This window comes from Streptococcus sp. SM5 (assembly GCF_027497975.1).
In genome coordinates, this window is sequence record NZ_JAJNSC010000011.1 from 57,672 (window position 1) to 107,326 (window position 49,655).

At 37.9% G+C, this 49,655-nt stretch carries 51 protein-coding genes, 1 tRNA gene, 1 riboswitch and 1 other annotated feature (1 of these 54 only partly in view); of the genes, 9 read left to right on the plus strand and 43 right to left on the minus strand.

Annotated features, from left to right (window positions below):
- Positions 1–389 carry the start of a surface-displayed alpha-enolase gene (eno, locus tag PAN07_RS09600; protein WP_006148599.1) on the minus strand. It extends 916 nt beyond the left edge of the window, so only the first 389 of its 1,305 coding nucleotides appear in the window; its start codon is at positions 387–389; the stop codon falls past the left edge of the window.
- Between the two features lie 164 nt (positions 390–553).
- Here eno and PAN07_RS09605 point away from each other — a divergent pair, with 164 nt between their 5' ends.
- Entirely contained in the window at positions 554–997 is a 444-nt protein-coding gene (locus PAN07_RS09605; RefSeq protein WP_269797780.1) for a DUF1694 domain-containing protein, read from the plus strand.
- On the opposite strand, the gene PAN07_RS09610 is transcribed toward PAN07_RS09605, so the two are convergent.
- The 21 genes from PAN07_RS09610 to gyrA form a co-directional block, all read right to left on the minus strand.
- The gene (locus tag PAN07_RS09610; protein ID WP_269797781.1) at positions 998–2,107 is read right to left on the minus strand and encodes a glycerate kinase; all 1,110 of its coding nucleotides are present in this window, start codon (positions 2,105–2,107) and stop codon (positions 998–1,000) included.
- Between the two features lie 16 nt (positions 2,108–2,123).
- Positions 2,124–2,765, minus strand: coding sequence for a phosphoserine phosphatase SerB (gene serB, locus PAN07_RS09615; RefSeq protein ID WP_269797782.1), 642 nt, complete (start codon positions 2,763–2,765; stop codon positions 2,124–2,126).
- A gap of 63 nt (positions 2,766–2,828) precedes the next feature.
- A complete protein-coding gene (glgA, locus tag PAN07_RS09620) occupies positions 2,829–4,262 on the minus strand; it encodes a glycogen synthase GlgA (RefSeq protein WP_269797783.1) in 1,434 nt (477 codons plus the stop codon).
- Positions 4,259–5,398 carry a glucose-1-phosphate adenylyltransferase subunit GlgD gene (glgD, locus tag PAN07_RS09625; RefSeq protein ID WP_269797784.1) on the minus strand — a complete coding sequence of 380 codons (1,140 nt, stop codon included), beginning with the start codon at positions 5,396–5,398 and terminating at the stop codon, positions 4,259–4,261. The genes glgA and glgD overlap by 4 nt, the downstream gene beginning before the upstream one ends.
- Positions 5,388–6,530, minus strand: a complete 1,143-nt coding sequence (locus tag PAN07_RS09630; RefSeq protein ID WP_269797785.1) for a glucose-1-phosphate adenylyltransferase — start codon at positions 6,528–6,530, stop codon at positions 5,388–5,390. The genes glgD and PAN07_RS09630 overlap by 11 nt, the downstream gene beginning before the upstream one ends.
- Complete coding sequence (gene glgB, locus PAN07_RS09635; protein ID WP_269797786.1) at positions 6,520–8,448, minus strand: 1,4-alpha-glucan branching protein GlgB; 1,929 nt, start codon at positions 8,446–8,448, stop codon at positions 6,520–6,522. The genes PAN07_RS09630 and glgB overlap by 11 nt, the downstream gene beginning before the upstream one ends.
- A 403-nt stretch (positions 8,449–8,851) precedes the next feature.
- Positions 8,852–11,134: a type I pullulanase gene (gene pulA / locus PAN07_RS09640; protein WP_269797787.1), complete on the minus strand. Its 2,283-nt coding sequence runs from the start codon at positions 11,132–11,134 to the stop codon at positions 8,852–8,854.
- A gap of 105 nt (positions 11,135–11,239) precedes the next feature.
- Positions 11,240–13,198, minus strand: coding sequence for an NAD-dependent DNA ligase LigA (gene ligA, locus PAN07_RS09645; protein WP_269797788.1), 1,959 nt, complete (start codon positions 13,196–13,198; stop codon positions 11,240–11,242).
- 93 nt (positions 13,199–13,291) lie between these two features.
- Positions 13,292–14,551, minus strand: a complete 1,260-nt coding sequence (locus tag PAN07_RS09650; protein ID WP_269797789.1) for a nucleobase:cation symporter-2 family protein — start codon at positions 14,549–14,551, stop codon at positions 13,292–13,294.
- Positions 14,551–15,132 carry a xanthine phosphoribosyltransferase gene (locus PAN07_RS09655; protein WP_269797790.1) on the minus strand — a complete coding sequence of 194 codons (582 nt, stop codon included), beginning with the start codon at positions 15,130–15,132 and terminating at the stop codon, positions 14,551–14,553. The genes PAN07_RS09650 and PAN07_RS09655 overlap by 1 nt, the downstream gene beginning before the upstream one ends.
- A gap of 76 nt (positions 15,133–15,208) precedes the next feature.
- Positions 15,209–15,305, minus strand: a riboswitch (purine riboswitch).
- Positions 15,298–16,281, minus strand: a complete 984-nt coding sequence (guaC, locus tag PAN07_RS09660; RefSeq protein ID WP_269797791.1) for a GMP reductase — start codon at positions 16,279–16,281, stop codon at positions 15,298–15,300. (Overlaps the previous riboswitch by 8 nt.)
- 155 nt (positions 16,282–16,436) lie before the next feature.
- Positions 16,437–16,712 (minus strand): DUF1294 domain-containing protein, encoded by a 276-nt coding sequence (locus PAN07_RS09665; protein ID WP_269797792.1) that lies wholly within the window; start codon positions 16,710–16,712, stop codon positions 16,437–16,439.
- Between the two features lie 33 nt (positions 16,713–16,745).
- On the minus strand, positions 16,746–17,405 hold the full coding sequence (locus PAN07_RS09670; protein ID WP_269797793.1) for an MmcQ/YjbR family DNA-binding protein: 660 nt from the start codon (positions 17,403–17,405) through the stop codon (positions 16,746–16,748).
- Between the two features lie 44 nt (positions 17,406–17,449).
- Positions 17,450–18,082, minus strand: coding sequence for a copper homeostasis protein CutC (locus PAN07_RS09675; RefSeq protein WP_269797794.1), 633 nt, complete (start codon positions 18,080–18,082; stop codon positions 17,450–17,452).
- A 92-nt stretch (positions 18,083–18,174) separates the two neighbouring features.
- Positions 18,175–18,534 (minus strand): YbaN family protein, encoded by a 360-nt coding sequence (locus PAN07_RS09680; RefSeq protein WP_269797795.1) that lies wholly within the window; start codon positions 18,532–18,534, stop codon positions 18,175–18,177.
- A 107-nt stretch (positions 18,535–18,641) separates the two neighbouring features.
- Positions 18,642–20,729, minus strand: a complete 2,088-nt coding sequence (gene topA, locus PAN07_RS09685; protein WP_269797796.1) for a type I DNA topoisomerase — start codon at positions 20,727–20,729, stop codon at positions 18,642–18,644.
- A gap of 119 nt (positions 20,730–20,848) precedes the next feature.
- Positions 20,849–21,712, minus strand: a complete 864-nt coding sequence (gene dprA, locus PAN07_RS09690) for a DNA-processing protein DprA (protein WP_269797797.1) — start codon at positions 21,710–21,712, stop codon at positions 20,849–20,851.
- A 105-nt stretch (positions 21,713–21,817) separates the two neighbouring features.
- Positions 21,818–22,753: a 4-hydroxy-tetrahydrodipicolinate synthase gene (dapA, locus tag PAN07_RS09695; RefSeq protein WP_269797798.1), complete on the minus strand. Its 936-nt coding sequence runs from the start codon at positions 22,751–22,753 to the stop codon at positions 21,818–21,820.
- 301 nt (positions 22,754–23,054) lie between these two features.
- Positions 23,055–24,131, minus strand: a complete 1,077-nt coding sequence (locus PAN07_RS09700) for an aspartate-semialdehyde dehydrogenase (protein WP_269797799.1) — start codon at positions 24,129–24,131, stop codon at positions 23,055–23,057.
- A gap of 138 nt (positions 24,132–24,269) precedes the next feature.
- Entirely contained in the window at positions 24,270–25,019 is a 750-nt protein-coding gene (locus tag PAN07_RS09705) for a class A sortase (protein WP_269797800.1), read from the minus strand.
- Complete coding sequence (gene gyrA, locus PAN07_RS09710) at positions 25,019–27,487, minus strand: DNA gyrase subunit A (protein WP_269797801.1); 2,469 nt, start codon at positions 27,485–27,487, stop codon at positions 25,019–25,021. Before gyrA ends, PAN07_RS09705 begins: the two co-directional genes overlap by 1 nt.
- A gap of 193 nt (positions 27,488–27,680) precedes the next feature.
- Between gyrA and PAN07_RS09715 the strand changes: the two genes are divergently transcribed.
- Positions 27,681–28,667, plus strand: coding sequence for an L-lactate dehydrogenase (locus PAN07_RS09715; protein WP_075567646.1), 987 nt, complete (start codon positions 27,681–27,683; stop codon positions 28,665–28,667).
- 57 nt (positions 28,668–28,724) lie between these two features.
- Here PAN07_RS09715 and PAN07_RS09720 read toward each other — a convergent pair whose 3' ends face one another.
- From PAN07_RS09720 to PAN07_RS09765, 10 genes are all read right to left on the minus strand, one after another.
- Positions 28,725–29,306 carry a TlpA disulfide reductase family protein gene (locus PAN07_RS09720; RefSeq protein WP_269797802.1) on the minus strand — a complete coding sequence of 194 codons (582 nt, stop codon included), beginning with the start codon at positions 29,304–29,306 and terminating at the stop codon, positions 28,725–28,727.
- Positions 29,307–29,317: 11 nt separating this feature from the next.
- The gene (gene ccdA2, locus PAN07_RS09725; protein WP_269797823.1) at positions 29,318–30,025 is read right to left on the minus strand and encodes a thiol-disulfide oxidoreductase-associated membrane protein CcdA2; all 708 of its coding nucleotides are present in this window, start codon (positions 30,023–30,025) and stop codon (positions 29,318–29,320) included.
- A 122-nt stretch (positions 30,026–30,147) separates the two neighbouring features.
- The gene (locus tag PAN07_RS09730) at positions 30,148–31,008 is read right to left on the minus strand and encodes a methionyl aminopeptidase (protein ID WP_269797803.1); all 861 of its coding nucleotides are present in this window, start codon (positions 31,006–31,008) and stop codon (positions 30,148–30,150) included.
- 15 nt (positions 31,009–31,023) lie between these two features.
- On the minus strand, positions 31,024–32,301 hold the full coding sequence (gene spxR / locus PAN07_RS09735; RefSeq protein WP_269797804.1) for a CBS-HotDog domain-containing transcription factor SpxR: 1,278 nt from the start codon (positions 32,299–32,301) through the stop codon (positions 31,024–31,026).
- The gene (locus tag PAN07_RS09740) at positions 32,294–32,845 is read right to left on the minus strand and encodes a GNAT family N-acetyltransferase (protein WP_269797805.1); all 552 of its coding nucleotides are present in this window, start codon (positions 32,843–32,845) and stop codon (positions 32,294–32,296) included. The genes spxR and PAN07_RS09740 overlap by 8 nt, the downstream gene beginning before the upstream one ends.
- Before the next feature lie 15 nt (positions 32,846–32,860).
- Positions 32,861–34,120: a UDP-N-acetylglucosamine 1-carboxyvinyltransferase gene (locus tag PAN07_RS09745; RefSeq protein ID WP_269797806.1), complete on the minus strand. Its 1,260-nt coding sequence runs from the start codon at positions 34,118–34,120 to the stop codon at positions 32,861–32,863.
- A gap of 263 nt (positions 34,121–34,383) precedes the next feature.
- Positions 34,384–34,677, minus strand: a complete 294-nt coding sequence (gene rpmA, locus PAN07_RS09750) for a 50S ribosomal protein L27 (protein ID WP_000916509.1) — start codon at positions 34,675–34,677, stop codon at positions 34,384–34,386.
- 16 nt (positions 34,678–34,693) lie between these two features.
- Entirely contained in the window at positions 34,694–35,038 is a 345-nt protein-coding gene (locus PAN07_RS09755; protein WP_000613699.1) for a ribosomal-processing cysteine protease Prp, read from the minus strand.
- 15 nt (positions 35,039–35,053) lie between these two features.
- Positions 35,054–35,368 (minus strand): 50S ribosomal protein L21, encoded by a 315-nt coding sequence (rplU, locus tag PAN07_RS09760; protein WP_000109141.1) that lies wholly within the window; start codon positions 35,366–35,368, stop codon positions 35,054–35,056.
- Positions 35,369–35,404: 36 nt separating this feature from the next.
- Positions 35,405–35,492 (minus strand) — a sequence feature (ribosomal protein L21 leader region).
- 65 nt (positions 35,493–35,557) lie between these two features.
- Positions 35,558–36,244 (minus strand): YoaK family protein, encoded by a 687-nt coding sequence (locus PAN07_RS09765; protein WP_269797807.1) that lies wholly within the window; start codon positions 36,242–36,244, stop codon positions 35,558–35,560.
- 147 nt (positions 36,245–36,391) lie between these two features.
- Between PAN07_RS09765 and PAN07_RS09770 the strand changes: the two genes are divergently transcribed.
- A complete protein-coding gene (locus PAN07_RS09770) occupies positions 36,392–37,369 on the plus strand; it encodes a Gfo/Idh/MocA family oxidoreductase (RefSeq protein ID WP_269797808.1) in 978 nt (325 codons plus the stop codon).
- Positions 37,366–38,448, plus strand: a complete 1,083-nt coding sequence (locus tag PAN07_RS09775; RefSeq protein WP_269797809.1) for a DEAD/DEAH box helicase — start codon at positions 37,366–37,368, stop codon at positions 38,446–38,448. The genes PAN07_RS09770 and PAN07_RS09775 overlap by 4 nt, the downstream gene beginning before the upstream one ends.
- 295 nt (positions 38,449–38,743) lie before the next feature.
- On the opposite strand, the gene PAN07_RS09780 is transcribed toward PAN07_RS09775, so the two are convergent.
- Positions 38,744–39,121 (minus strand): DUF1934 domain-containing protein, encoded by a 378-nt coding sequence (locus PAN07_RS09780; protein ID WP_269797810.1) that lies wholly within the window; start codon positions 39,119–39,121, stop codon positions 38,744–38,746.
- A 72-nt stretch (positions 39,122–39,193) separates the two neighbouring features.
- Between PAN07_RS09780 and PAN07_RS09785 the strand changes: the two genes are divergently transcribed.
- From PAN07_RS09785 to PAN07_RS09795, 3 genes are read left to right on the plus strand one after another with little or no spacing between them, the layout of a single operon-like run.
- Complete coding sequence (locus tag PAN07_RS09785; RefSeq protein ID WP_269797811.1) at positions 39,194–40,498, plus strand: HD domain-containing protein; 1,305 nt, start codon at positions 39,194–39,196, stop codon at positions 40,496–40,498.
- Positions 40,499–40,510: 12 nt separating this feature from the next.
- Positions 40,511–41,317, plus strand: a complete 807-nt coding sequence (gene yidA, locus PAN07_RS09790; protein ID WP_269797812.1) for a sugar-phosphatase — start codon at positions 40,511–40,513, stop codon at positions 41,315–41,317.
- Positions 41,318–41,364: 47 nt separating this feature from the next.
- Positions 41,365–42,021, plus strand: coding sequence for a hypothetical protein (locus PAN07_RS09795; protein WP_269797813.1), 657 nt, complete (start codon positions 41,365–41,367; stop codon positions 42,019–42,021).
- Positions 42,022–42,430: 409 nt separating this feature from the next.
- On the opposite strand, the gene PAN07_RS09800 is transcribed toward PAN07_RS09795, so the two are convergent.
- The 6 genes from PAN07_RS09800 to PAN07_RS09825 all read right to left on the minus strand — a co-directional run bounded on the left by PAN07_RS09800 (position 42,431) and on the right by PAN07_RS09825 (position 44,528).
- Positions 42,431–42,502, minus strand: a tRNA-Arg gene (locus PAN07_RS09800).
- Positions 42,503–42,543: 41 nt separating this feature from the next.
- Positions 42,544–42,891, minus strand: coding sequence for a 50S ribosomal protein L19 (gene rplS, locus PAN07_RS09805; protein ID WP_001068669.1), 348 nt, complete (start codon positions 42,889–42,891; stop codon positions 42,544–42,546).
- A 118-nt stretch (positions 42,892–43,009) separates the two neighbouring features.
- Positions 43,010–43,339, minus strand: coding sequence for a fluoride efflux transporter CrcB (gene crcB / locus PAN07_RS09810; RefSeq protein WP_269797814.1), 330 nt, complete (start codon positions 43,337–43,339; stop codon positions 43,010–43,012).
- Positions 43,333–43,707: a fluoride efflux transporter CrcB gene (gene crcB / locus PAN07_RS09815; protein ID WP_269797815.1), complete on the minus strand. Its 375-nt coding sequence runs from the start codon at positions 43,705–43,707 to the stop codon at positions 43,333–43,335. Before crcB (PAN07_RS09815) ends, crcB (PAN07_RS09810) begins: the two co-directional genes overlap by 7 nt.
- Positions 43,700–43,969, minus strand: a complete 270-nt coding sequence (locus PAN07_RS09820; protein WP_269797816.1) for a chorismate mutase — start codon at positions 43,967–43,969, stop codon at positions 43,700–43,702. The genes crcB (PAN07_RS09815) and PAN07_RS09820 overlap by 8 nt, the downstream gene beginning before the upstream one ends.
- 115 nt (positions 43,970–44,084) lie before the next feature.
- Positions 44,085–44,528, minus strand: a complete 444-nt coding sequence (locus PAN07_RS09825) for a flavodoxin (protein WP_269797817.1) — start codon at positions 44,526–44,528, stop codon at positions 44,085–44,087.
- A 103-nt stretch (positions 44,529–44,631) separates the two neighbouring features.
- On the opposite strand from PAN07_RS09825, the gene PAN07_RS09830 reads away from it, so the two are divergent.
- Together PAN07_RS09830 and PAN07_RS09835 are read left to right on the plus strand one after the other, a co-directional pair.
- On the plus strand, positions 44,632–45,570 hold the full coding sequence (locus PAN07_RS09830) for a bifunctional oligoribonuclease/PAP phosphatase NrnA (protein ID WP_269797818.1): 939 nt from the start codon (positions 44,632–44,634) through the stop codon (positions 45,568–45,570).
- A 92-nt stretch (positions 45,571–45,662) separates the two neighbouring features.
- Positions 45,663–45,905, plus strand: a complete 243-nt coding sequence (locus tag PAN07_RS09835) for a type B 50S ribosomal protein L31 (RefSeq protein ID WP_096408869.1) — start codon at positions 45,663–45,665, stop codon at positions 45,903–45,905.
- A gap of 184 nt (positions 45,906–46,089) precedes the next feature.
- Here PAN07_RS09835 and PAN07_RS09840 read toward each other — a convergent pair whose 3' ends face one another.
- From PAN07_RS09840 to PAN07_RS09855, 4 genes are all read right to left on the minus strand, one after another.
- A complete protein-coding gene (locus PAN07_RS09840) occupies positions 46,090–46,365 on the minus strand; it encodes an HU family DNA-binding protein (protein ID WP_075567710.1) in 276 nt (91 codons plus the stop codon).
- 108 nt (positions 46,366–46,473) lie between these two features.
- Positions 46,474–47,310, minus strand: coding sequence for a DegV family protein (locus tag PAN07_RS09845; RefSeq protein WP_269797819.1), 837 nt, complete (start codon positions 47,308–47,310; stop codon positions 46,474–46,476).
- A 169-nt stretch (positions 47,311–47,479) separates the two neighbouring features.
- Entirely contained in the window at positions 47,480–48,712 is a 1,233-nt protein-coding gene (locus PAN07_RS09850; RefSeq protein WP_269797820.1) for a tetratricopeptide repeat protein, read from the minus strand.
- The coding region (locus tag PAN07_RS09855) for an AI-2E family transporter (protein WP_269797821.1) at positions 48,702–49,655 on the minus strand (954 nt) is incomplete at its 5' end. The genes PAN07_RS09855 and PAN07_RS09850, both read right to left, overlap by 11 nt.

Genomic DNA, 49,655 nt, shown 5'->3' on the forward strand with positions numbered 1-49,655 from the left:
AGTGGGATTTCAAGGTAGTCAGCAGCAGCACGAGCTACAGCGATAGATACACCAAGAATAGCGTTAGCACCCAATTTACCTTTATTAGGAGTTCCGTCAAGAGCGATCATAGCACGGTCAATAGCTTGTTGATCACGTACATCGTAACCGATGATTGCTTCAGCAATAATGTTGTTCACATTGTCAACCGCTTTTTGAGTTCCAAGACCACCGTAACGAGATTTGTCGCCGTCACGAAGTTCAACCGCTTCATGCTCACCAGTAGAAGCTCCTGATGGAACCATACCACGTCCGAAAGCACCTGATTCAGTATAAACTTCTACTTCAAGTGTTGGGTTACCGCGTGAGTCTAGGACTTCGCGAGCGTAAACATCAGTAATAATTGACATTTTGTACTCTCCTTATTGAGTTAATTTTTTTACACCTCTATGATACCTTAAAAATACTCCTTTTTCAAGAAAAAACGTTAACTTTGTGCAATTTTTCCTTAACTTTATAAAGTAATCGCTTTCTTCTTTTTTCTTTCTTATGCTTTTTATGTTATACTATTTTTATGACTGATTTATCAAAACAAATTCTAGAAAAAGCTAATGGTGGCCTAAAATTAAATCCTGATGAACAAAGACGCTTTCTCGGTACATTTGAGGAAAGAGTACTAGGTTTTGCAGATATTGAGACAACAAATGATGACAAATTCAAAAACAACTTTCCAACTATCTTAAATTGTTTAAAAGAAAACACGGAACCTCTATTTGTCAAAATTTCACCTCAAGTTGTTTTTGAGAAGCAGGTTTTTTATTTAAAACAGGCAAAGGATGCTAATTGCCAAGCGACAATTGTTTCAGAAGACCATAACTCTTCTCCTTTCGGCATGGTCATACACAGTGATAGACCTGTTAAAACCCAAGAAAAAGACCTTAAAAAGGCCTTTTCTAACTTATGGCAAGAGAAAGAACCAAAGGCTCCAACTTCTCTTTGGAAAAAATGGTTTGGTTAACTACTTTATCGATAAAAGTTGACCGATATTAAACGCTGTATTTTCTAAATAATGGGCAGTATTTTTAAAGCTGTCTTCTAATGGTTCGCTCTTTTCTAAAATGGAGAAAGCTGCAACTAGATTTTCAAATGGTAATTGAGGTAAATCCTCTGACAAACTACCACATATTGCAATAACTGGAACACCTTTGGGTGTTCTTTTTGCTACGCCAATTGGGGCTTTGCCAGCCAAACTTTGAGAATCTAACCTACCTTCACCAACAATTACTAGATCAGAATTTTTGACCTTTTCATCAAAATGTATCAAATCCAAACAAGTCTGAATTCCAGATACGATTTCTGCTCCAGCAAATGCACACAAACCAGCTGCAATGCCACCACCCGCTCCGGCACCTGCTAGTTTTAAAGTTTCAGGTGAGAAATTACTATAAAATTCCTTAATAACCCTATCAACTTCTTTGAATTTTTCAGGATTTAATCCCTTTTGCTTTCCAAATACATAGGTTGCACCATCTGCACCACAGAGAGGATTGGTGACATCCGCTAATATTTTTATCTGTACATCTGAAGGTAAGGAAACAGCCTCTTGATTTGAAAGTTCAGCTATTTCGAACAGTGCCTGACCAGTAGCTAAAAGCTCTTTTCCACTTTGGTCATAGAATTGATAACCAAGACCCGATGCAATTCCAATTCCTCCATCGTTACTGGCAGTTCCACCAACACCGATATAAATTTCCTTAATGCCCTGATTTACCAAATGCCTGATTAACTCTCCTATCCCTTTTGTAAAAATATCTAAAGGATTTCTCTTTTCATGAGGTATCTTAGCAAGCCCTACAAGATCTGCAACTTCAAAAAGTGCCATATCCCCTTTTTGGACATAGGGCATTTGTACCTCGTCTCCAAAAGGACCAGTTACTAGGGTACTTTTTTCTAATAGTCCTAAAGAGTTTTTGATGGCTTCTATAGTACCTTCTCCTCCATCTCCTACTGGTAAACATAAACAGTCTACTTTAGGTAAGGCTCTTTCTAGACCTCGCTTAATAGCTTTTGCTACTTCACCTGCCGAAAGAGTCTCTTTAAAAGAATCTGGCGCAACTACAATTTTCATACACTTCTCCTTCTCTTTAAAGGAAATTAATCAAGTCCAATATTTTTACTAAGTCTCTTTCGTCAATATACAGTTTGATTTCTTTTTTTAGAATATCTTTAGCACAAAAAGCAACTCCGATTCCAGCTTTCTTAAGCATCTTTAAATCGTTCGCTCCATCACCTACGGCAATTGTTTTATCCAAAGATATATCTAGTTCACTAACCCATTGAAGAAAAATTTCTTCCTTGACTTCTCGAGTAATGACTTGACCAATAAGTCGACCGGTAAGCCTTCCATTATTTATTTCTAACTGATTTGCAGCAAACAAATGAATCCCTAAACTATTTGCTAACCTTTCAACGATGGGTACAAAACCACCTGATATGATGCCAACAGCAATCTTTTTTTCTTGAAGAATTGAGATAAACTCATGAGCATTTTTACTTAGATGAAGCTCTTTATATACTTGATCAAATACATCGACTGAAATTCCCTTCAATAAAGAAACACGCCTTTTCAAGCTTGATTCAAAATCTAATTCTCCACTCATTGCTCGACGAGTCAATTGAGAGACTTCTTGCTCACAATTCGCTTTACTGCCTAAAATATCAATTACTTCCTCTTCTATCAGCGTGCCGTCAACATCAAGCACGCAAAGACCTCTTACTTTTGACATTTCTATTCCTAACTAATATTATCCCAAAAAATCGTATGAAAGCTTCATACGATTTTTATTGCTTTAATTTACCAAGCTTTGGTACAAGTGCAAATAGGATTGACAAGCTGTATCCCAAGAGAAATCACGTTCCATGGCTTGTAACTGTAGTTTCTTCCAGGTCGCTGGATGATTTTGATAAACATCCAAGGCTGTTTGTAGAGCCCAGTTAAGCCAAAATGGGGTCAAATTATCAAAGCTGAATCCTGTACCACTACCATCAACTGGATTATAGGCTTGAACTGTATCTCTCAGACCACCTACTTCATGGACCAAAGGAAGTGTTCCATATCTCATGGCCATCATTTGAGAAAGCCCACATGGTTCAAAACGACTTGGCATAAGGAAGAGATCACAAGCGGCATAAATTTCTTGCGCTAATTTCACATCAAAGGTGATGTTAGCAGAAAGTTTATCAGGAAATACTTGACCAAACCAAGAGAAGGCTTGTTCAAAACCTGGATCACCAGTTCCCAAAAGCACAATCTGAATATCTTCTTGTAGCATACGATGTAAACTCTCAACTACTAAATCAAAGCCTTTTTGACGAGTCAAACGTGAGACGATACCAATCAAAGGTACATCATCCCTAACAGGTAGACCCACTTTTTCTTGCAATTTTGCTTTATTTTGAGCCTTCCCTGACAAATCAGTTTTTGAAAAATGATAATCCAATAGTGGATCTGTTTCAGGATTGTAGAGATCTGTATCAATTCCGTTTACAATACCAGATAGTTTTCCAGATTCCATACGTAGGATTTGATCGATTCCACAACCAAACTCAGTTGTCATAATTTCATAAGCATAGCTTGGAGAAACAGTTGTTACACGATCTGCATAAAGAATACCTGCCTTCATCCAGTTGAGGCAATCATTCCAACGAACTGTACCATCAGCATAACGTTCAAAACCAACTCGGAATAAATCCCAAAGCATACTTTCTGAGAATTGACCTTGAAACTCTAAGTTATGAATCGTTAAGACAGTCTTAATTCCTTGATAGGCTTGAATCCATCTATATTTTTCTTTCAGAAGGAAAGGAATCATAGCCGTATGATAGTCATGCGCATGTAGAACATCAGGGATAAAACCAACTCTCTCCATTGCTTCAAGGGTTGCAAGTTGGAAGAAGGCAAAGCGTTCACCATCATCAAAGTCACCGTATACATGACCTCTAAAGAAATAATATTGATTATCTATAAAGTAAAAGGTAACTCCGTTTAAAACTGTTTTCTTAATTCCACAAAATTGTCTACGCCAACCAACATATACCTCAAATTGAAGAACATCTTCAATTTGATCACCAAATTTAGCTTCTACCATATCGTAGTAAGGCAGGAAAACAGCAACTTCATGTCCTGCCTTAACTAATGACTTGGGTAGAGCTCCAATGACATCTCCCAGTCCACCTGTTTTTGAAAAGGGAGCGCCCTCTGCTGCTACGAATAAAATTTTCATGAAAGAATATCCTCTGTTACTTTTTCGCCCTTCTTAACAACTACAGGATGTTCTGCAGTGCCTCGAATAACAACACCTTCAGCAACCTCAACACCCTTATCCAAGATAGCATATTCTACCTTAGCACCCTTACCAATGACCGCACGTGTAAAGAGGAGACTATCTTTGACTAAGCTGTCTTCATGTACGCGGACATTACGAGATAATACAGAGTTGACTACTTCACCTTCGATAATACTACCAGAAGCAAACTGAGACTTAGCTACTTTAGAGCTTGATGCATAGTAAGTTGGCTCTTCATTTTTAACCTTAGTATAAATCTTTTGGTTCGGAGTGAACAATGAGTAGAACTTATGTAAATCGAGCATATCTTTATTCGCTTGATAATAAGATTCTACAGAATGAATATTAGCCAGATATCCAGTATATTCATAAGCAAAAGCGCCTGATTCCTCTGCTAAATCACGGAGAACATAGCGTAATTTCTCCGGATTTTCTTTCTTAGCTTCTTCTTCAAGACGTTCAATCAACCACGGAGTATCAACTACAAAAATGTCTGTAGACATATTGTATAAGTCTTGGTTTGAATTTTCATCAAACAAGTGATGTGACAAAACATGGTCAGTTTCATCAACTTCTAAGATAGCATTAACTCCTGAAATATCTTTCTTAGGTAGTTTTTTATAAACTACTGTAATCGGAGATTTTGTTGTGTTATGTAAATGGAAGACTTGATTAAGATCAATATTAATCAATACATCACAGTTAATTGAAACTGTTTGGTTTGATCCCGAACGTTTCAAATATGTAAGGAGTTGTTGATAGTATTCTTTACCAACAGTGCTACTTTCTACACGAGTGTTGTAGATACCAAGATAGTAGTGGCTGAGGAGTGTAGACAAGCCCCACTCGCGTCCAGAGCGGATATGGTCAAATACAGAAGAAATATTATCTTGTTGGAAGATACCAAAGATACTACGTACACCAGCATTTGCAAGACTTGAAAGAGGGAAGTCAATCAAGCGATATTTCCCGCCAAATGGCAAACTTGCTACAGGACGATTGCTCGTCAATGTTGACATATCGTGAAATCCAACTGTATTTCCTAAAATAGCTGAATATTTATCAATCTTCATCTGTTGCTACCCCCACTACTTCGTTATATCCGACAACCTGAACTTCCTCAGTTCCATCAATCTCAACACCTTCTGCAATAACTGCACCTTCGCCAATAATAGCACGTCTAATCTTAGCACCTTTACCTACAACGGCTCCACTCATGATAACAGAGTCAACGACTTCTGCTCCCTCACGAACTTGTGCTCCTGTTGAAATAATCGAATGTTTTACTGTTCCATCCACTAAACATCCATCTACTACGAGCGAATCTTCTACATGCGCATGTTCTCCAAAGAAGTTTGGTGGAGAAATAAGGTTACGAGAGTAGATTTTCCATTGACGGTTACGGCTATCTAAAGCATTTTCTGGAGAAATATATTCCATATTTGCTTCCCAAAGAGATTCGATAGTACCAACATCTTTCCAGTAACCACTGAATTCATAGGCATAGACACTTTCTCCAGACTCAAGATAATTTGGAATAACGTTCTTACCAAAGTCTGACATATCTACATTGTTCTTTTCAGCGGCAACTAACATATTGCGAAGTCGTTTCCAGTCAAAGATATAAATACCCATTGAAGCTTTTGTTGATTTAGGTTGGGCAGGTTTTTCTTCAAACTCAACGATGCGATTATTGGCATCTGTATTCATGATACCAAAACGGCTAGCTTCTTTTAGTGGTACATCTAATACAGCAACAGTCAAACTGGCATTATTGTCCTTGTGACACTGAAGCATATCATCATAGTCCATCTTATAGATGTGGTCACCTGAAAGAATCAATACATATTCAGGATTGATACTGTCAATGTAGTCAATGTTTTGGTAGATAGCGTGACTTGTTCCTTCGAACCAACGGTTTCCTTCACTAGCTGAGTAGGGTTGAAGAATAGAAACACCAGAATCAATACCATCTAGACCCCAGCTAGAGCCATTCCCGATATGGTTGTTGAGAGCTAGAGGTTGGTACTGTGTAATAACACCAACATTGTGGATACCCGAGTTAGCACAGTTAGAAAGCGCAAAGTCAATGATACGGTAGCGTCCACCAAACTGAACTGCTGGTTTCGCAATACTTTGAGTGAGTTTACCGAGACGAGTTCCTTGTCCACCAGCAAGGATTAAAGCTAGCATTTCATTCTTCATTTTCTACTCCTTTTTGAGTGTTATTAGTGACTTTTTTAGTAGGTTTTATGCGACGTTTGATTTTCCAAATACTTGCTCCCATTGCTGGTAGAGTAAAGGTCAAGGTCTGCTCATAATCCTTCCACAATCCTTCTTGAGTTTGAACTGTTTGGTTGTGCTCTTTCCAAACACCACCCCATTGCTCCAACTCTGTATTCCAAATTTCTTCATAGACACCTGCAACAGGAAGCCCGATTGTAAAATCATGTCGTTCAACTGGTGCCATATTGAAGACACAGACTAACATTTCGTCTTTCTTCCCTTTACGAATGAAGGAAAGAACGCTTTGGTCTCTATTATCTGCATCAATGATTTCAATTCCATCATAGCTCAAATCTACTTCCCACAGACAACGATGGTCTTTGTAAAATTGATTCAGCTGAGAAGTGAAGTATTTCATCTTAGCATTCATTGGGTCATCTAAGTTAGACCATTCCAATTGCTCCTCAGATTTCCATTCTAGGAATTGACCAAATTCACTACCCATGAAGAGTAATTTCTTACCAGGGTGACAAATTTGATAAGTATAAAGGTTTCTCAGGCCTGCAAACTGATTGTAGCGATCTCCCCACATCTTATGCATCATACTCTTCTTACCATGAACCACCTCATCATGAGAGAATGGTAGAAGATAATTTTCATTAAAGACATACATAAAACTGAAGGTTACAAGGTTAAAATCGTACTTACGATAAATTGGATCTTCTTCGTAGAAACGTAGAATGTCATTCATCCAGCCCATGTTCCACTTGTAGTCAAATCCAAGACCACCAATCTCTTTTGGACCTGTAATTTTAGTAGCTGAAGAGCTCTCTTCTGCAATCATCATGACATCCGGATGAGCAAGCTTAATAATATCGTTTAAACGTTGAAGGAAATAGTAGCCTTCATAGTTGAGATTACCACCATCTTTATTTGGTGTCCATGGTGCATTGTCGTAATCAAGATATAGAATGTTACTTACTGCATCAACTCGAATTCCATCCAAGTGGTAGAATTCAATCCAGAACTTTATACTAGAAATCAAGAAGGACTGTACTTCGTTTTTACCTAAGTCAAAGTTAAGTGCCCCCCATCCGTAGTTGTTGGCCTTATTATGGTCCTGGTATTCAAATGTTGGCGTTCCATCATAGTATGCTAAGGCATCGTCATTGATTGTAAAGTGGCCAGGAACCCAGTCTACGATAACCCCAATATTGTTTAAATGACATTCCTCAACAAAATCTTGAAACTCTTCTGGTCTTCCGTAAGAATGCTCCAAGGCGAAATAACCCATGAGTTGATAACCCCAACTCAAACCAAGTGGATGAGCCATCAAAGGCATAAACTCAATGTGTGTATAATTCATCTCCACTAAGTAAGGGATGAGCTCTTCTTTTAGTTGAGCAAAACTATAAGGTGTTCCGTCAGGATTTCTCTTCCATGAACCTGCATGAACCTCATAGATATTAACTGGTCTGTCGAAGAATCCCCAACGTTTTCTACGAGCTAACCATAGGCCATCCTTCCATTTTTTTTCAGGAATCTCTGTTATAATTGCTCCTGTCTCAGGGCGAGCTTCAAAGCGTACAGCCAAAGGATCAATTTTCATAATTTGATGACCGTTTGAACGAGTAATATTATATTTATAAATTTGTCCCTCATGCGCTAGGGGAGTAAAGACTTCCCAAACTCCATAATCATTTCGAACCATGGGAATTTGATTTTCTGTCCAGTTTGTAAAATCACCAACTAAATGGACAGCTTGCGCATTTGGAGCCCAGACACGGAAAGTATAACCCTGCTCTCCATCCTGCTCTTCACGATGCGCTCCTAATAAGTGCTGAAGGTGGAAGTTCTCGCCAGTTGTAAATGTTCTTAAAGCTTCAAATTTATCCATTGAATCCTCCTTTTATTGTAAGCGTTTTCTATATATCTATTATACTACCTTTTAAAATAAGTTTCAAGCAATTTCCTGATTATCCTAAAATTTTTTTTGAAAATCTTCAAACAATTATCTTAGACTTTCTTAAATTTTCATAAACTTATGATTTTTAAGATAGTCTCTTTGTCAATATGAGTAAATCTCTTGGTATTTATAAAGAATATCCTTTCTTTCTTAAGTTAAAAACTGAACATTTTGTATAAATTTATAAATTTTATACGAAAAATGTCTCTTAAAGACTATTTTAACAATTTTACGTAAAGTTTCAAATATTTTTAGTAATTTTCATGATTTTAAACAATTTTTTTTATTCTATTAACAAAAAAACTCAAGATTGTATCTTGAGTTTGATTTTGCATTATGATAAAACTTTCATGACAGCTACACTGACATCATCAATAGCATTTTCTTGATTTGAACGACTATTTGTAACCAACATTTCTAGATTACCAGCATTTTCATAATAGAAAGATGCACCTTTGGCATTAAATACAACCAAGAAATGTTCTTTAGTTCCTTGAATCTCATAAACAATCCAACCACTATTCTGAATGGCGGTATGCACAAAGACGTGACGGTATACTTCCTCGTATGTAGGATAAGAAAAGGCGCTAGTCTGTGTTTTAAGACGGATAATTTGGCGGATAAAGTCTATACTTTCTTGACGTTCATTAATTAGATCCCAATTAACTTGGTTGACGCTATCAGGAGCATTGTAACTGTTCATAGCTCTCTCACGATCATCATGAGTCAACTCACCATTTTCTCCAGTTGCTACGAGTTTAGTACGCCCAAACTCCTGCCCGAGTTCCATGAAAGCCATTCCTTGCATAAGAAGGTTCATAGCTGTTGCGGTTTCCACTTTTTTCATAATTCGTTCTTCACTCTCCGTTGGATGAAGAGTTGCTAGCAAGTCATGTAAGTTATAGTTATCGTGGGCTTCCACATAGTTCAAGACTTGGTTAGGACTGAGGTAAGAACCAAGTTCACGACTTCCCAAGATAGACTTAGCAACGATTGGTTCAGTACCGGCTCCACTCACGAAGCCTGATTTGATATCACCATAAACTTCAGCACCCTTAATCGCATTGCGTTGATCATCATTGAAAAATCCAATATTAGGTAACTGATAGGCATTGTCTTTCTTAGCCTTATCATAAGGAGCAAGACCAGTTCCCATATCCCATCCTTCTCCATAAAGGATGATTTTAGGATCAACTTCATCCATAGCCCAACGGATCATCTGCATCGTTTTAACGTCATGGATACCCATCAAGTCAAATCGGAAACCATCAATATTAAATTCTTTAACCCAATAAAGAAGCGAGTCGATCATATACTTACGGAACATTTCGTGTTCACTAGCAGTTTCATTACCTACACCGGTACCATTTTGATAGGTCCCATCACGATTCATTCGATAATAATAATCTGGTACTGTTGTTTGAAATGGTGCATCGACTACAGAGAAAGTATGATTATAAACAACATCCATGATGACACCGATACCAGCATCATGATAAGCCTGAACCATTGTTTTTAAATCACGAATAACCTGTCCCGGATCATCAGGATTCGTTGACATACTAGTTTCTGGAGCATTATAGTTTTGTGGATCATAACCCCAGTTGTAGGTGACGTTCCCATCTGCATCATACTCTTTATGACGGTCAGCAATCGGCTGTAGTTGGACGTAGTTAACACCAAGTTCTTTAATATAGTCAAATGCTGTAGACTGACCATACTGATTGACTGTCCCCGTTTGAGCGGCTCCCAAAAAAGTTCCTCTTAATTGTGGAGCAACACCAGAAGTTTCAGACTTGGTCAAGTCACGAATATGCATTTCGTAAACAACAGCCTGACAAGGGTTTTCTAAACGCCAAGTAGCTTCTGTACCATGCTTGACTTCAAAACCATCTACCTGACGTTCCTGTTCTGAAACAATCGCTGACCGTTTTCCATCAGGGCTAGTTGCTGTTGTATAAGGATCACGGGTCAAAGACTGGTGATGTGGGAAGTCAATTTGGTAGTGATATGCACGACCCGCAAGACTTTCCGGAACTGTAAGACTCCAGACACCAATTGTATTATATTTATGACTGTATGAATAGCTGTTCCCTCGCTCCATCTCATAAGTTTTTAAAATCGGAGCATCATTAGAAGCTGATTCATAAACTACGACTTGTACAGAGGTTGCTGTCGGTGCCCAAAGACTAAAGCTTGTTTGAGTATCAGAAACTTGACAACCCAAATCACCTTGGTAGCCCCAATGATGGTCAAAACTAGCACTATTAATAGCCTTGTCAAAAGCAAAAGGATTTTGATCCTTATAGTGAGGGCTTGCAATAGCAGGATTCTCGGAGTAGTAGACTGTATCGTCTCCATCTAAAATCCAAACTTCTGTCAAGAGTGGATAATAGTTGAAACGAATTGGATACTCTTTTGAAACTCCGTCTTTTGTAACTACAAAAGTCATCGTTTCGATAGCTTTTTCGCTAGATTGAGTGAAAGAAAATTTTTCTCCAAAATACTCTTCTTCTTTTACTAACTCAACTGTATCAAGAGGCTTTTTACTAAAACTACAATCTTTATAAGCCTCATCCTTACGATGATAATGAATAAGTACAGGATAATTGTACATAGTTCTCCCTAATTTCTAATTGTTAAATTTTAAAAAATAATTTCTTGTTTAAATTTTCGAGTTGGAGCAAGAAATCTAAGATAGTCATTCTTTAGTGTGTAATGATTATAAACTCTCCAACCAAGCTTCATCTCGAATCTCAATTCCAAGTTCTTGTGCTTTTTGGAGTTTGCTTCCTGCATCTGCTCCTGCTACCACAAGGTCAGTCTTCTTCGATACACTACCCGTTACCTTAGCTCCAAGATTTTCGAGTTTACTTTTAGCTTCCGAGCGAGTAAGACGTTCAAGTTTTCCTGTCAATACGACTGTTAAACCTGATAAGGCTGCATCTGCTGCAGCTACCTGTCCTTTATAGTCTAGATTAACATCTAATTCTTTCAATTCTCTTAAAAGGATTTTAGCACCCTCAGCCTCAAAATAAGATTGGAGACTTTGAGCAATGACACTTCCCAAACTTTCAATGCCTGCAACTTCTTCAGGACCTGCTTGAGCCAGTGTTTCGATTGAATGGAAATGTTGTAAGAGTAACTGACTTGCCTTACTTCCCACATGACGAATTCCCAAACCAAACAAGAGTTTTTCAGCAGAATTTTCTTTCGAAGCTTGAATAGCCTGATAAAGTTTTTGAGCCGATTTCTCCTTGATGCCGTCTAACAAGAGAAAATCTTCCACAGTCAAATGATAAATATCTGCAACATCCTTAACCAAATCGGCAGCAAATAATTTTTCTACGATTGATGGACCAAGGCCAGAGATATTCATGGCATCACGGGATGCGAAGTGTATTAAACCTTCTTTAATCTGAGCTGGACAACGTGGGTTTATACAACGAAGAGCCACCTCATCTTCAAAATGCAAAAGCTTACTGTCACAACTTGGACAGTTTGTTGGAATATCTAGTTTCTCCTCTGACACACGCTTTGATTCTACGACACGTAGAACGGCTGGAATGATATCTCCTGCCTTATAAACAATAACAGTATCATCCTTGCGAATATCCTTTTCAGCGATATAGTCAACATTATGAAGCGTTGCACGACCAACTGTTGTACCTGCCAATTGCACCGGAGTAAGATTGGCAGTCGGAGTTACGACACCAGTTCGTCCTACTGTCCAGTCAACAGAAAGCAGTTTTGCTTCTTTTTCTTCTGCTGGAAACTTATAAGCGACTGCCCACTTAGGCGCTTTAACTGTAAATCCAAGTTGCTCTTGACCAGCTAGGTCGTTGACCTTAATTACGACACCGTCGATGTCATAAGGCAATTGGTCTCTTTCTTGACCTACTTCTTGGATAAACTTCCAAACTTCATCCATGCTGTGCGCTAATATGCGTCTTGGATTAACAACAAAACCCAATTGTTCTAAATGTTCCAAAACCTTCTCTTGGCTATCCCGAGTTGAAGGGCTTGCTTCTTGATAGAGGAAGGTTGCAAGATTACGTTTGGCTACTATTGCTGTATCTAGCTGGCGAAGAGTTCCTGCAGCAGCATTTCGTGGATTAGCAAACTCTGGCTCCCCGTTTTCTTGACGAGCAAGATTGACCTGATTGAAAGAAGCTCTCGGCATATAACATTCACCACGAACAGTGATATCTATTTTTTCTGGTAAGGATAAAGGAATATCTTTCACTCGTTTAAGATTTTCCGTGATATTTTCACCAATTGAACCATCACCACGAGTCGCCCCAACAACAAAAATTCCTTGCTCATAAGTCAAGGAAATCGATAATCCATCAATTTTTAACTCACAGATATAAGTAACTTCGTCCAATTCTTTACGAACACGCGCATCAAAGGCATCGAGCTCTTCACGAGAAAAAGCATCCTGCAAACTATAGAGAGGATACTGATGACTATATTTTTCAAAACCATCAAGAATCTTACCGCCAACACGGTGGGTTGGACTATCTGGCAAGACTTGCTCTGGATGAGCTTTTTCTAACTCTACCAATTCACGATAGAGACGATCATACTCACTATCAGATACAGATGGGTTATCACTTGTATAATACTCTGTCGCATAGCGATTGAGCAACTCAACGAGCTCTTTCATTCTTTCATTCATAGAACCATTTTACCATAAAAAGGACTATAGAAACAATACTCAAGCTCTAAAAAAGAAAATGAGAAGGATATTTCTATCACTTCTCATTTATTTTTATTTTTTTCGATTCAAAATAGCATTCAAGATAATGGCAACAGCACTCGCAATGACAATACCATTTGAGAAGAACATTTGGAAGGCTGTTGGTAGGGTATTGAAAAGGTTGCTTCCGTTTAGTCCAACACCAGCTGCAATAGAGACAGCTGCAATAAGGAAGTTATGTTCATTGTTTTCAAAGTCAACACGTGACAGTATCTGCATCCCTTGTAAAGAAACAAATCCAAACATAACTAGCATAGCTCCTCCAAGAACAGGGCTTGGAATAATTTGCGCCAAGGCACCAAACTTAGGTAAGAGACCAAGTAGGATAAGGAAACCAGCTGCATAGTAGATTGGCAAACGAGTACGAATACCTGACAGTTTAACCAAGCCAACGTTTTGAGAAAATCCTGTATAAGGGAAGGTATTGAAAATACCACCAAGCAAAACAGCAAGTCCTTCAGCACGGTATCCATTACGAAGACGAGTGCTATCGATTGGATCTTTAGTTATATCGGAAAGAGCAAGGTAAACACCAGTTGATTCAACCATTGACACAGTAGCGATAATACACATCATGACAATAGAAGAAATCTCAAATTGTGGAGCGCCAAAGTAGAATGGAGTTGGGATATGAACAAGTGGAGCTTCTGCTACCGGAGAGAAATCAACCAATCCCATAGTTGCAGCAATAATTGTACCAGCAATCAAGCCAATCAAGATAGAAATAGACTTAATGAACCCCTTAGTAAAGATATTTACCAAAAGAATAATAAGGATAGTAATAGATGCTAATGCCAAACTTTGTCCCGTTGGTTTTTCGACATTATTTCCCATATTCCCAATAGCTACTGGAATCAAGGTCAATCCGATTGTTGTAATGACAGAACCTGTTACGATTGAAGGGAACAGATTAGCAATCTTAGAAAATACACCTGCTACAAGAACGACATAAATACCAGAAGCAATCAAGGCCCCAAACATAGCACCACTACCATGACTTTGTCCAATCATGATAAGAGGAGCAACAGACTGAAAGGCCACACCTAGAACGATCGGTAAACCAACACCAAAATATTTATTTAATTGTAACTGCAATAAAGTTGCGACCCCACACATAAAGATATCCGTAGAGATAAGGTATGTCAGTTGTTGAGGCGAGTAACCTAGGGCACCTGCAATCATGATTGGTACTAGGATTGAACCTGAGTACATAGCAAGTAAGTGTTGCAAGCCCAATACGGCTGCTTTTGAGTGATTTTCTTTTTGATTCATTAGATGTCTGCCTCCTTGAAGATAACTCTTCCATTTTCAAAACGCTCTAAACGAGCAAGTGATACTACCTGATGACCTGATTTTTCTAACAGTTCACGACCATCTTGGAAAGATTTTTCAATCACAATCCCGACGGCCTCGACTGTAGCACCAGCTTGTTCGATAATCTGAATCAAACCTTTAGCTGCTTGACCATTAGCCAAGAAATCATCAATAATTAATACTTTATCTCCTGGAGATATAAACTTCCCTGCAATAGATACGGTACTAGTAACTTGTTTAGTGAAAGAATAAACCTCAGCAGTTAAAATCCCCTCATTCATAGTGATATTTTTTGCCTTCTTAGCAAAAATCATAGGTACGTCCAATTGTTCAGCTACATATAAAGCTGGTGCAATTCCAGATGCCTCAATAGTCACAACCTTAGTAATCCCAGCATTTTTAAAATGTTCAGCAAAAGTACGGCCAATCTCTCGCATCAAAGAATAATCAACTTGGTGGGTTAGAAAAGAGTCCACCTTAAGAATATTCTCACCAAGGACATTACCGTCCTTTAAAATTCGTTCTTCTAATAATTTCACCATAACCTCCGAAATAAAAAAAGACTTACAAAGTAAGTCTCCAAGCAGAAATAGAGACAGCATTCCTCTGTCTTTATCTCTTTTACGACTTACTCATTGTTAGGTATTTACGGTACCTTGTAGAAACGCCACGCCAATTCGCAGCATAAATAAGTAATTTATAATTTAGTGAGCATCCCCATTCCAGATAGAGTTCTTCACAATAACATAGTCAACATGTCGAAGATCTGCAACTTTACGACCTCCTGCATAAGAAATCGAACTCTGCAAATCTTGTTCCATCTCAGTCAAGGTATCTTGCAAATGTCCTTTAGCAGGAAGAAGGATTTTCTTCCCTTCAACATTCTTGTAGGCACCTTTTTGGTATTCTGAAGCTGATCCGTAGTATTCTTTAAACTGTTTACCATCGACTTCAACTGTTTTACCAGGGCTTTCGATATGGCCTGCAAAAAGTGAACCAATCATAACCATACTTGCACCGAAGCGGATTGATTTTGCGATATCTCCATGAGTACGGATACCACCATCGGCAATAATCGGTTTACGAGCAGCTTTAGCACACCAGCGAAGAGCCGCCAACTGCCAACCGCCAGTACCAAAACCTGTTTTAACCTTAGTAATACATACTTTACCTGGACCAATTCCAACCTTAGTAGCATCTGCACCAGCATTTTCGAGTTCACGCACGGCTTCTGGAGTTCCAACGTTACCAGCAATTACAAATGTTTCTGGCAATTCCTTCTTAATGTGTTGAATCATCGAAATGACACTGTCTGCATGACCATGTGCGATGTCAATCGTGATGTACTCTGGAGCATCAGCTTTTAATTGACTAACAAAGTCATACTCATAACCCTTAACACCAACTGAAATTGAAGCAATTAGACCTTGGGCATGCATACGCTTAATAAAAGGGATTCTCCCAGCTTCATCGAAGCGATGCATGATATAGAAATAACCACCTTTTGCAAGTTGTTCAGCAACATCTTCATCCAAAATAGTTTGCATATTAGAAGGAACGACTGGTAATTTAAAGGTGTGTTTCCCAAAAGTTACATGAGTATCAGCTTCTGCCCTACTGTTAAGGACACATTTGTTAGGGATTAACTGAATATCTTCATAATCAAAGATCGGAAATTCGTTCAACATTTTTCTCTCATTTCTTTAGTTTTGACTTTCCTAAAGTTAGGAATAGTCTTGTCTTTTTACAGACGATTCCTTTGACAAGTTTACAATATATTCCTATTTTTGTCAATAATTATGTTTTTTATCATATAATGTTCGGAATTTCTTTTTTATTACATTTAAGATTTAACAAGAAAATATATAGTCACCACTATTACCACCATTCCCAAAATCCAAACTGTTTTAAAATACCATTTTCGAGTTTTATGATGGAAAATAAGTCCTCCAAACCAGGCTCCAAAGCCACCAAATATAAAAGCTCCTAAGAGTAAATACTTCTCTGGAATTCTCCAATGGCCGCGTTTAGACTTATATTTATCAATTCCATATAGAATAAAGATAAAGAAATTCCATAGTAAGAGTAGAATGCTAGGAACTTGTTTTAAATCAATCATCTACGTATAAGTCTCCTTGTCAGTTGTTTTATCCTATTTCTTTTTTCTAGTCAAGTCCCAACTTCTCTCGATTAAATCCAGGATCTGCTGGTCTGATAAGCTCTCATCAAGCGGGACACTGATCCAATATCTTTTGTTCATATGAAAGCCTGGGTAAATTCCCTTTTGTGAAAGCAAGTCTGCTACGTGATCATGTTTAAGGTTGACTGCTTCCACTAGTCCTTCTCTCCCCTTATCTAGCCTATCCCAAGGTATTTTCATTAAAACTGCATACCACTTTTGATTAGATTCATGACGGAGAACAGCCGTATCAGGAGATTTTTCCCATAGATATTCTAATTGGTTACCATATTTTTCTTGGACTATTACCATGACTCTCTTAGTCTGAGGACAAATAAAATCTTGGACATCAAAACATGACTTACGAATCTTGTACAAAACTTCTAGACAAGCTTCCCTTACTCCTCCAACAAAAGAGCCTCTCATACTTTCCATGTGGACTTGAGGATATAAATCATCCGTTTCCTGATCATAAACTTGAAAGGTTATTTCTTTATCCACTATGGAAACAATCATTCGAAAGTCATCTTCTAGTATTAGACTGCTATATTTGAATATTCCATCCTCCTCAATGAAACCAAAAGAAATAGCCTTCTTTTTATTAAATTCATAAGCTTTAAAGATATCAAACATAAGTGAAAACTGCTAGTTTAAGTTAGCAGTTCCTTTCTATATTATTAAAAAACGACCTTTGTTCCATGAAGTTGATTGACACCTAGTCGGTCAACAAATTCTTGGCGATTATCCATATCAATCCCGCCACCAGGTAGAATTTCAATTTTACCCGTAGCATAGTCTAACAGTCTCTGATAACGACTAAAACGTTTCTCTAAAGAATCACCAGATACACCAGCACGAGTGAGAATACGTTTCACACCAGCTTGACTTAACCAGTCAATGGCCTCTAACTGATCTTGGTCGCTCAATTCATCAAAAGCCATATGGAAGACAATCTCCATTCCTTTTGATGCAGCAATTAGCTTTTCAAGATTATACTTATCTAACTTGTTTTCAGCTGTCAATGCTCCAAATACGACTCCTTGACTTCCTGCTTGAGCTGTTAAACGAATATCATCAAGCATGATAGCTACTTCTTGATTGGTGTAGACAAAGTCACCACCTCGTGGACGAATCATGGTCATAATGGTAGTTTCGTAGGGAGTTGCAAGCTCAACAGCAGCCTTGGTCACTCCAAAACTTGGCGTTGTTCCGCCAACTGCTAGATTGTCACAAAGTTCAATACGGCGAGCTCCAGCTTCCATAGCTTTTTCAATTAAAGTAATATTTTCAGCACAAAATTCGTAAATCATCTGATTCTCCTTGAAGATTTCTTTGAATTTATTATATCATATTAATCTGAATAACCACTGCTTTTTATCAAGGGAAATGATTACTTTTTATATTATTCTTTATCTGGAATTACCTTAAAAAGGTAATAGGTTATAAATATTGTTAAGCAGCCTAAAGCAATTTTTACTGGTAAAAGCGGAACGAAATAAATCGAGATTCCCATCAAAATATAAATCGATACGATAATCTTCTTCTTCCGTTCACGTGCAATGGACTTGGTTTCTCTAAAATCCGCAACATAAGTTTGATAGAGCTTGGTATGATAGAGCCAGTCTTCAAATCGCTTAGAAGATTTTGAAAAACAAGCAATCGACAATAAGAGAAAAGGAGTTGTCGGTAATAAGGGCAAGGCTACACCAACTATGGCCAAGGCTAAAGAGATAAATCCAATACTGAGATAAATAATACGCATATCTTTTCCTTTTTAAAAATTTATTATTCTAGTTTCCCATAAAGAGATGAGATCTGTCAAGTTTTAACTTAAAAGGACTGAAATGATGATTTCAGTCCTTATTATTTTTATTTGATTTTTTCTTCTTCGTAATCCCCATTGCTACAAACTACTTGTTTGCCACCACCACGGATTTTTTTCTCCATGAGGAAACTACCGCATTTAGGACAATCACGCCCAACAGGCTTATCCCAAGAAGTAAATTCACATTCTGGATATCGATTACATCCATAGAATAGACGATTACGTTTGGTTTTACGTTCGATGATTTGACCTTGATGACAGTTAGGACAAGTTACCCCAATTTCTTTTACAATAGCCTGTGTATGACGACAATCTGGGAAGTTACTACATGCGTAGAATTTACCGAAACGTCCAAGCTTAATCACCATTGGACTTCCACAAACTTCACAATTAAATCCAGCAGGTTCATCCTTAATCTGAATTTTTTCCATTTCTTCCTCGGCTTTTGCGACTTCTTTTGAGAAAGGTTTGTAAAATTCATCGATTACTTTCTGCCATTCTTCTTTACCAACTTCGACATCGTCTAGTTTTCTTTCCATATCAGCGGTAAAAGTTACATTGACAATATCAGGGAAGTACTCGACAATCAATTTGTTAACTACTTCTCCCAATTCAGTAGGTTCGAAACGTTTTGAAGCCAATCTCACATAATAACGCTTTTGGATTGTTTCGATAGTTGGTGCATAAGTTGATGGACGTCCAACTCCGTTTTCTTCCAAGGTCTTAATCAAAGTAGCCTCGGAATAACGTGCCGGAGGTTGGGTAAAGTGTTGTTCAGGTTTGCTATTTACCTGTTTAACAAGATCTCCCACTTTCATATCTGGCAACATCTTATTTTTATCAGAATCGTTGTAGATCGCCAAATAACCATCAAACTTAACCTGACTACCATTTGCTGCAAATTGAACGCCATTTTGAGAGAGCTTAACGGCCATTGTATCAAAGATAGCACCCTTCATCTGACTAGCTACAAAACGATTCCAGATAAGCGTATAAAGTTTAAGCTGGTCCTTGTCCAAATACTTAGCAATTTTTTCAGGTGTATTAAAGACACTTGACGGACGGATTGCTTCATGGGCATCTTGTGCACCAGAAGCATTTTTTACCTTGCTTCCGTGCTTAGAATACTTACTACCAAAACGTTCATTGATGTAGCTTGCTGCTTCATTTTGGGCAACTGGACTAATACGAGTAGAGTCCGTACGCATGTAGGTAATCAAACCTTGAACACCTGTTCCGATATTAATTCCCTCATAGAGCTGTTGAGCAACCATCATAGTCTTACGAGTACGGAAGTTAATCTTATTTGCCGCATCCATCTGCATGGTTGATGTTGTATAAGGTAGCGGAGCGTTACGCTTACGTTCTTTTTTATCTACTTGTTCCACTGTGAAATCTTTGCTAGTAAGGTGAGATAAAACTTCCTTTACCTTTTCATTAGTAGCAAGTTTCATCTTCTTACCATTCATGCCATAGAAAGAAGCTTGGAACTGCTTGGTTCCCTTTTTGAAGACTCCATCAATCGTCCAATATTCTTCGGGTTGGAAGGCATTAATCTCATTTTCACGGTCAATGATTAACTTGAGTGCAACTGACTGAACGCGCCCAGCTGACAAGCCCTTCTTAACCTTCTTCCAAAGAATGGGTGAAATAGAATAACCTACTAAGCGGTCCAATACACGACGGGCTTGTTGGGCATCCACCAAATCCATATCGATTTTACGAGGTTCTTTAAAAGCATTTTTTACCGCATCTTTTGTAATCTCGTTGAAAACAACACGATTAGCATCATTTTCATCCAATTCGAGAATATGAGCCAAATGCCAAGAAATTGCTTCTCCTTCACGGTCCGGGTCACTCGCTAGAAAGACTTTATCTGACTTTTTAGCTTCTTTTTTCAAGTCATTGATGAGAGGACCTTTACCACGAATATTGATATATTGGGGTTCATAATTATTTTCCACGTCGACTGACATACTTGACTTTTTCAAATCACGAATATGTCCAACGCTGGCTAAAACCTTATAATTTCTGCCAAGATATTTTTCAATCGTTTTCGCCTTAGCAGGAGACTCCACGATTACTAGATTCTTTTTAATTGTTGATTTTTTCTTTTTTGTTGCCGTAGCCACAGTATCACACCTTCTCAAAGTAATAAACTTTATAAAGTGTAAACCATTTTTGAGGGACTGTCAAGACTTAACTCCCATAATATAGAAGAAAAGTTTGATAAATGAAATCTTATTTGATTTTAAAATTCAAATTCTGCTAAGACGTCTTGTCCACTCGTAATGAGTTTTGCCCCTTCTTGGATTAAATGATGACAACCGTCTGAACGACCGTCTAAAATACTACCGGGTATAGCAAAGACATCTCTACCTTCTTCCATTGCACGTTCACAAGTAATCAAACTTCCTGACCTCATCTTTGCTTCTGCAACAATTACTCCTCTGCATAAGCCAGCTATAATACGATTTCTTGCTGGGAAATGATATTTTAAAGGTTCTTCACCAGGCCCGTATTCGCTTAGGAGCAAATGGTGTTCTCCAATATAATTTTGCAAACGTTTATTTGATTTTGGATAAGAAACATCCAGTCCTGTACCAATAACTGCAATGGTTTTGCCTCCATTTTGTAAAATAGACATATGAGCTGCTGTATCTATTCCTCTGGCTAGACCACTAACGATAACCAATTCATTTTCTAGTCCTTGAATAACTTTTCCTACAGATTTTGTTCCAAGTTGACTACAAGAGCGACTACCTACAACTGCTACTTTCGGTAGCTTTAATAGATTTAAGTCCCCCTTATAAAAGAGCAAGACCGGGGCATCATATATCTCACAAAGATAAAAAGGATAGACGTCATCTAAAATGGAGAATGATGGAAATTTTTCAAAATCCTTTTTTAATTTTTCCATGCTTTCAAAGGTCAATTTATGATAACGCTCCATAAAAACCACTGGATTTCGACACTCTGATACTTCTGCTATAGTTTCTAAGGTTAATTCTTGATCGTAAATTTCTCCATATTGAAGTACCTTTAATACCTGCTGGTTGCTTAAACCAGCTTTCTTCAATTTATAGATTTCGAAATTATCAATTTTAATCTTCATATATATCTCCTTGCTTATTCTACTTATCTATACATTCGCAAAAAAAGAAAAAAACTTCCTCAACAAACCATTTTTGTTAAGGAAGTTAATAATGATTTTGATTTATTAATAATCTGGACGAAGAACCCCAGTTACAGTTGCTTTAGTCGCTTCATAGTCACCATCGATAACAACTTTGATAATCCGCTTAGCGTCTTCTTCAGGAGCAGGCACTAATGGCAATCGAGTTGGACCAGCTGCAAAGCCCATGTAATTGAGAACAGCCTTAACAGGTGCTGGACTTGGATATGAGAAGAGGGCATTAACTTTGGGGATAAATTGTCTTTGAATAGCAGCTGCTTTTTTTATGTCACTTTCAGCTATAGCTATAAACATTTCATGCATCTCATCACCATTTGTATGAGATGCAACTGAGATAACCCCGTCAGCGCCAAGGTTCATAGCATGGAAGGCGTCTCCGTCTTCTCCAGTATAGATCAAGAACTCTTCTGGCTTATGCTCTATCAAGTAGGCCATATTCGCAAGACTAGTACATTCTTTAACACCGATAATATTTGGGTGTTCAGCCAAACGGAGCATGGTTTCAGGAGTTAACTCAACAACTACACGACCTGGAATATTATAGAGGATAATTGGTAAATCCGATGCATCTGCAATAGCTTTAAAGTGTTGGTACATCCCTTCTTGTGATGGTTTATTGTAGTAAGGAACAATTGCTAGTCCCGCTGCAAATCCACCAAATTCAGCTACCTCTTTAACGAACTCAATAGAGTCTCGCGTATCATTAGTACCAATACCAGCAATCAAAGGAACCCGTCCTTTGACTACTTTTTGTACTGCTGCAAAAAGTTCCAGCTCCTCATCGTGGGTAAGAGTCGGGCTTTCAGCAGTTGTCCCTGCCAGTAGAATTCCATCCGTATGATGGGACAATAAATGTTCAATTAGCTCCGGAATAGCTTCAAAATTGATTGAACCATCAGCATGAAAGGGCGTTATAAAGGCTGTGATGATTTTACATTCTTTTAAATCTTGATAAGACATAGGAAACACCTTTCTCTATATAAGAAAGAGGCTGGGGCATATTTGCCTTTGCCTCCTGTTCTGTTCGTAAAATAAGTAAACTCGCCTGATATCGAAGAAGAAATCAAACTCTTCAAGTTACTGTTTTCTGTTTCATAACGCAGTGGTTGATTGGAACTACTCATGTTTGCAACATTCGTACTTACTAATCAACTGTGCGGGGGGAGTATAAAAGTCCGGTGGACTTTTATAGCCTGAGCCTTAAATTATAAAAGCGAAGAAGAAATCAAACTCTTCGAGTTACTGATTTCTGTTTTGCTCCCTATTTCAATTCAAATTTTAATTCTGTAGTTGGACGAACCAAGCCACGTTCATGTAAAGTCTCAGCTATCTGAACTGAGTTCCAAGCTGCACCCTTGAGAAGGTTATCAGATACTACCCACATATGAATACCTTTTTCAGCATCCAAGTCTTTGCGGATACGACCAACAAAGGTGTCACGAGAACCAACAGCATTAATAGCTTGAGGATAAATTTGATTTGCAACATCATCCTCTAAAACGGCACCTGGGAAGCTTGCGATAGCAGCTTTTACTTCATCGATAGGAGCAACTTCTTTTGTTTCAATGTAAACAGACTCTGAGTGAGCTGATAAAACTGGAATACGCACACAAGTTGCTGAAACGGCAATGCTATCGTCTTCCATAATCTTCTTAGTTTCCTTGGTCATCTTCATCTCTTCGTATGTGTAATCATTTTCTGTGAAGAGATCAATTTGAGGAAGGGCATTAAAAGCAATTGGATAGTGTTTCTTATCGCCACCAGAAGGCAGAATATCAGCTTTCAAATCACGTGGATTTACGCCGTCGTTCAAGACTTCACGAAGTTCGCGTTGGGTTTCAAGAATGGCTCCCATACCTGCACCGGAAACTGCTTGATAAGTTGAAACGATAATACGGTCTAAGCCCCATTTTTGACGAACTGGTTCAAGAGCTACCATCATTTGGATAGTTGAACAGTTAGGACATGCAATGATCCCGTTATGAGCATCAAGAGCATGGGCGTTTACTTCAGGTACAACCAATGGCACGTCTGGATTTTGACGGAAATAAGAAGTGTTATCTACTACTACTGCCCCTGCTTTAACAGCATAAGGTGCGTATTTTGCAGAAGTAGAACCACCAGCTGAGAAGAGAGCAATATCAACTCCATCAAAGGCTGTTTCAGTTGTTTCTTCAATCGTAACATCTTGATTGTTAAACTTCAAAACTTTTCCTGCTGAACGAGCAGACGCAAGAAAACGAATCTTATCAATTGGAAGTGAAGATTCTTCCAACATTTTAATCATTTGAGCACCGACGGCACCTGTTGCACCAACTACAGCAACTGTATATCCCATAATGAACCTCTTTCGGAATTTTCTAAAAATTTCTATAATATGAACATTATACTACTTTTTAAGAAAAATGAAAAGTATTTTTTGGACACATTTCTGAAAACTAAAAGAAAAGGTCTGCATTATTCTGCAGACCTCTTTCTATAGAGAAAATTGTTTATATGGTTTATTGAATGCATCTAAAACATCAGATGATGTTTCTGCATATGATTTAGTTTCTGATAAAATTCCTTTAACAATGATTCTTTCAGCGGCATCATAATCCACACAAGTTACTAAAGTAATCTCATCGATACCCTCACGATCCTGAATTTCATCAACACGATCAGGTGTCACACGTTTAACTTCAGTAATTTCATATGAGTACACTTTATCTTTATCAGTTAGATAAATTTTCATTCCCTTTTCAGCACGATCTAAAGGAGAAAAAAGCATATTCTCTGCATTTTTAGTTGAAAAAACGTGGTGACTGGCTAGTGAATAGTTACCTTGTCCCATTACTTGGTCAGGCTTCATAGTACCAGCTCCATAATAGAGATTAATGTTATTTAAACCTTTAAAAATTGGTAGATTAAGCTCTAGCTCAGGAATTGCAATTCCCCCAATAACTGGAAGTTGCTGTGCCTCCCATTGAGCAGCTAACACAGCTTCTGATGAGATAGCTTTTACTGAATTAAAATCGAAATTCCCATCTGCTCCCTCATTTTCTTCAAGTTTCTCTTTCGAAACTTGGCTAACTTGATATTTATTTGTATTCCATATCATAAAGATATTTCTAATTTGTGAGTTAAAAATCAAAGCCAAGGAAATGAGAATGAGGAACGAAGCTAAAATATTGATGAATAAATTTTTACGATTCTTTTTGTTTCTTTTAATTCTTTTACGAGACATTATTCTTCACTTTCTGTTTCGTTTTCTGCCCCAACTTCTTCCTTCTCCGCTGCAGCAACACTTGTAAAGGTCACAATCTTAGCATTATCGTCCAGACGCATGACTTTTACACCCATAGTAGAACGTCCAGTTTGAGAGATATTGGCGACATTGGTACGAATCATGACACCTGTGTCAGTAATAATCATTAGGTCCTCATCGCCTTTAACTGTTAGAAGACCTGCTAGTGGACCATTTTTCTCAACGACGTTAGCAGTTTTCATACCTTTACCAGCACGGCCTTTAGTTGGATACTCCGTAGCAACTGTACGTTTACCATAACCTTTTTCGGTAATGATTAGAACCTCATCTTGGTCAGTAATAACTCTAGCACCGACGACTGTGTCACCTTCACGGAGATTTACTCCTTTAACACCTGTGGCACTACGACTCATACTACGAACGGTCGATTGGTTGAAACGAACTGCATATCCCAATTTAGTACCAATAATGATATCTGTATCTTTTTCAGTCAACAGAACATTGATTAACTCATCATCTTCCTTAAGATTCAAAGCCTTAAGACCATTTTGTCGGATATTTGCAAATTCTTTAACACTGGTTCTCTTAACGATACCAGCTCTTGTAGTAAAGAAGAGATATGCATCATCACTACGTTCTGATTCGACATTAATGATAGTTTGGATGCTTTCACCTTCATCCAGTTTCAATAGGTTTACAACAGGCAATCCTTTAGCTGTACGACCGTATTCAGGAATTTCATACCCCTTAAGTCGGTAGACACGACCTTTATTAGTAAAGAAGAGCAGGTGATCATGAGTGCTGGTCGAAACTAACTCCCTGACAAAGTCATCATCCTTGACTCCAGTTCCCTGAACGCCACGTCCACCACGTTTTTGGGCAGTAAATGCGTCTTGATCTAAACGTTTGATATAACCTTTATTTGATAGAGTAATCAAAACATCTGTCTCTTCGATCAAATCTTCATCTTCGAGAGTCAAGACTTCACCCACCATCAACTCTGTACGACGTTTATCAGCAAATTTGCGCTTCACTTCATCAAGTTCTTCTTTGATAATTTGGGCCACACGTTCTGGTTTTGCAAGAATATCTGCTAAGTCGGCAATCAAAGCAATCAACTCATCATATTCTGATTGAATCTTATCACGTTCCAAACCTGTCAAGCGACGTAGACGCATATCAAGAATAGCTTGACTTTGACGCTCAGAAAGCTTGAACTTGCTCATCAATTCTGCTTGCGCTTCTTGGTCAGTTTCACTTGCACGGATGATACGAATGACTTCGTCAATGTGATCCAAAGCAATCAAGAGACCTTCTAAAATGTGGGCGCGTGCCTCAGCTTTTTCTTTATCAAATTGAGTACGGCGAGTCACAACCTCTTTTTGGTGCTCAATATAAGCATCCAACATTTGACGAAGAGATAAAATCTTTGGAACACCATTTTGGATGGCAAGCATATTAAAACCAAAGCTAGTCTGCATCTGAGTCATCTTGAATAGGTTATTCAAAATAACGTTAGCCGATGCGTCACGTCTAACTTCTATAACAAAGCGGACACCCTCACGGTTAGATTCATCACGAACAGCTGTAATGCCATCGATACGTTTTTCCTGAACTAAGCGCACAATATGCTCATGAACTTTAGTCTTATTAACCATATACGGGAATTCCGTAACAACAATACGCTCACGACCAGTTTTTGTTTCCTCAATTTCAGTACGAGAACGAAGAACAATCGAACCTTTACCAGTTTCATAAGCCTTATGGATACCAGACCTACCCATGACTAGGGCTCCCGTTGGGAAGTCTGGCCCAGGTAAAACTTCCATCAAATCTTTGGTGGTAACTTCTGGATTGTCCATAACCAACTTAACAGCATCAATGGTTTCACCCAAGTTATGTGGCGGAATATTTGTTGCCATACCAACAGCAATACCTGTAGCACCATTAACTAAAAGATTTGGAAAGCGTGCTGGCAGCACCATCGGTTCACGTTCATTGGCATCATAGTTATCAACAAAATCAACAGTATTTTTATTGATATCTCGAAGCATTTCAAGTGCAATTTTGCTCATACGAGCTTCAGTATAACGTTGGGCAGCGGCACCATCACCATCCATAGAACCAAAGTTTCCATGTCCATCAACAAGCATATAGCGATAGCTCCACCATTGAGCCATACGAACCATCGCTTCGTAAATTGAAGAATCGCCATGCGGATGGTATTTACCCATGACATCCCCGGTAATACGAGCAGATTTCTTATGAGGTTTGTCAGGCGTAACTCCCAATTCATTCATACCATATAAAATACGGCGATGAACAGGCTTTAACCCATCTCGGACATCAGGAAGAGCCCGCGATACGATAACACTCATAGCATAATCGATAAAGCTGGTCTTCATCTCCTTGGTCAGATTGACATTCACTAAATTTTTATCTTGCATTAACAAATGCCTCGTTTCACTATTAGTAATTACATATATTATACCATAGTTTAGACTATTTTACAGTCTGGCAACACGTGTAAAACGTTTACATGTTTATCTAGAAGGTATATCCGTGACAAAGCTTAACAAAAGTGATAGAATGAAATCAAATGGGGTACCCCTAAATAAAAAAAAGGAGATGTTTAGACAAATGACAGCAACTAAACAACACAAAAAAGTTATCCTAGTCGGTGACGGTGCCGTAGGTTCATCTTATGCTTTTGCCCTCGTAACACAAGGGATTGCACAAGAACTTGGTATCATTGAAATTCCTCAATTGTTTGAAAAAGCAGTTGGTGATGCTGAAGACCTTAGCCACGCCCTAGCTTTTACTTCACCTAAAAAAATCTATGCAGCTAAGTACGAAGACTGTGCAGATGCGGACCTTGTAGTTATCACTGCTGGTGCTCCACAAAAACCAGGTGAAACTCGTCTTGATCTTGTTGGTAAAAACCTTGCTATCAACAAATCAATTGTTGAACAAGTTGTTGCATCTGGATTTGACGGTATCTTCCTTGTTGCGGCTAACCCAGTTGACGTCTTGACTTACTCAACATGGAAATTCTCAGGTTTCCCTAAAGAACGTGTTATCGGTTCAGGTACTTCACTTGACTCAGCTCGTTTCCGTCAAGCTCTTGCTGAAACAATCGGTGTTGATGCACGTTCAGTTCACGCTTACATCATGGGTGAACACGGTGATTCAGAGTTTGCCGTTTGGTCACACGCGAACGTTGCCGGTGTAAAATTGGAACAATGGTTGCAAGCTAACCGTGACTTGAATGAAGCTGACCTTGTTGAACTCTTCATCTCAGTTCGTGATGCAGCTTACTCAATCATCAACAAAAAAGGTGCTACATACTACGGTATCGCAGTTGCCCTTGCTCGTATCACAAAAGCAATCCTTGACGATGAAAATGCAGTTCTACCACTTTCAGTATTCCAAGAAGGTCAATACGGTGTTGAAAACGTCTTTATCGGTCAACCTGCTATCGTTGGTGCACACGGTATCGTTCGTCCAGTTAACATCCCATTGAACGATGCTGAAACACAAAAAATGCAAGCCTCTGCTAAAGAATTGCAAGAAATTATTAACGAAGCATGGAAAAACCCAGAATTCCAAGCAGCTTCTAAAAACTAATTAAGTCATTAAAAAACTGTCTAGACAAATAGTCTAGGCAGTTTTTGTTTTGCTATTTTATTCCATTTCAGAAAATGCTTTTTCTGCATCAGCATTACTAATGGCTCCAAGCTGGATTTTCCCAATTTTTCCTTGAGAATCAATTAAGAATTCTGTAGGAATACTTCTAATTTGATAGGCTTGGAAAGTTGCTCCTTGCGTATCATACAAGACTGGTATGTCCTTATATCCTTGTTCTTGATACCATTTCGGAAATTGCTCAATAGATTTTTCGCCTTGTAAACCTGGTGCTATTACAGTTAGAATCTCAAAATCACGATCTTCTTTAGCAGCAAGTTCCATTAATTCTGGCATACTTTTACGGCACGGACCACACCAGGATGCCCAGAATTTAAGATATACTTTTTTACCTCTGTAGTCAGACAATTTAACTTCTTTACCATCCATGGATTGCAATGTGAAGTCTGGTGCTTCTTGACCAACAGCCACTTGCTGTATAGTTGTTTGTGTCTTACTCTTTTGCTGCTCACTTTGAGTCTGGTTCTGAGACTCTTTATTTTCTTTCGATTGCTCATTTCCACAAGCTATCAAAAGAAAGATAGACAAGAAACTGATTACTATATATGCTATTTTTTTCATATTAAACTCCTTTAACCAAATATACCAGATAAACTATTTAACTGTCCTAACATCAATAGAATCCCCATTAGTATGATGAGAAAACCTCCAATTTTCTTAAGTAAGATTAAGCGAGGTTTGATTTTACTGAAATAGGGCATTACGAAACCAGAAGCCAAGGCTAATATTAAAAATGGTAATGACATTCCTAGAGTATAAACTAATGTCAAAATAGCTCCTTGAAGAGCTCCATTTCCTCCTGATGCCGCAAGAGCAAGAACTGAACTTAAAACTGGTCCAATACAAGGAGTCCAACCAAAGCTAAAAGTGATTCCTAATAGAAAGGCTGACAAGTATCGATTAGATTGACTACTCTTCATATTTAAGCTTTTTTGCACTTCAAGTTTATTAAAATGAATAATCTCCATCTGATGCAACCCTAAGATGATAATGATAGCTCCCATAGCATAACGGAACCAATCAGTATAGAGTAAATTACCTAAGAAACCAGCTCCAAATCCTAAAATAAAGAATATCACTGAGATACCAGCAATAAAGGATAGTGTACTAATTAGACCAGACCAAGCAACATCTCTTCCAAAAAAGCGAAATGTTCTTGATTGGCTATCATTATCTAATAGTATACCTGTATAGACTGGTAATAAAGGGAATATACACGGCGAGAAGAACGATAACACACCTGCTAAAAAGACAGATACAAAAAATAAAATACTTTCCAATTGAATACCTTCTTTCTTATGAATCATCTTATATTCTACTACAAATAATATAATAATTCTTGATTTTGCTACGCTACTTTTTTAGAAAAAAATAAAAAGGAGACATGCTCCTTTTTCATGTATTAGTAAGTACCTTCTTCACCTTGACTAGTTAAGATAACCGGACCATCTTTTGTAATAACGAATTGGTGCTCATACTGGCATGATAGACCACCGTCAATCGTTTTATGAGCCCAACCTGTTTTCATATCTGTATCGATTTCCCAATCACCTGTATTGATCATAGGCTCAATTGTTAAAACCATTCCCTCTCGAAGTCTAAGACCACGTCCAGCGACGCCATAGTTTGGTACCATTGGTTCTTCGTGCATTGTTGGACCAACACCATGCCCAACGAGGTCACGAACAACTCCGTAACCACGACTTTCAGCGTATTCTTGAATCGCCGCTCCGATATCACCAATACGATTGCCTACAACTGCTTTTTCAATACCTTTGTACATAGCTTCTTTGGTAACATCCATAAGATTTTTAACCTTTTCAGAAGGTGTACCTACAGCATAGGCCCAACAAGAATCAGCCAAGCCACCAGTAAATTTTTGAGTATATTTTTTTACTTGCTGGACATTATTAAAGTTTAACTTAGAGACATCAAGGTCACTCTTAGAAATTGGTCCTCCCAAGACCATATCAACCTTAAGCAAATCACCTTCTTTAAGGATGTAATGTCTAGGAAAAGCATGTGCAACCTCATCATTAAGAGAACAACAGGTAGCATATGGATAATCCATAATAGCACCATCTACACCGATTTGTAATGGCAGGAAGTTCTCCTCTTTACAACGACGACGAACATACTCCTCAACTTCCCACATATCGACGCCAGGCTTGATTAAATCACGCAAGCCGATATGAATACTGGCAAGAAAATCACCAGCCTTATCCATTGCTTCGATTTCTCTTGCTGATTTTAAAGTAATCATGTTTTCTCCTACATTCTAGTTAATTTTTACTGTTACATTAGCTTTTGCTACTATTTGTTGATTCAAATAAAGGTCATAATCAATAATGGCAGAACGTCTAGTGTGATGGATGATTCTGGCCTGAATACGTAAAACATCATCAATCTGAACAGCATGCAAGAAATAGATAAGCATTTGTTCAATGATCAGATTTCTTCCACTATTGACTACCAAGTTTTGAGTCATCAAAGTCAAAATTTCTGACAGCACTCCATTAGCAAGAACACCATTTTTATCCAACATGAATGGTTCTACAGTAATGACCACTTCATCATGATGGTAGGACAACTTTTGACCAATTTGCTCTGAAAATGTTGGCAGGGCTGAAATTTGAGAACGACTCATCTTATCCATAACATCTCTTCGAGTAACAACACCAAGTAGAGTATGATTACTACGAACTACAGGAACCATTTCAAAATCTTCTGCAATCATGCGTTGACTAATGTTTGCAATATTAGTAGAAAGACCTGTCATATAAACGGTTCGAGTCATGGTCTTGTCAAGAGTTGTTCCAGGCGACTGATCTGCTGCATCACGCATAGTCATAACACCAACCACTACTTGATCTTTATTCACGACTGGGAAGCGGCTACTTCTATTCTTACGAACAAGATCTAAATAATCTTTAACGGTATCAGTCTCATGCAGATAACCATACTCATGAGAAGTTCGGTAAATTTTTTCGACTGTTAAAATATCTGTTTTTATCTGAACATTAGACAAAGCGCGGTTAATCATCGTCGCTATAGTAAAGGTATCATGCTTACTACGCAAAACTGGTATATTCTTTTTATTGGCTAACTTGAGTACATTTTCATCAATCTCAAATCCACCAGTAACTAAAACGGCATTCTCATTTTCGAGTGCTAACTTTTGAATTTGAGTTCGGTCACCGACAATCAAAAGACCTCCATCATGAAGATAGGAAAGAATGTTATCTTCTGTCATAGCACCAATAGAAAATTTACTAAATTCTCTATCCAGTCCGGCCTTACCTGCCATAACATCAGAACCCGTTACCTCAGCAATTTCAGCATAAGTTAATCGTTCAATTGAAACTTTTTGAGATTTAATACGTATCGTTCCACTACGTGGACGTGTCTCTACCAATCCTCTATTTTCAGCTTCTTTAATCGCACGATAAGCCGTTCCATCACTTACCCCTAAGTGATTAGATATACTACGAACACTTACACGTTTTCCGACCGGTAATTCTTCTAGATAAGATAAAATTTCCTGATGTTTACTCACTTAGTTCTCCTTTTGCATAACGAAATTCAAGATAATCTCTCATCTTACGGCTATATCGATCACTTCCTTTAAAACGTCGGTAGAGTTTAAAACCAGATTTTTGAGCGACTTTCTGACTAGCACTATTTTCTAAATGCGTTATAATAGATAGTTGTTTTAAACCAAGCTCTTCTATTGATAAATCACGTATATTCGTTACCACTTCAGTCATATAACCTTGTGACCAGTACTCTTTTTTTAAAAAATATCCTAGTTCAGCTTCTCTTTTTATCTCATCAATTTTTTCAAACTTGATAGAACCGATCATTTTTTCTTGCTTTTTATCACAAATCGCCCAAATACCTAGAGGAGATTTCATAAAATAATTAGCAAGAGCATATTGACTTTCTTCAATACTAGCTTGGGCTGGAAAAATAAAATGAAGATTCTCAGAATCTGATGCTATGTTGTGAAAATCATAAACATCGGTAAAAAAGAAGGGACGGAGAATTAATCGTTCCGTCTCATAAAAAGAAAACATAGCTAGTTTTGTCCAGATATTCATTTTAATTCTCTAATATTAGTCCTCGATTAGTTCAATATCTGCTCCAAGATTACGTAATTTATCAATAATATTTGAGTAGCCTCTTAAAATAAACTCAACATTTGTAATTTCTGTTCTACCCTCTGCCATTAGTCCAGCAATCACTAAAGCAGCTCCAGCACGTAAGTCTGTAGCTTTTACGCTCGCTCCATGCAATTGATTGCCACCCTTGTAAAGGATATGATCATTTGTTGTTGAGATATCAGCATTCATCTTAGCCAACTCAAAAACATGGTTTACACGTTTTTCATAAATTGTATCAATTAGCTTACCACGACCTTCGGCTTTCAACAACAAAGGTGTGATAGGTTGTTGAAGATCAGTAGCAAATCCTGGATATGGGGCTGTTTTAATATTTACCGCCTTCAAGTTCTTTTGTTCTTCAACAAAAATACTATCTTCAGAAACGGTCATTCGTACTCCCATCTCTTCTAATTTGGCGATAAAACCTTCCAAGTGCTCATAAAGAACATTATTGATTTGAATTCCTTGACCCACCGCAGCAGCTAATGAGATATACGTTCCTGCTTCAATGCGGTCTGGAATCACCTGATGGCGTGTCCCATGAAGACGGTCAACACCCTCAATAGTGATCATATCAGTTCCTGCACCACGAATATGAGCTCCCATATTATTAAGCAAGGTAGCTACATCGATAATCTCAGGTTCACGTGCGGCATTTTCAATAACTGTTCGACCTTTAGCTTTAACTGCAGCCAACATGGTATTGATGGTAGCTCCAACACTTACAGTATCCATATAAATATGAGCTCCATGGAGACGCTGACCTTGAGTTGAGAGATTCATATTATCTCCCTCATAGGTCGTTTTCGCTCCCATAGCCTCAAACGCTTTTAAATGCAAGTCAATCGGACGTGGTCCAAGATCACAACCTCCAGGTAAACCAACAGTTGCTTCTCCGAATCGTCCTAAAAGACTACCATAGAAATAATATGATGCTCGAAGACTATTAATCTTTCCATATGGCATTGGTTTATTTTGAACCCCACGCGGATCAATTTCTACTACATCTTCATAACGCTTTACACTAGCACCCATGATTTCCATAATCTCGATAAGACTAGCCACATCAGAGATATCAGGAACACAATCCAAGATTACAACATCATCAGCTAAGATAATAGCTGGAATTAGGGCTACTACACTATTTTTAGCACCACTAATAGTTATTTCACCTTTTAATGGACGTCCTCCATTAATGATAATTTTTTTCATTATATACTCTTTCACAAATTATTAACAAGGTCTCACCCTACATTATACCATAAATCTGATATTTTAGCCATTACTATAGAAGAATTAAGATACTTAAAAATAAATAATAACCTTGGATTTTTATAATGTTGAGACAAAAAGTATTTTTTTAATAATACATAAAAAAGCTTCCCGAAAATATCGGAAAGCTTTATTTAATGGTACTTCTAGTTTCCTCGCCTTTTCATTACAAGGCTCGGGATAAAAAGGTTCACTGGACCTTTTTATTTAGCGATTGGGTAAACAGAAACTTGTTTCTTATCGCGACCTTTACGTTCGAAACGTACTACGCCTTCAACTTTAGCGAACAAAGTATCGTCTCCACCACGTCCAACGTTTACACCTGGATAGATGTGTGTACCACGTTGACGGTAAAGGATTGATCCACCTGTTACAGTTTGTCCATCAGCTGCTTTAGCGCCAAGACGTTTAGCTTGTGAATCACGTCCGTTTGATGTAGAACCTCCACCTTTTTTGTGGGCGAAAAGTTGCAAGTTGTTAAGAGTCATTTTTAACATAATGTTTTCCTCCGTGTTAGTTTTCTGTGATAACTCTGGTTTGGACGAACTCAGAAGAGTTCTCCGATAAGTTTGCCATACCTAAGAAAAATGATTCAAAGAATAACTGAGTCATTTCTCTCTGGTGTGAAGGAAGATCTTTTGGAATTTCAACCATCAGATAGCCACCTTCATCTTCGTTTAATTCTAAGATTGGTTCATAGCCTGCAAATTTTTCAATTGAATTGATAAAGTTAATGGCAAGCGTAGAAACCGATGCACACACGACATCTAAGCCGTATTCGCCACTCTCGGCGTGTCCAGTAATCTCCGCACTCCTCAGCTCGCCATCTTCGGCTCTCTCAAAGACTGCTTGTATCATGCGTTCTCCTTAAAATTAAGCGTTGATTGCGTTGATGACAACTTTAGTATATGGTTGACGGTGACCTTGTTTGCGGTGGCTACCTTTTTTAGGTTTGTACTTGTAAGTAACAACTTTCTTTTGTTTTCCTTGTTTTTCAACAGTTCCAACTACAGTAGCTCCAGCAACAAGTGGAGTTCCGACAACAGTGTTTTCACCACCAACAAGAACAACTTCGTTAAAAGTAACTTCTTGACCAGCTTCAACGTTCAATTTTTCAACGTAAACTGCTTGACCAACTTCAACTTTAACTTGTTTTCCGCCAGTTTTGATAATTGCGTATGTGCTCATTATGCACCTCCTATGATTTTTTGGGGTTCCCCCGTAATTTTTGTGAAGACTCGCCTAGCATCGTGGGACGAACCACTTAAACTTGAAGATTCAAGTTACGATGTTCGTGCGGTTGCACAGGAATGTGCATAGTCAACTCTACAAGTATAGCATGATTCTATATTTTTGACAAGTATTTGTCATTAAAATTCAAGCTATTTCTTTATTTTTTTCCTGAAATTTAGCAAAAAGCATACTAGCATAAAAAATACACATCATTATCGGAATTCCTAAAATCGTCTTTTCTTCATAAAAGATGGTTAAATAGGCTGACACGACTGCACCAAGGACAAAACTAGCCAGGAGAGTAACAAATATGATTCCTTCCCGTAAATAAGGAGTATGTTTGGTACGTATATAATCGCCAAAGGCAAGCATAGTTCGTTTTATATTTCCTGTCATAAAAGCATTGTTATAAGCAATTCCTGAAACTTCTCCAAAAGCTGTTGTTACAAGCCCCATACAAAAGGCTAATGGTGGAACAATAAAGTGATTGTCAACCGTTAAAGGAACAAATCCGATAATTAAAGACAAAAGCGCCAAAGGAACAAGGGATAAGATTGGTTTTTTTACAATTTTCAGTTTTTCCTTGTAAATAGTTAGTAGAAATACTCCCAACATAAAGGACAAAAGTGTTAAAACTTTTTCTTCTACGTCTGCTACATTCTCTTGCACTAATCCTACAGATAAAAAGACAACATTACCTGTCTGTCCCGCAACTAACGTATTTCCTCTTTCGATAAAGGTATAGGCATCAACATAGCCTGCACAGAAAGTCAAAAAAAGCGCCAATCGTTTTGAATGACGAGAAATTTTTCTCATAGGTAATAATCTCATACTAAACTCCTTTTTTGTTATAAAAGACTATTGTATCATTTTTTAATAAAATTTCGAAGCATCAAAATTAAGAATTATCTTGCTTTGGCTACTTCTTCTTTTCTATGATATAATGAATACAATCAAATCAAGGAATAAGGAGAGTCTATGCTAAAACTTGGGATTATCGGAACTGGTACTATAAGTCATCATTTTATAGAGGTTGCTCATACTAGTGGAGAGTATCAGTTAGTCGCAGTCTACTCTAGAAAACTAGAAACTGCTGAAAATTTTGCTAGTATCTACAACAATGTTGACTTATTTGATCAGATGGATGCTTTTTTAGCAAGCTCCTTTGATGTCATCTATATTGCAAGTCCAAATTCTTTGCACTACTCTCAAGCTAAGGCTGCTTTACTTTCTGGTAAACACGTCATCCTTGAAAAACCAGCCGTTACTCAACCGCATGAATGGCAGGATTTGGTTCAAACTGCTAAGGAGCATCAATGTTTTATCTTCGAAGCGGCACGTAACTACCACGAAGATGCTTTCGCTACAATTAAGAACTTTCTTGCAAACAAGCAAATTCTTGGTGCAGATTTTAACTATGCCAAATACTCTTCTAAAATGCCTAACCTCCTTACTGGCGATACTCCTAATGTTTTCTCAGATCGTTTTGCTGGCGGTGCACTTATGGATTTAGGAATTTATCCTCTCTACGCATCGATTCGCTTATTTGGAAAACCACATGATGCCAACTATGTAGCCCAACAACTTGAAAACTCTATTGATCTAAATGGAGACGGCATTCTCTTCTATCCTGACTATCAAGTACACATCAAAGCAGGAAAGAATATCACTTCTAATCTTCCTTGCGAGATTTATACAACTGACGGAACATTGGCTCTCAATACAATCGAGCATATTCAATCAGCTATTTTTACAGACCATAAAGGAAATGAACTTCAACTTCCTATCCAACAAGCTCCTCATACGATGACTGAGGAAGTTGCTGCATTTGCAAACATGATTAAGCAACCAGAGCAAACTCTCTACCAATCGTGGATTGAAGATGCAACACATGTCCACGACCTACTTTACGCTATGCGCCAGGATGCTGGCATTAGATTTGAGGCAGAAAAATGAAAACCAAACTACCTACCGAATGGCAAGAATTGATTGATCAACTGGGATTCCAAGAATTTACTCCCATTCAAATTCAACTTTTTGAACCTATAACAGAAGGGGAAAACCTACTTGGAGTCAGTCCTACCGGAACAGGTAAGACCTTAGCCTATCTCCTACCTAGTTTACTTAAACTCCAAAAGAAAAAAGCCCAACAACTATTGATCTTGGCACCTAATACCGAACTTGCTGGACAAATTTTTGATGTAACTAAAACCTGGGGTGAGGCCATTGGCTTAACAGCTCAGCTATTTTTATCAGGTTCGAGCCAAAAACGCCAAATTGAGCGTCTGAAAAAAGGGCCAGAAATTTTAATTGGAACACCTGGTCGTATCTTTGAACTCATCAAATTGAAAAAAATCAAGATGATGAACGTAGAGACTATCATTCTTGATGAATTCGACCAACTCCTTGATGATTCTCAAATTCATTTTGTTGAAAAAATTACCAACTATGCACCTCGTGACCATCAACTTATTTACATGAGTGCCACTACCAAATTTGACCAAGATAAGATTGCACCTAAAACGCATATCATTGATCTATCAGACCAAAAGTTAGACAATATTCAACACTTCTACATGCAAGTGGACCAACGCCATCGAGTAGATATGCTTCGTAAACTCGCCCATGTAGAAGATTTCCGTGGATTGGTCTTCTTTAATAGCTTGTCAGACCTTGGAAGCGCAGAGGAAAAATTACAATATCGTGATGTTTTAGCAGTTTCGCTAGCTAGCGATGTCAACGTTAAATTTAGAAAAGTTATTCTAGAAAAATTCAAAGATAATCAACTGACACTACTTCTTGCCACAGACCTTCTAGCTCGTGGTATCGACATTGATAACTTGGAATGCGTGATTAACTTTGATGTCCCTAGAGACACGGAAACTTACACTCACCGTGCGGGTCGTACAGGACGCATGGGTAAAGAAGGTTATGTCATCACTCTTGTGACACATCCAGAAGAGCTTAAAAAACTTAAGAAATTTGCAAGCGTACGTGAAATAGTCCTAAAAAATCAAGAACTCTATATCAAATAAGGTTGGCAATTGCCAACCTTATTTATGATAAACCTTTTTGACTTTTCTTAAGTGATAGCGGACGGTAGCGATTTTCTTCGAAATTCCATACCTAAACTTTGAGCCTAATGTCTCAAAGTTTCCGAACACCTGAATAACTTTTCTGGTGTTTTTATCACAGCGAAAAGTCAGGTAAATTACTTACTTCGCTCAATAAACATAGAAAAAAGTTCATAATAAATCCAATACAAAGTTTATAGAATAAAAAAGTAAAATTCTAAATATTATTTAAGGTTGGCTCACGCCAAACTTTTTCTTATCCCCAAGTAATTTCTAATCGATAGTTGGCAAAAGCAACTCCTTCTTTGTTTTGTAGTTGATAGGCTAGTTCAATCTTCTCTTCACCAACTTCATAGTGGCTTGTTTGGATGATAAACTCCTGCATGCCTATAGGTGTCGGAATATAGGCTAAACTATCAGAATCCTTCAGAAAACGCATGATGGTCCTAGGATTTGAGAAACGTGACATGACCAGTTCCTCCCCATTAAATTTCAAAACTACTTTTTCTTGGTCTTCATTGTAGAAAAGAAGATAGGAAAAATCTCCCTTTTCACGTAGTTCAACATCATAAAGTTGATCGACTACTTCCAGCTGGTCGTCAAACTGAATTTTATTTCTCATTCGAATCTTCACAACTATTCCTCTTTCTTCTCACTTATCCCTACTATTTTACCAAAAAGGCAAGGAATTTGCTATAATGGTCTTATGAATGAAAAAGTATTTCGTGACCCTGTTCACAACTATATCCACGTTAATAATCAGGTTATTTATGACCTGATTAATACAAAAGAATTTCAACGGCTTCGTCGAATCAAGCAGTTGGGTACATCCAGTTATACCTTTCATGGTGGAGAGCATAGTCGCTTTTCTCACTGTCTAGGAGTCTATGAAATTGCTAGGCAAATTACGGAAATTTTTGAGGAGAAATATCCTGAAGAATGGGACTCTAGTGAATCTCTCTTAACCATGACTGCAGCTCTTCTACATGACCTCGGACATGGTGCCTATTCGCATACTTTTGAAAATCTTTTTGATACCAATCATGAGGCTATCACACAAGATATCATTCAAAGTCCTGACACAGAGATTCACCAGGTCTTGTTACAGGTGGCGCCTGACTTCCCTAAAAAGGTTGCTAGTGTCATTGATCACACCTATCCCAACAAACAAGTCGTTCAACTCATTTCTAGTCAGATTGATGCAGACCGTATGGATTATCTCCTGCGCGACTCCTACTTCACCGGTGCTTTTTATGGCCAGTTTGATCTGACACGTATTCTTCGTGTCATTCGTCCTGTTGAAAATGGCATTGCCTTTCAACGGAATGGGATGCACGCCATCGAGGATTATGTCCTTAGTCGCTATCAAATGTATATGCAGGTTTATTTCCACCCAGCTACACGAGCCATGGAGGTTCTCCTGCAAAATCTTTTGAAACGTGCCAAAGAACTCTATCCTGACAATAAAGATTTCTTTGCTCGTACTTCACCTCATCTACTACCATTTTTTGAGAAAAATGTTAGCTTGTCTGACTATCTTGCGCTAGACGATGGTGTTATGAATACCTACTTCCAGCTCTGGATGACTAGTACTGACAAAATTTTAGCTGATCTTTCGCAACGTTTTATCAACCGTAAGGTCTTCAAATCTATTACTTTTTCACAGGATGACCAAGACCAACTTGAAATCATGCGGAATTTTGTCGAAGAAATTGGTTTTGACCCTAACTATTACACAGCTATCCACAAGAATTTTGACCTTCCTTACGATATTTATCGACCTGAGTCCGAAAATCCAAGAACACAAATTGAGATTGTCCAAAAAAATGGCGAGTTGGCAGAACTTTCTAGCCTATCTCCTATCGTTCAATCTCTTGCAGGAAGCCGTCATGGGGACAACCGTTTCTACTTCCCTAAAGAAATGCTTCAGCAAAACAGTATTTTCACTAGTATCATTCAACAATTTTCACATTTGATTGAGAATGATCATTTTACCCTAGATAAGAAATAATAGAGGAAATTTATGAGTATAAAACTAATCGCCGTTGATATCGATGGTACCCTAGTCAATAGCCAAAAAGAAATTACTCCTGAAGTCTTTGCAGCTATCCAAGATGCTAAAAGAGCTGGAGTCAAGGTTGTCATTGCAACCGGCCGTCCTATTGCAGGTGTTGCCAAACTTCTTGACGACTTGCAATTGCGAGACGAAGGGGACTACGTTGTAACCTTCAACGGTGCCCTTGTTCAGGAAACTGCTACAGGACATGAGATTATTAGCGAATCCTTGATCTACGAAGACTATCTGGATATGGAATTTCTAAGCCGTAAACTTGGAGTCCATATGCATGCTATTACCAAAGATGGTATCTATACAGCCAATCGTAATATCGGAAAATACACTGTACACGAATCAACCCTCGTCAGCATGCCTATCTTTTACCGCACTCCTGAAGAAATGGCTGATAAAGAAATCGTCAAATGTATGTTTATCGACGAACCAGAAATTCTCGATGCAGCTATTGAAAAGATTCCAGCAGAATTTTACGAGCGATACTCTATCAACAAATCTGCTCCATTTTACCTAGAACTCCTTAAAAAGGATGTGGACAAAGGATCTGCTATCACTCACCTAGCTGAGAAACTTGGACTAAGTAAGGATGAAACCATGGCGATCGGTGACGAAGAAAATGACCGCGCCATGCTCGAAGTCGTTGGAAACCCCGTTGTTATGGAAAACGGAAACCCAGAACTCAAAAAAATCGCCAAATACATCACCAAAACAAATGATGAATCAGGCGTTGCCCATGCTATTCGAACTTGGGTCTTGTAACATTATAATTCAGGAAGAATTTAAGAAAATAGTAGGAGTTTAAAAAAATGGAAATTTTAAAAAATGTTTTAACGTTAATCGTTTTAGTTTCAGGATTTGGCATTTGGTATTTTATCAAAAAAAGCCCAAATAAAAAATATAGAAATATTTCAATCGCTGTTCTGATAGGCTCTAGCTTAATCATTGGAACTCTCTTCAAAGAAGATACAACCAAAATAGAAAATACACAACCAATAACAACACAAATTGCTACTACCACTTCATCTGAAAGTACAAAAAACACAAAAGAAGAAAAAACTAGTGAAACAAAAAGTGAAACAAGTACAACCCAAGAAATAAAAAATGATGGTCCTGAATATACAGAAACATCTAATACAGAATTTGCTACTCATTTGACTACTGAAATCAATAATCAGTTAGCAAATACAGGTTATCAAGTTGTTGCTAAACCAGTAGGGAAAAATGTCCTTTACTTGTATCTTCCTCAAGAAGCTAAATATTATTCCAAAGTAGAAATTCAACAAATTGCTGACAAGATATACCAAATTAAAGAAAGCACTTTTAAAACTTGGGCAATAGAAAATGGTTATGATTTGGGTTCTACTTACTCTCCTAAGCTATATGTGAAAGTGGAAGATGATACAACTATTGCGAAAGAAAGTGGTGCCTTGAAAAAATCAATGAAAGTAGTAGTAAATAACTAAATAATAATCCCCACACTCGCCGTCGCTAAATTTTGAGTGTGGGGATTTCCATTATAAGAAATAACTATTCAAAAGGTCGTTTTCTTATACCCATTTTATCAATAACTGAGATGAAAAGAAGATAGCATCATACTGAAAAAATAGAAAATAGTAAATAGTAAATAGTAAATGGGAATATCGTATTTCTTATAAAACTCTGGACGGAAAATATAAAAAGGCTGAGTAAGATGGTTTCCCAACAAAAAGAGTTGCACAAATTGTAGCAACTAAAAGAGAAAATGAGCTACTCCTTCCTTTCTGTATTTCATTAGAAGAGGCAAGTAACTCAGAAGTTAGAGAGAAATTCACAGAATTAGGAGCTAATTTGAGGCAAAAGACCTCAAACAAGCAGTAAAATCAATAGTTTATATGCCCCCTGCAGGAATCGAACCTGCAACTACTCCTTAGGAGGGAGTTGTTATATCCATTGAACTAAGGGAGCTAGAGAAAAACTCTGCCTTACAGCAGAGTTTTTTTATCGAATTAACGACGGATTTCTTTGATACGAGCTGCCTTACCTTGAAGTGCACGCAAGTAGTACAATTTCGCACGACGTACTTTACCGTAACGAACAACTTCGATCTTTTCAACACGTGGAGTGTGGATTGGGAAGATACGCTCAACACCTACACCGTTAGAGATTTTACGAACTGTGTAGTTTTCTGAGATGCCAGCACCTTTACGTGCAATAACAACACCTTCAAAAATCTGGATACGTTCACGGTTACCTTCGACAACTTTCGCGTGTACACGAACAGTGTCACCAGGACGGAATGAAGGGATATCTGTACGAAGTTGACCTTCAGTCAAGCTTTGGATTAATGGATTCATTTTATTCTCCTATCTTTGTCAATCTTGAGGAAACTTCCTCAGCGGATAAACTGTATTTTTGTGTGTCCATTACACACAAGATACAGTTTACCAAATTTCCACAAAAAAGTAAAGAAATTTATAGCAGAATTCCTAAAAAAATCGCTACTAAACCTCCTAAGTAAGTTAAGAGAAAATAGCTGTAAAACACCTTCCTGTCACTAAGCAGTCTCTGTAGCTCTTCATTCAAAGTTGAAAAAGTCGTCAAACCTCCACAAAATCCTGTAGCTAGGATGGTATAGACTTCCTTGGAATCCACATGATTATAGAGTAAACCTATCAGGAAACAACCCATAAGATTGGCTATGAGTGTTCCTAGTGGCATTATGAAATCTTTATTATAACGAGAAAAAAAATAACGAACTAGGGCACCAAGCCCACAAGCAATTGTAAGATAGACGATTACCATTTCTTCCTCCCCAAGTAGTAAGCCAATAAAAGTCCTCCGCCAATGCTCAAAACTAGGTAGATTACCAAGCTCAAATAACGGCCAGTATCCAGCAATTTCACAGCATCTAACATGAGGCTAGAAAAGGTTGTTAAACCACCACAAAAGCCCGTACCGAGTGCTAGAATAAGGCCCTTACTTGTTCCTTTATGAACTAGATAGCCCTTAACCAAGTATACTAAGCAAATTATACCTAGATAGTTGACAAGGAGAGTTCCCCATGGAAAGTCTGGACTAGCTGGAAAACAAGTGGAAACGAGATAGCGGACAAGACCACCCAACATAGCAGCTAGAAAAATCCCTAATGTATTGAACTGTTTTTTATTCATTTAATGATTTATCCTGATATTGACGAGAATTTTTTAAAATGTCAGAAAATGTCGCTACTATACTTTCTTGATACTGGTCATTTTTTATAAGATTTCTGACTTTTTCAAAGATAACTTCTTCTCTTTTGGTATCCAAGATTGGTTTTCCTGTAGACTTTTTATAAGCAACTACACCCTCAACTAGATGCATTCTTTCTTCTAAGAGTTTTACGATTTGGTCATCAATTTGATCAATTTCTTGTCTAATAATATCTAAATCCATTGAGTCTCCTTCTTTATTTGAATCATTGTGTACAAAGCTACTAAATAGTCAAGTTATTCATAGGCATATCTAACAAAAAAGTGCACTGACAACTATCATCAGTGCAAGTTCATGCTTATACCACTTTGGCAGCCAATTCTTCTGCAAATTGCTCCAAACGTTCAATATCTTCTTCTTCTGCAGATAGGTCTACTTTGACGCACTCTGAACCCTTTTCAGCTCCAGTAGCGATAAATACTCGGTCGAAGTCATCAACAGCTTTACAGAATTCATCGTAGAAAGTATCACCTGATCCGACTACACCATAGATTTTACCGCTCAAGTTGAGGTCTGCTAGGTCTTCGTAGAAGTCCATCATCTCATCTGGTAATTCTCCATCTCCGTAAGTGTAGGTTGCGACAATGGCGATGTCTGCTTCTAAAAAGTCAGAAGCATCAACTGTTGTACACTCATCAACATCGACATCTAAACCACATTCTCTTAATTTATCTGCTACAATATCTGCGATTTCTTCAGTATTACCGGTCATACTGGCAAATACAATTTTTGCTAATGCCATAAGGTCCTCCTCAATTAATCTTTCTCCATTATATCACATCTTTTTCATTTTAAAAATAAAAACTCTTGTGCTACAATGAAATGAGAAAGAATTGAGGTTCATTATGGAAATTTGTCACCAAATTTTAGAAAAAATTAAAGCATACGATACTATTATTATTCACCGTCACATGAGAGCAGATCCCGATGCCTTAGGAAGTCAAGTAGGACTCAAAGAATTGCTCCAGTATAATTTTCCTGATAAAAAGATTAAAGTTGTTGGCTATGATTTGCCTACTTTAACATGGCTAGCCAAAATGGATGAGGTAGAAGATCAAGAATTTGAAGGAGCACTTGCCATTATTTGTGATACAGCAAATACTGCTCGAATTGATGATAAACGTTATCTTAATGCTGAAACAATTATTAAAATTGATCACCACCCCAATGACGAAGAATATGGTGATATCGTTTGGGTAGATACGACTTCTAGTAGTGCAAGCGAGATGATAGCTATCTTTGCTGAGGAAACCGAACTTAAATTATCTGACCAGGCCGCTTACCTCTTGTCTGCTGGTATTATTGGAGATACTGGTCGTTTCCTCTTTCCAGCAACTTCTGCTCGAACCCTCCGTATAGCGAGTCAACTGAGAGAGTATGATTTTGATTATGCTGGACTTACACGTCATATGGATACAATCAGCTATAAAATTGCCAGACTTCAAGGTTATATCTATGATCATCTGGAAGTGGATGAGAATGGGGCTGCCCGCATCCTACTAACGCATAATATTCTCCAGCATTATCAGGTAACTGATGCTGAGACAGCAGCTATTGTTGGTGCACCAGGCCGCATAGAAGACGTCAACCTATGGGGAATCTTTGTAGAGCAAGCTGATGGACATTATCGTGTTCGTTTGCGCAGTAAATCGGTCCCTATCAATGGAGTAGCCAAAGAACATGATGGCGGAGGGCATCCACTAGCTAGCGGTGCTAATTCCTACAGCTTAGAAGAAAATGAAGTCATCTATCAGAAGTTAAAAAACTTATTGAAAAATAAATAAAAGACTTGCCAAACTAGTCATAATCTGATAGACTATTAAGGTAACAATCTATGGCTCGCAAAGAGACCATGGCAGAAAGGAAATATTGCAAAATGAAAAAAGATATCCATCCAGAATATCGCCCAGTTGTCTTCATGGACACAACTACTGGTTACCAATTCCTTAGCGGTTCAACTAAGCGCACTAACGAAACTGTTGAGTTCGAAGGTGAAACTTACCCATTGATCCGTGTGGAAATTTCATCAGACTCACACCCATTCTACACTGGACGTCAAAAGTTCACTCAAGCAGATGGACGCGTGGATCGTTTCAACAAAAAATACGGTCTCAAATAATCATAAAAAGAACAGCTTCGACTGTTCTTTTTTGTTTCTTCGAATTAGGAATCAACTACCACTGCTATTTCACTATAGGTGACTATCAGCATGGCATGGCATAGCATTCCCAATCCCCCTCTCAACTAAAAAAGCCTGTCATACAAGCTTAAATGCTTGATACAACAGGCTTTTTGTAAAGTTATTATTTAACTGCTTCTTTAAGAGCTTTACCAGCTTTGAATGCTGGAACTTTAGAAGCTTTGATCTTGATCGCTTTACCAGTTTGTGGGTTGCGACCTTTACGAGCTGCACGGTGACGAACTTCAAAGTTACCGAAACCGATCAATTGAACTTTTTCACCAGCAGAAAGGAATTCAGTTACTGCTTTAAATACAGCGTCAACTGCTGCTGCTGAATCTTTTTTAGTCAATTCTGTAGCTTCTGCTACTTTAGCGATCAAATCTTGTTTGTTTGCCATGTTAATGAATCCTCCAAAATTTTTTCTAATTAACACTTATAATCATAACCTAAAATTCCCTTTAGGTCAAGCTAAAAACACTATTTATTTAACTTTTTCTCTGTTTTTTTAGGAATTATATCGAATTAGGATAGCCCAGGCATTTTCACCCGTGTGAGTTTGGATAATTGAGCCTGTTTCTAGGACTGAAATTGGTTTTTCTACGTAAGGTTGTAGAACAGCTTTCATCTCGTTTGCAAATTCATTTGTGCCTGCATAAGAAATACCAATTTCAGCGACTGAACGATTTGAAAGGGATACTACTAACTCATCCAACCATTTTTTAAAGGTTTTTGATCCACGACCTTTGACAATCGGTTGCAGCTCATTATCTTTCATTTGCATAACAACGCGAATATTTAAAAGTGAACTTAAGAGACCAGTAACACGACCAATACGGCCACCTTTTACAAGGTTTTCCAAGGTAGAAACACCAATGTAAAGCTCTGTATTTCGCTTAACCTCTTCAACATGAGAAACGATTGCTTCTATGTCTTGTCCTTCTTGAGCCAATCTAGCAGCTTCAACAACTTGAAACTTCAATGCCTGATCTGTGAATGAACTATCCAAAACAGTGACATCTGCAGTTGATAAACTTGCTCCTTGACGCGCTGCTTCTACAGTTCCAGAAAGGGCATGGGACATATGAATTGCTAGGATCTTACTACCGTCTTTCCCAAGTTCTTCAAAAATCTCAGCAAAGAGTCCAACTGGAGGTTGGCTTGTTTTTGGAAGATTTTTACTTGCTTGCATCAAGCGGAGGAATTCTCCTTCTTTCAAATCTGCATCAGAATAAAGAACACTGTCAATCATTACAGACAATGGTACAACTGTAATGTTTAATTCTTTAACGAGTTCTGGTTCAATAGTAACAGAAGAATCTGTTACAATCTTTACTTGTGTCATATCTCTAATCTTTCTATTATTTCAAATAAAATTGCTTTAATTTAACTATATCAATTATATCAAAAAAATACTAAAAGTTCATACTCAATCCGCCTAAATTTAACGCAATTTATAGTTCTTTTTATCAACAAAAAGAAAATCACCTATGCTTGGTGATTTTCTTTTGTATTTAAGATAAATAATCATGCAAATCTTGCATTTGCAAATCATCGGGTACTATTTGTAGATAGGATTGAATGAAGTCTTTAGCTTCTTCTATCTTACCCAACTCTCTTAATAAATAAATATATTGCTCCAAGAACTCTGGATTGTCCTTAAGGTCTGGAGCAAGTTCCTGATAAATTTCCTCTGCAGACTCAAGCTCCTCAATCTCTTGGTAACTTTTTGCAATCATCCATTTAGTTAAAAGATTTTCAGGTTCGTATGTTTTTAAAGCTATAATGTCCTCATAACGTTCCTGCTCTTGATAGAGTGTCCCCAAGCGTAACAAAATCTCTTCCTGATCTTCAGCATTCTCTTGTGCTTGTAACAGATAGGCCTCCGCTTGTTCCGGTTGATGCAATTCGTAAGATAACTGAGAAGCATGGAGTAAGAGACGAGTTTCAAAAGGATTTTTTGACAAGCCCTGTTGAGCTATTTTAAGAGCTTCTTCTGTCCGATGCTCCTTATGGAGTGCTAGACTATAACCATACTCATAACCCTCAAAATCTGGTGAAATAGTGTCTAGTTGTTTAAAGTATAGGACGGCTTTCTGGTATTCCTCTTTATCAAAATAAAGACTTGCCAATTCAAAGGCTACTTGATCATCATATTCTAATTCGATTGCTTTTTCTAAAAATTCGATTGCTGACTCAAATTTGCCAAGTCTTGCATAGGAAAGTCCTATACGCTGATAGGTAGATATTCCAGTCTGTTGGTAAATGGAACGATTATCAAGTTGGGCATATCCCTTAATCGCTTCTAAATCGTTTCCTAGCTCACTATCTAATTCTGCCAGACCAAATATTAGAAGAGGATCATCAGAGTAATTACGAGCTTCTAGGAGCTTCTCACGTGCTACATCCGTCAAGCCTTCCATCTGGTACAAATCTGCCTTCAATACTAGGGCTGATACATACCAATCACTTTCTGGACTTATATTCTCCAGATATGCAAAAGATTCTTCTATTAATCCATCTTCACCAGCTATTGCAGCTAGATTGATGTAGACTTCTGGAAATTTCGGTGCTAGTTTCTCATAGATTAGTACAGCTTGCGGATAGAAACCAATCCCTTCGAGATATGCAGCAAGTTCAAGAAGAACTTCATCTGAATCTTCCTCTAGGGCTTTTTGAAAAAAAGATTCTGCTTTTGATAAATCTTGTTGCTCCAAGGCTTCAAGCATTTGTTGACTATTGTTCACCTTCAGTCTCCTCTACTGGTTCATAAAGTCCACTAACTCCTTTATACCAATCAAAAATTGCTGAGATGACTACTTTTGCGGAAGCGTAGATTGGAATACCTAGCAATACACCCCAAATACCAAACATGGATCCTGAAGTTAACAGTACAAAAAGAATCGTAATTGGGTGAATATTCAATTGGCTACCCAAAATTAGTGGAGAAACAAAACGTCCTTCAATAGTTTGCTCTACAATGAAAACGATAATAACTTTTAAGAGCATAACAGGACCAGCAATCAAACCCAAAACAAGGGCTGGAATCATTGCAAGAAAACTACCTAGATAAGGAACTAAATTAAGAATACCAGCTGTAATACCTAAAGTAACAGCATATCGAAGCCCTATTATCTTGAACAAGATAATAAACATGATAGCTACGATTACAGCGACCGTAATTTGTCCTCGAACATAATTGGAAAGTTGTTGATTGACATCTGAAAGTACCTTACCAACTGGTTCTCTCAATTTATCTGGTAAGAATTGAGTAATATAATCTCTCAGTCCTTTTCCATCTCGAAGGAGATAAAAGAGCATAAATGGCATGATAATTAGAGCGACAATGACCTGTGAAGTTCCACTGATAAGAGCACTCACCCAGTTAACAGCCTTAGAAGAAATATTACTTGCCCAAGCAGTTGCTTGTGTTGAAAAATTAGCTAAAACTTGCTCCAATTGTGGTCTAAAGTCATCAGGCAAACGCTTGGTAACAAGATCATCAATAACTCTGTCAGCATCTTCGAGATAAGTCGGTACATTTTGCGCAAAAGCAACTACTTGACGTTGAAGGTTTGGAATGGCAACGGCCAGTCCAACAATCAAGAAAATGGCAATAATGACAAAGATAATACTAATGGCTAAAACACGGTTTATCTTGTACTTCTCCATCAAATCCACTAGTGGATT

What these genes read in the sequence shown, in the direction of transcription:
- PAN07_RS09605 (WP_269797780.1), top strand. Translation starts at nt 554, where the DNA reads ATGACTGATTTATCAAAACAAATTCTAGAAAAAGCTAATGGTGGCCTA.
- PAN07_RS09610 (WP_269797781.1), bottom strand. Translation starts at nt 2,107, where the DNA reads ATGAAAATTGTAGTTGCGCCAGATTCTTTTAAAGAGACTCTTTCGGCA.
- serB (WP_269797782.1), bottom strand. Translation starts at nt 2,765, where the DNA reads ATGTCAAAAGTAAGAGGTCTTTGCGTGCTTGATGTTGACGGCACGCTG.
- glgA (WP_269797783.1), bottom strand. Translation starts at nt 4,262, where the DNA reads ATGAAAATTTTATTCGTAGCAGCAGAGGGCGCTCCCTTTTCAAAAACA.
- glgD (WP_269797784.1), bottom strand. Translation starts at nt 5,398, where the DNA reads ATGAAGATTGATAAATATTCAGCTATTTTAGGAAATACAGTTGGATTT.
- PAN07_RS09630 (WP_269797785.1), bottom strand. Translation starts at nt 6,530, where the DNA reads ATGAAGAATGAAATGCTAGCTTTAATCCTTGCTGGTGGACAAGGAACT.
- glgB (WP_269797786.1), bottom strand. Translation starts at nt 8,448, where the DNA reads ATGGATAAATTTGAAGCTTTAAGAACATTTACAACTGGCGAGAACTTC.
- pulA (WP_269797787.1), bottom strand. Translation starts at nt 11,134, where the DNA reads ATGTACAATTATCCTGTACTTATTCATTATCATCGTAAGGATGAGGCT.
- ligA (WP_269797788.1), bottom strand. Translation starts at nt 13,198, where the DNA reads ATGAATGAAAGAATGAAAGAGCTCGTTGAGTTGCTCAATCGCTATGCG.
- PAN07_RS09650 (WP_269797789.1), bottom strand. Translation starts at nt 14,551, where the DNA reads ATGAATCAAAAAGAAAATCACTCAAAAGCAGCCGTATTGGGCTTGCAA.
- guaC (WP_269797791.1), bottom strand. Translation starts at nt 16,281, where the DNA reads ATGTTGAACGAATTTCCGATCTTTGATTATGAAGATATTCAGTTAATC.
- PAN07_RS09665 (WP_269797792.1), bottom strand. Translation starts at nt 16,712, where the DNA reads ATGATTGATTTAAAACAAGTTCCTAGCATTCTACTCTTACTATGGAAT.
- PAN07_RS09670 (WP_269797793.1), bottom strand. Translation starts at nt 17,405, where the DNA reads ATGTTTGATATCTTTAAAGCTTATGAATTTAATAAAAAGAAGGCTATT.
- PAN07_RS09675 (WP_269797794.1), bottom strand. Translation starts at nt 18,082, where the DNA reads ATGATTTACGAATTTTGTGCTGAAAATATTACTTTAATTGAAAAAGCT.
- PAN07_RS09680 (WP_269797795.1), bottom strand. Translation starts at nt 18,534, where the DNA reads ATGCGTATTATTTATCTCAGTATTGGATTTATCTCTTTAGCCTTGGCC.
- dprA (WP_269797797.1), bottom strand. Translation starts at nt 21,712, where the DNA reads ATGAAGATTAAAATTGATAATTTCGAAATCTATAAATTGAAGAAAGCT.
- dapA (WP_269797798.1), bottom strand. Translation starts at nt 22,753, where the DNA reads ATGTCTTATCAAGATTTAAAAGAATGTAAAATCATCACAGCCTTTATA.
- PAN07_RS09700 (WP_269797799.1), bottom strand. Translation starts at nt 24,131, where the DNA reads ATGGGATATACAGTTGCTGTAGTTGGTGCAACAGGTGCCGTCGGTGCT.
- PAN07_RS09705 (WP_269797800.1), bottom strand. Translation starts at nt 25,019, where the DNA reads ATGTCTCGTAAAAGAATTAAAAGAAACAAAAAGAATCGTAAAAATTTA.
- gyrA (WP_269797801.1), bottom strand. Translation starts at nt 27,487, where the DNA reads ATGCAAGATAAAAATTTAGTGAATGTCAATCTGACCAAGGAGATGAAG.
- PAN07_RS09715 (WP_075567646.1), top strand. Translation starts at nt 27,681, where the DNA reads ATGACAGCAACTAAACAACACAAAAAAGTTATCCTAGTCGGTGACGGT.
- PAN07_RS09720 (WP_269797802.1), bottom strand. Translation starts at nt 29,306, where the DNA reads ATGAAAAAAATAGCATATATAGTAATCAGTTTCTTGTCTATCTTTCTT.
- PAN07_RS09730 (WP_269797803.1), bottom strand. Translation starts at nt 31,008, where the DNA reads ATGATTACTTTAAAATCAGCAAGAGAAATCGAAGCAATGGATAAGGCT.
- PAN07_RS09740 (WP_269797805.1), bottom strand. Translation starts at nt 32,845, where the DNA reads ATGAATATCTGGACAAAACTAGCTATGTTTTCTTTTTATGAGACGGAA.
- PAN07_RS09745 (WP_269797806.1), bottom strand. Translation starts at nt 34,120, where the DNA reads ATGAAAAAAATTATCATTAATGGAGGACGTCCATTAAAAGGTGAAATA.
- rpmA (WP_000916509.1), bottom strand. Translation starts at nt 34,677, where the DNA reads ATGTTAAAAATGACTCTTAACAACTTGCAACTTTTCGCCCACAAAAAA.
- PAN07_RS09755 (WP_000613699.1), bottom strand. Translation starts at nt 35,038, where the DNA reads ATGATACAAGCAGTCTTTGAGAGAGCCGAAGATGGCGAGCTGAGGAGT.
- rplU (WP_000109141.1), bottom strand. Translation starts at nt 35,368, where the DNA reads ATGAGCACATACGCAATTATCAAAACTGGCGGAAAACAAGTTAAAGTT.
- PAN07_RS09765 (WP_269797807.1), bottom strand. Translation starts at nt 36,244, where the DNA reads ATGAGATTATTACCTATGAGAAAAATTTCTCGTCATTCAAAACGATTG.
- PAN07_RS09770 (WP_269797808.1), top strand. Translation starts at nt 36,392, where the DNA reads ATGCTAAAACTTGGGATTATCGGAACTGGTACTATAAGTCATCATTTT.
- PAN07_RS09775 (WP_269797809.1), top strand. Translation starts at nt 37,366, where the DNA reads ATGAAAACCAAACTACCTACCGAATGGCAAGAATTGATTGATCAACTG.
- PAN07_RS09785 (WP_269797811.1), top strand. Translation starts at nt 39,194, where the DNA reads ATGAATGAAAAAGTATTTCGTGACCCTGTTCACAACTATATCCACGTT.
- yidA (WP_269797812.1), top strand. Translation starts at nt 40,511, where the DNA reads ATGAGTATAAAACTAATCGCCGTTGATATCGATGGTACCCTAGTCAAT.
- PAN07_RS09795 (WP_269797813.1), top strand. Translation starts at nt 41,365, where the DNA reads ATGGAAATTTTAAAAAATGTTTTAACGTTAATCGTTTTAGTTTCAGGA.
- rplS (WP_001068669.1), bottom strand. Translation starts at nt 42,891, where the DNA reads ATGAATCCATTAATCCAAAGCTTGACTGAAGGTCAACTTCGTACAGAT.
- crcB (WP_269797814.1), bottom strand. Translation starts at nt 43,339, where the DNA reads ATGGTAATCGTCTATCTTACAATTGCTTGTGGGCTTGGTGCCCTAGTT.
- crcB (WP_269797815.1), bottom strand. Translation starts at nt 43,707, where the DNA reads ATGAATAAAAAACAGTTCAATACATTAGGGATTTTTCTAGCTGCTATG.
- PAN07_RS09820 (WP_269797816.1), bottom strand. Translation starts at nt 43,969, where the DNA reads ATGGATTTAGATATTATTAGACAAGAAATTGATCAAATTGATGACCAA.
- PAN07_RS09825 (WP_269797817.1), bottom strand. Translation starts at nt 44,528, where the DNA reads ATGGCATTAGCAAAAATTGTATTTGCCAGTATGACCGGTAATACTGAA.
- PAN07_RS09830 (WP_269797818.1), top strand. Translation starts at nt 44,632, where the DNA reads ATGGAAATTTGTCACCAAATTTTAGAAAAAATTAAAGCATACGATACT.
- PAN07_RS09835 (WP_096408869.1), top strand. Translation starts at nt 45,663, where the DNA reads ATGAAAAAAGATATCCATCCAGAATATCGCCCAGTTGTCTTCATGGAC.
- PAN07_RS09840 (WP_075567710.1), bottom strand. Translation starts at nt 46,365, where the DNA reads ATGGCAAACAAACAAGATTTGATCGCTAAAGTAGCAGAAGCTACAGAA.
- PAN07_RS09845 (WP_269797819.1), bottom strand. Translation starts at nt 47,310, where the DNA reads ATGACACAAGTAAAGATTGTAACAGATTCTTCTGTTACTATTGAACCA.